Source organism: Leucobacter sp. VD1, assembly GCF_037150695.1.
In the GTDB taxonomy this organism is placed as follows: Bacteria; Actinomycetota; Actinomycetes; order Actinomycetales; family Microbacteriaceae; genus Leucobacter.
In genome coordinates this window covers 1-57,671 of the sequence record NZ_JBBCPO010000002.1, presented here as the reverse complement: position 1 = coordinate 57,671, position 57,671 = coordinate 1, and the positions used below count along the sequence as shown (strand labels likewise).

Here is a 57,671-nt window from a genome sequence, read left to right as displayed (position 1 = left end):
GACCGCCTCAGGCGCCGACCCACCTCGGTAATGAGATGCCACTGCCTGATAGCGAGCAGCGCCAACGCGATCACCGGGATCGTGATGAGGTTGCGAATACCCCAGATCGATTCAGCCGACGCCGGAGCGAGCAACGGTGTGACGAAGTAGATGCCGCCGAACAGCACCGAAGAGGCGACAGAGACGAGAATGCCGCGACCGCCCGAGCCGAGCGGGCCCGGACGGAGCGCGCGGGTCAATCTGAAAGGTCGATTGCGCCGATGATCTCGCCGTAGGGCGTTTCACCGATCGGTGTGAAACCCATGCGCAGGAAGAAGCCCTCGGGGCCGTCATCGCCGGGTTCCCACAGCACAGTGAGGCGGTCGACACCACGCCGACGCGCCTCCTCGACGAGCGCGTTCACCGCGAACGCGCCGACACCCATGCCCTGCGCCTCAGCATCGACATTGATTCGCCAGAGAGCAGCGCGGAACTCTTCCTGCGGGGCATCAGGGTCGAAATTGCCGTGCACGAAACCGACAACCCTGTCGTTGTCGAGCACCACGCGCTGCCAAGCGGTGTGCGCCGGCGTCACAGCTGCTGCCGCTGCGTACGAGACGGGCGTGATGAACTGCTCCTGACCAGGCTTCAGGCCGAGCATGTTCACGGCCACGATTGTCGCGGCGGACAGTTCTTCGAGTCTGAGAGCGCTCATGTACCCAGGCTAGCGTCTCCCGCCCTCGCTGGCGAGTGCTGCGCCCACCGCGGCCGCCGAGGAGTCGGCGGCGAGCAGCTCCACTCGGCCCGAGAGATCGAGCATTCCGAGGAAGGGCGACTGCGCCGCCCAGCCGTCGAGAGTGTCGCGGATCCCATCGAGCAAGCGAGACCCCAGAAAGCGCAGGCCCCCGCCGATGATCACCGTGTGCGGATCGAGCGTCAACGACAACAGTCGCACGCAGTCAGCCGCACCGCGCACCAACTGTTCAAAGGCGTGGGCGGCCTCGACGTCGCCTGCGTCGACCGCAGCGAGCAGCACCCTGCCGGGATGGTCTCCGCCGGCAGGCCAGTAGCGCTTCAGCGCCGAGCCGCTCGCCACCGTTTCGAGGCAACCGCGCTGCCCGCAGGGGCAGGGGCGTCCCAGCGCATCGATCGGCAGGTGACCGATCTCGCCCGCAACCCCGTGCGCTCCCCTCAGCGGGGCGCCATCGATCACCAGGCCGGCTGCGAGACCAGTGCCCAGATTCAAGTAGGCCACTACGCCGTCAAGACGCATCAGGTGGGCCGCGCCGATCGCGGCAGCCGTGACATCGTTATCGATCGCCACCGGCAGCCCCGTAGCCTCAGCAAGTCGAGCCGCCAACGGCAGCCGCGCAAGACCCAGGTTGTAGGCGTTGTGCACCTCGCCCCGCTCGCGGTCGATACGACCGGGAATACCGACACCCACCGACGCGAAATCGGCGACCGCGCACCCCGTCTGCTCGGAGAGCAACGCGATCACGTGCTCCGCCGTGCCGACCACACCATCCGCCCCCGCAACGGTTGCGATGCGCGCCGCAGCCACGACCCCGCCGGCACCATCGAGCGCAACAGCCTCGGTTTTGGTGCCGCCGATGTCCATGCCGATCCGCAACGTATCAGTCATGCCCCGCCTCCCGCCGGCTCCGCGAGCAGCGCGAGCAGCGCCGCGCCCGCAAGCGCAGACGAACCGAAGCAGGCGACATCAGCGTAGCGGCGGGTTCCGCCCTCCGCAGCCTCCGGCCAGCCCATCTCAATGAGCAGCAGCGGCACATCGGCTTCCCGCAAGCCGTCGATGCCGTCGCGCGAGAACTCGTGCCGGTGCAGCTCCCGCCCGATCACGATAAGGCCGTTCCGCGCCTCAGCGCGCAGCGGCCACGGCGTCGGCGTCGACTCGTCGACGCTGGCGCTGCCCCGCCGCGAGAACGCCGCAACGGCAGCGCGCTGATGAGTCAGCGGGTGGGCGGCAGCGGCGAACGGCCCCCACGGGGCGAAGCCGACAGCCATGTTCGCTTCCGACTCGACGCGCAGCACCGAAGCCTCGGGGTGCTCGCGCAGCCAATCGCGTGCCGCAGCTCCGCCGTCGAAAGAGGCCGCGATCCGCGATACCTCCTCAGCCGAGGGCTCGGGCGAAGCAGCCACTGCGGCCTCTGAGCCGTGCTCGCGAGACCGGGCCAGCAGCCGCACCCGATCCGCCGCCTCACGCACCCGCGCCTCCGAAAGCCTGCCATCGCGCACCGCCGCGAGCACATGATCCTCGATCTCGCGCAAACTGGCAGCCGTCGTGCCTGTGCCCAGGCAGAGCAGATCGCAGCCCGCCGCAAGCGCGCGCACCGCAGACTCAGGGATCCCGATCCCACCGCTCGCGCCCTCCATATCCAGAGCATCCGACACGATGGTGCCCTCGAACCCCAGCCGCCCGCGCAGCAGCCCCTGCAAGATCGTCCTGCTGAACGTCGCCGGCGCATCAGCATCGAGCTGCGGCAGCAGAATGTGCGAGGTCATGATCGCCTCGGCCCCCGCCGCGATCGCCGCCGCAAACGGCGGCAGATCCCGAGCCTCCACAACAGCAAGATCGGCGTCGATAGTGGGCAGCGCAAGATGCGAATCCTGGGCGGTGTCGCCGTGCCCCGGAAAATGCTTCGGGCAGGCCTTCGCGCCCGTGCTGCGCAGCCCCCGCACCCAGGCCGCCACATGCATCGCAGCCACCGAGGTATCCTCAGCGAAACTGCGCGTGCCGATCACAGGATTGCGGGGATTGCTGTTCACGTCAGCATCCGGCGCGAGCGCCAGATTGAACCCGGAAGCGAGAATGTCATTGCCGACCCGGCGGCCGATCTCCTCTGTGTAGGCGAGATCGCCGATCCTGCCGAGCACTGCTGCACCGGGGTACGGCGCACCCTCAAGATAGTGCAGCCGCGTCACCTCACCACCCTCCTCATCGATCGCGATGAGCGCGTTCGGCGCCGCCGCCCGCAATTCGGCACCGAGCGCCGTCAACTGCGCGCGATCGCGCACATTGCCGCCGTACACGCAGACCGACAGCACCCCATCACCCAGCGCCTGCACCACCCAGGCAGGCGTTGAATAGCCGTCGAAGCCAGGCATCAGCGTGGCGCGAACTTCCCGCGCAAGACCCTCCAAGTCGCTCATCCCTTCACCGCGCCGCTCACGAGACCGCTCGTCATACGACCCTGCACGAAGAGGAAGAAGATGATCACCGGCACCGCAACAAGCGTCGACGCCGCCATCACATCGCCCCAGTCGATCGCGCGAGACGCCGACTGCTGAATGAACCCGCGCAACCACAGCGGCAAGGTCTGCGACCCCGAATCCTGCAGGATCACGAGTGCGACAGTGAACTCGTTCCACGCCTGCAAGAACGCGTACACCCCGCTCGCGATGAGGCCCGGCGCGAGCAGCGGGAAGGTGATGCGCAGGAACGCCTGCGTGCGGCTGAGCCCGTCAACCATCGCGGCCTCTTCAAGATCGGCAGGCACACCCGCCACAAAACCGCGCAGCATCCAGATCGTGAACGGCACCACCGCCGCGATGTAGATGATGCTCACCCCGATCACCGAGTTCAACAGGTTGAGCGAGCCCATCAACTTGTACTGCGCGATGAACATGCCCTCAGCGGGCAGCATCTGAATGAACAGCACCGCGAGCACGAAACTACGGCGACCCTTGAAACGGAAACGGCTAATCGACAGCGCCGCCAGAAACGCGAAAATGAGGCAGCACGAGACCGCGATCCCCGCAACAGCCAAGCTGATGCCGAGCGCGCTGAAGAACGAGCCGTCGGCGATGACCGACTGAAAATTGCGGAATGAGCCGCCGAACGGCAGCAGCGTCGGTGTCGTCTTCTCCAGCACCGCGTTCGGCAGCAGCGAAGAGTTGAGCATCCAGTACACGGGGAACGCCCAGAGAGCCGCCACCACCAGGGCGAGCGCGCCCAACAGCCAGCGAGCCACACGGCCGCCCACACGGGTTCGGCCGCGTCGCCGCACGACCTCGACGGGAGCGGTCATCGCCGCGGTATCCGTGCGAGTCATTGCTCATCCTCCTTCAGCAGATTGCGCACATACGCCCAGCTCAGGGCGATGGTGAGCAGCAGCACGAAAATCGACATCGCGCTCGCCATAGCGAAATCGCTCGAACCGACGCCGAGCTGGTAGATGTAGGTGCCGAGAACATCGGTCTGGCTGGCGATCGATCCGCGATCCTGCAGCAGCTTGATCTGAGCGAAGACGCGCAGATCCCAGATGATCTGCAGCAGCATGACGATGCCGAGCACGGGCTTGATGATCGGGATGATGATGAAGCGCAGTCGTTGCCAGCGATTCGCGCCATCCATCTGAGCGGCTTCTAGTACTTCGCCGGACACCTGGGTGAGACCCGCATAGACCGAGAACGCCACGAACGGCACGCTCATCCACACCACGATGATGAGGGCCACCGCGAAGAAGCTCAGCGGGTGCTGCAACCAGTTGTGGCCCTGCATCGGCAGCCCGAGACCTGACAGCACCCAGTTCGCGAGCCCACGGCGCCAGTCGAAGATCCAGTTCCAGATCGTCATCGCCGCGACCACCGGGGTTGCCCAGGCCAGCAGCAGCGCAATCTGCAGGGTGAGGCGCAGCGGGGTTACGACGGCCTGCATCAGCAGAGCCAAACCCACGCCGATCACCATCGTCACCGCCGCGGTGATCAAGCAGAACGCCACCGAGCGGGCCACCACGAGCCAGGTCGCAGGGTTCGAGAACAGCTCGACATAGTTCGCGAACCACACCCACTCCGGGGGCTGCCCGAACTGCTGGGCGAGGCCGAACTGCTGCATCGAAGTCGCGAACTGCCAGACGATCGGATACCCGAGCGCGAGCAGCACGATCAGTGTCGCGGGCAGCAGCAGCGCGTAGGGGGTGATGCGGATCCGGCGCCGGCGGGGCGCTCGCGGAGTGCCGGTTGCGGTCATCGCCGGCCTTTCTGATCGGGGGCGTCACGCACGGGCGACGCTGCGGGTGCGGCCCGCTGCACCCGAGTCGCAAGATCCTGCCTGACGGCTGTGGATCCTGCGACTCGGGTGCCGCAGCGCGGCCGCGGTGTTACTTCTGGTTGAGGAGCGGATCGAGCTTGGCGTTCGTATCCTTCGCCAGCTGCGCGAGATCATCGGAATCGCGGATCTGCGCGAAGAACTCCTCCATGATGTTCTTCGACTCGACAGCGGCCCAACCCGGGGCTGCCGGGGTCAGCTTCGAGTTCGAAGCCGACTCGATGAGCGCCTTCGCGAACTGGTCGTCCCCGAGCGAGGAAGTGAACTTCTGGTTCGCCGGGCCGAGACCGTTCTCGCCGAGCATCGTCTGGTACTCCTCGGAGAAGATGATGCGCATGAGCTCCTTGGCGAGCTCCGGCTCCTTCGACTTCGCCGAAATAGCGATGTTCGAACCGCCGGCGAACACCGGGGCAGGCTTGCCGTCGTTGCCCGGCAGCACGAAGGTGCCGAAGACCTTGTTGTTCCACTCGCGTGTGGGCTCGCCGTCTTCGCCCTCGACGAGATCACCGATCGACCAGTGCGCCCAACCCGGGGCCATGATCGTTGCAGCAGCCAGCGACAGGTCGCCGGTGACGTTGCCGGCTTCATCCTTGACCTGATCCGAGTCGTTCAAGAACTGGTACTGGTTCGCATCCTTCGCGTCGTTCGGAGCGTTCGAAGCAGTGAGGTAGAGCTGCTGCAGCTGCTCGAGGCCCTTCAATGACTCCGGCGAATCGAGGGTTGCCTTCCACTTGCCATCTTCGAGCTTCGCGATGTCGCCGCCGTTCGCGAAGATCCACGAGATGCCGTCGCGCCAGTCCTGGCCGCCGAGGTAGAAGCCGGAGAAGTTGGTGATGCCCTTCGGGTTCTTCTCGGTGATCGTGGCGACCGTCGTGTTGAACTCGTCGAGGGTCTTCGGCACCTGCACGCCCGCCGCATCCCAGACATCCTTGCGGTAGAACATGTAGCGCGAACCGAAGTAGTAGGGGAGCGCATACTCCTTGCCGTCGACGCTGCCTGCTTCGACGAAGGACTGGATCAGGTTGTCGCCGCCGAGCTCGTCGTACATATCGCTGAGATCGAGGAAAGCGCCCACATTGGTGAAGGTCGGCGACTGGGTGTTGCCGATCTCGGTGACATCGGGGGTGTTGTTCTCATCGGGCAGCGCCGTGGTGAGCTTCGTGACGATATCGCCCCAGCCCTGCTCCTCGATCTTGAGGGTGGCGCCGGTCTTCTTGTTGAATTCCTTCTTGAGGTAGTCGCGCAGCGTGTCGGGGGTGTCGCCGCCGGCAAGCCAGAGCGTGATCGTCTTGCCTTCGGCGTTCTGATCGCTGTTGCTGCTGCTGCCCTGGCTGCAACCAGTGAACAGCAGCACCGAGGCCACGGCCGCCGCGGTGAGGCCAGTGAGCTTTCTCTTCATGGTGTTTCCTTTCGATGAACCTCGCCGACCAGCGGGCCGCGGGGCGTGGAGCGCGATCCGGCCGAGGCCGCACCGCGTTCGTTCCTTGGATGTGAAGTTGTGGGGGTGCTGCGCTCGGATCAGGTGACGCCGAGCCGATCTTTCAGCACCGTCGCCGTCGCGCCGCGCAGGATGAGGTCGTCACCCTGCGTGCTGGTGCGCAGCACGAGCCCGTCGTGCGTGTCCGGCATGGTGCGGCGGCGCAGAATCTCAAGCGTCGCCTCGGCGAGCGTGCCCTCGATGAGTTCGGGTGGGCCGGCGAGCACGACTTCGGCGAGGTTGAGAGCGCCCACAACGGGAGCGAGCGCCACCCCGAGCCGCTGCCCCGCCTCGCGCAGCACGCGGTCGCGGCCCTCCGGGCCGGCGTTCTGCAGCGAACGGGTGAGCGGGGGCACCGACAGCCAGTGCTCGAGCACCTGCTCGCGCGAATACGGTGCTTCGAGGCCGAGATCGGTGCCCACCATGACCTGGCCGATCTCGCCAGCGGCGAAGCGGCTGCCGGCGACGGGCTGGCCGCCGATGATGAGGCCGGAGCCGACGCCGTGCCCGATGGTGACGAGAATGAAGTTGTCGCTCGAATCGCCGAAGCTGTACTCGGCGAGGGCTGCGACGTTCGCATCGTTTGCGACGACGGTGGGCAGCCCGGTGCGTTCTTCGAGGATGCGCAGCAGCGGCAGTTCGGTCCAGCCGAGGTTCGGTGCGGTGCGCACGGTGCCGGCATCGTCTACGACGCCCGGGGTGCCAACGCCGAGCCCCAGCACGGGCACCTTGGCCCTGTCTCGGAGCGCAATTGCGAGCCCGACGGCGAGTTCGCACGCTGCGTCTCCGATGGCGTCGCCGAGCTCGATCTCTGAGCGCAACACGATCTCGCCGTCGAGGCTCATGAGCGCGCCGCGCAGCAGCCGGTGGTCACTCAGGTCGAGGGCGACAACCACGAACGCGTCGCGTGCGAGGTCGACGAGGATCGCCGGCTTGCCCGGGCGTTGCGACTCCTGAGGACCGAGCTCGTGCAGCAGCCCGTCGCCGATGAGCTCGGCGACGATCACGGAGATCGTGACTTTGGTGAGCCCGGTGGTGCGGGCGATCTCAGCGCGGCTGAGCGGGCCGGTGACGTACAGGGTCTGCAGCACGAGGGTGCGATTGTGCTGCTTCGCGTCGCCGGGGGTGGCTTTGATGCCGGTGCGCAGGGCGCGTGAGCCGAATGCTGCTGCGGGGCCGGCGGTTGCGGTGGTGGTTGCTGGAGCAGTGTTTGCGGCTGTTGCCGCGCCTGTCGGGGCGGCTGTCGTGCGCGCGGTGCCGTGCGCGGGCGTGCCCGGCGTCTGGGTGCGTGAGGGGGGCTCTGGAGTGAACTCGGAGCGCGGCGTTGCGACCGTCATGTGAGTTAGTAAAGCTAACGAACTAAATATTTGCAACCCGGACCCCTGCTGATTGCGCGCCCGTGACCGAACCGTGATCTTCGCGTGGCAGCGGCGGTTGGGCGTGGCCGCGGGCTGCTGCCCGGCAGCGCCGCGCCGTGCCGTTCAGCCGCGGGTGGTGCTCGCGCGGAAGCGGAAGCGGTCGCCGCGGAATGCGGATCGCGTGAACTCGACGGGAGTGCCGTCTGCGGCGCGGCCCGTGCGGCGCACGACGAGCAGGGGCCGGCCGACCTCGATGCCGAGGATGCGCGCCTCGGCCGGTTCGGCGAGTTCGGTGCCGACTTCGTCGTCGACGGCGTCGAGTGCGACGCCGTAGCGCTCTCGCAGGGCTCGGTACAGCGACCCGTGTTGGGCGAGTTCGGCAGCGAGGCCGGGGTAGCGGCCGGGCAGCAGCGCGGTTTCGCGGGCGAGCGCGACGCCGTCGCTGCGGCGCACCCGGTCGACTCTGGTGATCTCGGCTGCGGGCGCGAGCGCGAGTGCGGCGGCGGCTTCACCGTCGGCTGTTTCGAGCGTGATCCCGAGTACGTCGCTGTCGAGCCTGGCACCGCTGAGGTCTTCGCTGAAGGAGGTGAGTTGGCGCACGGTGATGTGCGGTGGGGCTGCGACGAAGGTGCCTCGGCCCTGGCTGCGCTCGATACGCCCCTCGGTGACGAGTTCGGTAAGCGCTTGGCGCACGGTGGTGCGCGAGGTGCCAAAGCGTGCGGCGAGGTCGCGTTCGGTGGGGAGCGGATCACCGGGGGCCGCATCCTCGATGAGGTCGAGGATGCGGAGTTTCTGCGTGTAGTACTTCGGCGTGCTGGTCATGTGCTTGACACCTCGATTGGTCTACGCCTATCTTAAACACCACGGTATTGGTCTAGTCCTTTTGTGGATGCGGCGGGAAGGTCTCCGGTTCGCCGCCGAGGCCAACGCACACCGAACCCGCCAAGGAGGCCCCGTGCAGATCGCCATCGTCGCCGACGCCGCAGCCGTCGCCGAGTACGCCGCCGAGAGGATTGCCGGGGTGATCCGCGCCCGTGCTGAATCCGCCGCACCAGCCGTGCTCGGCGTCGCCACAGGCTCCTCTCCGCTGGGCACCTACGCCGTGCTCGCCGCCCGGGTGCGCGCCGGGCAGCTCGACGTCACAGGCGTGAGCGCCTTCGCGCTCGACGAATACGTCGGCCTCGACCCGGCGCACCCCGAGAGCTACCGTTCGGTGATCCGCCGCACCGTGACCGAGCCGCTCGGCCTCGACCCCGAGCGGGTGCATGTGCCCGATGGGGCCGCCGCCGATCTCGAAGCGGCCTGCGCGCGCTACGAACGGCTGATCCGCGAGGCCGGCGGCGTCGACCTGCAACTGCTCGGCGTCGGCGCCAACGGCCACATCGGTTTCAACGAGCCCACCTCCTCCTTCGCGTCGCGCACCCGCGTCAAGACGCTCGCACCGCAGACCCGGGCTGACAACGCGAGGTTCTTCGATGCGCCCGACAGCGTGCCGGTGCACTGCGTGACGCAGGGGCTCGGCACGATTCTCGAGGCGCGGCAGCTGCTGCTCGTGGCGCAGGGCGAGGGCAAGGCCGAGGCTGTGGCGCAGATGATCGAGGGGCCGCTCGCGAGTGTGTGCCCCGCGAGCGCGCTGCAGCTGCACCCCGACGCCGTCGTGGTGATCGACCAGGCAGCGGCCTCGCAGCTGCGCTTCTCCGACTACTACGAATACGTGCAGGATCAGCTGCCCGAGGGCTCGGCGTGACGAGCGCGCTGTCGGGCACAGGCCTCATCGCTGCTGGCACGCTGGTGACGGCAGCGGCTGTGCACGCGCCGGGCTGGGTGGCGTTCGAGCGCGGCACGATCACGGCGGTCGGCGGCGGCCGCCCGCCTGCGCCCGTCGATCGTGATTTCGGTGACGCTGTGATCGTGCCTGGCTTCGTCGATGTGCATGTGCACGGTGGCGGCGGATCCGGCTACACCGAGGGCTCAGCGCATCTCGCGCGGCGCGCGCGGGCTGCGCATCTCGCGCACGGCACGACGACGAGCCTTGCGAGCCTGGTCACCGACACCCCTGAACGAATGCTCGCCGGGGTGCGGATGCTCGCCGGGCTGGTCGCTGCTGGGGTGCTGCGCGGAATTCACCTGGAGGGCCCGTGGCTGAGCCCGGAGCGCGCCGGAGCGCACGATCAGGCGCTGCTGCGCGCGCCCGATCCTGCGGAGATCGACGCGCTGCTGCGGGCGGGTTCGCTCGCCGGGCAGCTGGCGGATCCGCACGCTGATCAGGGCGCGGGTCGAGCAGCGAAGCCGCGGCCCGAGGCGGTGGCGGGCGGCGGAGCCGGATCCGCACCCCGCAATGCGATTGCGATGGTGACCATCGCACCTGAACTGCCCGGCGCGATCGAGGCTATTGAGCGCTTCGTGCGCGCAGGAGTCGTGGTCGCCATCGGGCACACCGACGCCGACTACGCCTGCGTGACGCGCGCGATCGGCGCCGGCGCCACGGTGGCCACCCACCTCTTCAACGCGATGCGCCCGCTGCGCCACCGTGAGCCAGGGCCTGTGCTCGCGCTGCTCCAGGATCAGCGGGTCACCGTCGAGCTGATCGCCGACGGCACCCACCTGCACCCGGCGCTTGCGCGGTGGGCGGCCGCGCAGGGCGGCGCGGCGATGCTCGTCACCGACGCGATGGGTGCCGCCGCGTGCGGAGACGGCGCCTACCGTTTGGGGGCGCTCGATGTGGAGGTGACGGGCGGCGTTGCGCGCGTGGCGGGAAGCGACACGATCGCAGGGAGCACCGCCACGATGGATAGGCTGTTGCGCGACTGGGTTGAGGGCGCGGCCGCCGACCGTGACGATGCACTGCGGGAGGCGGCGCGGCTGACGGCCGTGAACCCGGCGCTGGCGATGGGCTGGGATGACGTGGGAGATCTTGCCGTCGGGCGGCGCATGGACGCCGTGGTGCTCGACCGCGATCTGCGCGTCACCGAGGTGATTCATGGCGGACGGGAGGCCGATTTATCTCGATGTCGAGATATCCCAGCCGCGCTCGGGTAGGATAGGCGGCGGCTTCATACAGATGGAATACGAGAGTGGGAGAAGCGTTGGCGAAGATCAAGGTTGAAGGTACGGTCGTCGAGCTCGACGGCGACGAGATGACGCGCATCATCTGGCAGTTCATCAAGGACCGCCTGATCCACCCCTACCTCGACGTCACGCTCGAATACTACGACCTCGGCATGGAGCACCGCGACGCCACCGACGACCAGGTCACCATCGACGCCGCGCACGCGATCCAGAAGCACGGCGTCGGCGTGAAGTGCGCCACCATCACCCCCGACGAGGCCCGCGTCGAGGAGTTCGGCCTGAAGAAGATGTGGCGCTCGCCCAATGGCACGATCCGCAATATTCTCGGCGGTGTCGTCTTCCGCGAGCCGATCATCATCTCGAACATACCCCGCCTCGTGCCGGGCTGGAACAAGCCGATCATCATCGGCCGCCACGCCCACGGTGACCAGTACAAGGCGACCGACTTCAAGGCCGGCCCCGGCAAGGTCACCATCACCTTCGAGCCCGCCGACGGCTCCGAGGCGCAGAAGTTCGACGTGGTCACCCTGCCCGAGGGCGGCGGCGTGATCCAGGGCCAGTACAACTTCAACGATTCGATCCGCGACTTCGCGCGCGCCTCGTTCAAGTACGGCCTGTCGCGCGACTACCCCGTCTACCTTTCGACGAAGAACACCATCCTGAAGGCCTACGACGGCCAGTTCAAGGACATCTTCCAGGAGGTCTTCGACGCCGAGTTCAAGGCCGAGTTCGACGCGCGCGGCCTCACTTACGAGCACCGCCTCATCGACGACATGGTCGCCTCGGCCATGAAGTGGGAGGGCGGCTACGTCTGGGCCTGCAAGAACTACGACGGCGATGTGCAGTCGGATACCGTGGCCCAGGGCTTCGGCTCGCTCGGCCTGATGACCTCCGTGCTCATGACGCCCGACGGCAAGACCGTCGAGGCCGAGGCTGCGCACGGCACCGTGACCCGTCACTACCGCCAGCACCAGCAGGGCAAGCCCACCTCGACGAACCCGATCGCCTCTATCTTCGCCTGGACGCGCGGTCTCGCGCACCGCGGCAAGCTCGACGAGAACCAGGAGCTGATCGAGTTCTCGCACACCCTCGAGGATGTCGTCATCAAGACCGTCGAGTCGGGCAAGATGACCAAGGATCTCGCGCTGCTCGTCGGCCCGGATCAGGCCTACCTCACCACCGAGGAGTTCCTCGCGGCGATCGACGAGAACCTGCAGCAGCGACTCGCCTGATCTGTAGCCTCGCGGTTCGCGAAGGGGGTTGGCGCTGCGGCGCCGGCCCCCTTTTGCGTGTGTGGTGGAGCTCGCGCCCCTTGCGCTCGGCTGCGCGAGGTGCGTTAGCGGCTGGTGGACTCGCGAATGTCGAGGGTTGCGGCGGGCACGGCGACCGGCGACGCGACGGGGCGGCCCTCGACGAGCGCGACGGCGATTTCGACGGCGAGTTGCGCGGTCTCCTCGGGGTGCAGGTCGAGTGTGGTGACCGTGGGCTTCGAGGTGCGGTTCTGCATCGCGCCGGATCCTGCGGCGACGAGCAGATCCTCTGGCACACGAATGCCACGGCGGATCGCGGCCTCGGTGACGCCGGCCGCGTGCCGGCCCGTGAGGCAGAAGATCCCGTCGGGGTGTTCGGCGGGGTCGCCCGAGAAGAAGGCGTCGATGACGGTGTCGCCGACGCGCTCGCCCTCGGCCTCCGGCAGGGAGATGACGAGCGGGCGCTGCCCGCGTTCGCGGCTCCACTCGGCGAGGGTGCGCTGGGAGCCGAGGTTCCAGTCGTTGAGGTCGGTTCCTGTGACGAGTGCGATGCGCTGCGCGCCGGCTTCGGCGAGGTGCGACAGGATGAGCCTGGCCTGGAGTTCGGCACCCTCGTCGATTTCGGGGAACATGCCGCGGCGCGCGGGGTCTGCGCCGACGGTGACGAAGGGAATGCGCTGCTCGGAGAGCATGGTGAGCACGGGGTCGTTCTCGAAGGGTTCCGTCACGATGTAGGCGTCGGCGGCGAGAGCGCTGGGGGGCACTCCGGGGCGCGTTGGATCGTCGATGAGCATCATGCTGTAGCCGTGCTCCATGGCGCTGAGCGAGGCGGCGCCCGCGATGCGAAGGAAGTAGTCGACGCCCTCGGGCAGGAAGGTGTCAAGGCTGTGGAAAGGCCTGATCACGAGGGCGAGCAGCCCGAGCCGTGAGCTCTGCAGGCCGCGTGCGATGGCGCTCGGTCGGTAGCCGATTTCGGAGGCGATGCGCTCAATGCGCTCTGCGGTTTCTTGGCGCACCACCCCTTTGCCGTTGAGGGCGTGCGAGACGGTGGTGGGGGAGACGCCGGCGGCCCGCGCCACGTCTTTGATTGTCGGTCTGCCATTGCTGCGCTGCACCTCGTCAGGATAGCCGCAGGGTGGTGGTGCGTGGGGTACCGAACCTGGGCAGAAGGCCAGTTCCGTTATCGAAACGTTGCACCCAAAACGTTTTTCACAAATCGTTTTGGGTGTTACGATCCTCCTGGGTCTTCGTCCAGCGCAGTGCCGGACCAAGAGGATTCAATGACGAAACTTCGAATGGAGAACAACGTGACTCTCGCAAAGACACGGGCGGCCATCGCCCTGCTTGCCATCACGGGCCTGGCACTCGCCGGCTGCGCCTCGGGAAGCCGTGGCGGAGGGGAGAGCGGCGGTGCCGCTGCCGACCTCGAGCTGCTGCAGACCACCCCCGCCCCCAAGGGTGAAGCCGACAAGGTCACCTGGAACTCGACCTACGGCGAGCTCGCCAGCCTCGATCCCGCCAAGGCCTTCAACTACTCCGAGAACACCGTGGTGGCGAACCTCTGCGAGCCGCTCTTCCAGATGCAGCCCGACTTCTCGGTCAAGCCCAACCTCGCGACGGGCGCCGAGACCACGGACGGCCTCAGCTGGAAGATCGGCATTCGCGACGATGTCACCTTCTGGGACGGCACCCCGATGACCGTCGAAGACGTCGTCTACTCGCTCAAGCGTCACAACGACCCCGCAGAGGGTAGCTTCTGGACCGGCGGCGTCACCGCGAACATCGCCGATGTCGTCAAGAGCGGCGACTCCGAGATCACCGTCAAGCTGAACACCCCCGACCAGCTGCTGCCCTCGTCCTTCTCGACCGTGCTCGGCGTTGTCGTGCAGGAGAAGCAGCGCAAGGCCGCCGGCGAGAACTACGGCAACCCCGACACCGGCGTCATGTGCACCGGCCCGTTCCAGTACACGGTAGGCAACTGGAAGCAGGGCCAGTCGATCACCCTCGATCGTTACGACGGCTACTGGAACGCCGACAAGAAGGCCAAGGCCAAGCAGATCGACATCAGCTTCGTCGTCGACCCCACCGCCATCTCGACCGCGCTCGCAGCCGGTGAGATCCAGGGCTCCTACGACGTGCCGCTGCCCGCCCTGAGTGAACTCGCCGACAGCTCCACGGGCAACCTCTACTTCGGTGAGGGCATGCAGATCATGGCGATCATCTCGACCGGCAACGGTCTCTTCGGTGATCCCGATGTGCGCCGCGCCATCACCCGCGCCACCGACCGCCAGGCCATCGCCGACACCGTCTACGAGGGCACCGGCACGCCGTCGCGCTCCGTGGTGCCGCAGGCTCCCTGGAACGCCATCGAGGGTGTCGCCGAACTGCGCGACAAGGAACTGCCCGACCTGAGCTTCGACATCGAAGCCGCTAAGGCCGACCTCAAGAAGAGCGACGTCGACCTCTCGCAGCCCATCAAGATCGCCTACCCGAGCGAGCGCAGCTTCTACGCCGACATCCTCAACGAGATGGCCAACGGCGCCAAGGAGCTCGGCATCACCTTCGAGCCCGTCGGTGTGCCCAGCGCCCAGTTCGGCCAGTTCTTCTCAGATCCCGCCGCCCGTGAGGGCTACGACGGCTTCGTGACCACGAACTACATGAGCGCACCCGATCCGCTGCTGCACCTCGTCAGCGTTGCGAAGACCGGCAGTGACCAGAACTACTCGGGCTTCTCCGACCCCGCAGTCGACGCGGCCCTCGACGCCGCGCTGGCCGAGGCCGACCCGCAGAAGCGCGCCGAACTCACCGTCAAGGCCGAGGCGCTCATCATGGACCAGCAGCCCTGGGTTCCCATCAACGACCTCAGCGTCCGCATGTACATGAACGAAGCCGTCACCGGCGCTCCCGCCTCGTTCGTCTACCTCTACTACCCGTGGGCCGCTGACCTCGGCTCCGCCGAGTAATCGGTGACCGTAGCAGGAAGGGATCGTCAATGATCTACGTGCTGAAACGGATCGGAGCGCTCATCGCAGTGCTCGTCGTGTCCAGCTTCATCGTGTTCTCGGGCATGTACCTCGCGCCGGGCAGTCCGGAGCAGTTCCTCGTACAGGGACGCACCGTCAGCCCGGAGGTACTCGCCGCGATTCGCGCCCAGTACGGTCTCGACGACCCCTTCCTGCTGCGCTACTGGCACTGGCTCATCGATGTGCTGCAGGGAGACCTCGGCCGTTCGCTGCTCACGCAGCAGGACGTCTCGACCCTCGTCATGTCGCGCCTGCCAACCACGCTGTTCCTTGCGGCCTTCGCCGCGATCCTCATCATCGTCTTCGGTGTGGGCCTCGGCGTGCTCGCCGCCACCCGATCGGGCGTCTTCGAAAAGCTCGTGGTGTTCGGCTCGAACCTCGGCTTCGCAGTTCCCACATTCTTCGCCGCGCTGATCCTCATGGCGATCTTCGGCTCGAACCTCGGATGGTTCCCGGTCTCGGGATCCGGTGAGGGATTCACCGACAGACTCTGGCACCTCACCCTGCCAGCGCTCGCGCTGGCCTTCCCAGGCATCTCCGTCGTGGCACGCATCACGCGCACCGCAGTGCGCGAGGAGCAGGGCTCCGAGCACGTCATCATGGCAATCGCGCGCGGTGTGCCCAAACAGTTCGTGCTCTGGCGCCACACGATCCGCAACTCCATGCTGCCGGTATCGACGGTGCTCGGCACCCAGATTGCGGGCCTGCTCGCCAGCGCCTTCGTGATCGAGTACGCCTTCACCCTCGACGGCATCGGTTCGCTGCTCGTCAACTCCGTGCAGAAGAAAGACTTCGCGGTGGTGCAAGCGATCGCCCTCATCATGGTGCTGGCCTTCGGCCTCATCAACCTCATCGTCGACCTGCTCTATGCAGTGATCGACCCCCGTGTCCGGCTGAGCAAGGGAGCGGCACGATGACTCAGCAGAAGTTCACGCGCAAACCGTCAACCAACACCACCTCGCAGGACACCGTTGCGGTGCAGCTGCTCCGCAAGCACCGCAACGACGTGCCCGTCAGTGGCTGGCGCGTCCTCGCGAAACGTCTCGGCCCCATCGGCATCGTGTGCCTCGGGATCATTGTGCTCGTCGTGCTCATGGCAGTGCTCGCGCCCATCGTCGCACCCTACGACCCCTACGAGGGCAGCGTCACCTCCCGTCACGAGGCCTGGAGCCTCGCGCACCTGATGGGCACCGACCAGTCAGGCCGCGACATCTTCTCCCGCATCATCTGGGGTGCGCGTACCAGCCTCATCGGGCCGCTCATCGTGATCGTGGTCACGGCGGTGCTCGCGACGACGCTCGCGCTCACCGCGGTCTGGTTCGGCGGCAAGGTTGACGCCTTCATCAGCCGGATCCTCGATATCCTGTTCGCGTTCCCCAACATGCTGCTCGCGATCCTCGCCGTCGCGATCTTCGGGCCGTCGCTGCTCACCGCATCGATCGCGCTCGCCATCGGCTTCACGCCCTACTCGGCGCGCGTCATCCGCTCCGTCGCGCTGCGGGAGCGCAACCTGCCCTACGTCTCCTCGGCGCAGCTGCAGGGCATCTCGGGCTTCGTGATCACCGTGCGCCACATCCTGCCGAATGTGCGCACGCAGATTCTGACAGGCATGACGATCAACTTCGGCTACGCCATGATCGAGCTCGCGGCGCTGTCCTTCCTCGGCCTCGGCGTGCAGCCGCCCACCCCCGATTGGGGCCTCATGGTCTCGAACGGTCAGGCGTCGCTGCAGCAGGGCTACTGGGAGCAGAGCATCTTCGCCGGTCTCGCCATCGTGATCACCGTTGCCGCCTTCGGCTACGTCGGCGAACAGCTCGGCGGTCGCCGCGCCTCAGGAAGGACCCGCTGATGCTGCATATCGAGAACCTCGTCCTCACCGTCACCGATCCCGAGACCGGGGCCGAGACTGAAATCCTCCACGGCAACTCCTTCGCGCTCGCGCAGGGTGAGGCCCTTGGCCTCGTCGGCGAGTCGGGATCCGGTAAATCGATGACGCTCAAGTGCATCCTCGGTATCGAACCCTCAGGGGCTCGGGTCGAGGGGCGGATCGAGCTCGACGGCACCGATCTGCTCGCTTCGAGCGGGGAGCCGCTGCGGAAGATCCGTGCGAACGATCTCGCGCTCATCGCGCAGAACCCGCACGGCGCACTCAACCCGGTGCTGCCCGTCGGCCGCTTCCTCATCGAGGGCATGAGCGACGCCCGCAACATGAGCAAAGCAGACGCGCAGGCGCGCGCTGCCGAGCTGCTGCGCCAGGTGGGCATCACCGACACCGAGCGGGTGCTCCACTCCTACCCGCACCAGCTGTCTGGCGGCATGCTGCAGCGTGTGGTGATCGCCGGTGCGATTTCCGGATCGCCGAAACTGCTGCTCGCCGACGAGCCGACCACGGCCCTCGATGTCACCACCCAGGCCGAAGTCGTTGCGATCCTCGATGAGATGCGCCGCGAACACGGCCTGTCGATGATCTTCGTCACCCACGATCTCGACCTCGCCGCCGCGGTCTGCGACAGGCTCGCGGTGATGAAAGACGGCGAGATCCTCGAGATCGGCACCCCGGAAGACATCCGGGATCACCCCAAAACCGAGTACACCCGTGCGCTCATGGCCGCGCGGCCCCTGCTCTACCCTGCCGGCCACCCCGTGCCCGAAGCGGGAACGCGCGCCGCGGGCGTCGAGAGCAGCGACAACGCAGAGGAGGCAGGCGCATGAGCGGGCAGCCCATCATCGAGGTCGCGCACCTCAAGCGCACCTTCCACCTGAGCCGTAAGGCCAGCGTGGCCGCGCTCGACGACGTCTCCTGCGAGCTGCGAGCAGGCACCTGCCTCGCCGTTGTGGGGGAGTCGGGCTCTGGCAAGTCGACGCTCGCCCGCGTGGTCGTCGGCCTCGAATCAGCTGATTCAGGCACGGTGAGGATCGCTGGCCACGATGTGAAGCCCACCACTGCGAGGCGCGCCCTGCGCGAGCGGGCGAAGCTCGTGCAGATGGTGTTCCAGGATCCGCAGGGCTCGCTCAACCGCTCGCTGCCGGTGTCGGCGACCATCGACGAGATGCTGCGCGCGCATCGCCCCGACCTCGACAAGGCGGGCCGCCGCGCCCGTGTGCTCGAACTCTTCACCGAGGTCGGCCTCACCGAACGCCACGCCGACGCCAAGCCGGCCGCGCTCTCGGGCGGCCAGAAGCAGCGCGTCGCGATCGCCCGGGCGCTCGCAGCCGAGCCCGAGATCATCGTGCTCGACGAAGCAGTGTCGGCGCTCGACGTGTCGGTGCAGGCGCAGGTGCTCGACCTGCTCAAGAAGCTGCGCGCCGAGCATGGCCTGTCGTATCTCTTCATCACGCACGACCTCTCGGTGGTGCGCGACATCGCCGACGACGTCGTGGTGATGCGCAAGGGCCGCATCATCGAGCGGGGCACCGTCGACGCCGTGCTCGACAGCCCGCAGCAGCCTTACACTCAGCTGCTCATCGCCTCCGCACCCCGCCCCGGATGGCATCCGCAGCGCGGCCTCCGCGAGGCGCTGCTCACCGACGAGGCCTGAGCCTCGTGACAATCCGGGCCCGGATCCGATAGCCGAGATATCGGGTCCGGGCCGCGGGCGTGCGGTCTCCGATTCTGATCCTGATCCGCACCCGCCCGCCCCGACCCCGCACTCACCCAGAAGGAATCCCAATGACCACCAGACCCGAACGCCTGCACATCGATGTTTCCGGCGCCACCCCGCGTGAGCTGGGGCTGAGCCGGGGTGCCGCGCTGCGGGCCACCCTGCCGGCCGCATACGCCAAGTACGCCGAGCTGTTCCGCCTGCTGGGCGTGAGCGAGGAGCTGGAGCGCGAGGGCACCGAACGCGTCATCGCCGCGCTGCAGCCGTGGCGGCCGGCGCTGCTCGAGGAGTTCGCGGGCATTGCCGAGGGTGCCGGGGTCGACGTCGCCCAGGTGATCGCGCTGAACGCGCGCACCGAGATCATCGCCCTCGGTGGGGCGGCGAGCAGCGAATGCTCGACGCTCACCGCGCAGATTGGCGGGCACCGACTCGGTGTGCAGACCTGGGACTGGCACATCGAGCTGGAGCCGTTCTGGCACACGCACTCCGTCATCGGCCCCGGCCTGCGCTATGCCGGTCTCACCGAGCAGGGCATCCTGTCGAAGATCGGCGTTAACGAGGCCGGGCTTGCGCTGCACTTCAACATCCTCGGGCACCGCCAGGACGGCCCCGATGGGGTGCCCATGCATGTGCTTTCGAGCGTGGTGCTGTCGGAGTGCCGTTCCGTGGACGAGGCGATCGCGTTGATCCGCGAGGCACCGATCGCTTCGTCGTCGGCGTTCACGATGCTCGATGCGCAGCGGGCGGTGTCTGTCGAAATGAGCCCGGCTGGGGTCTTCGTGATCGAGGAGCAGGCTGGATCGGTGCAGCGCACCAATCACTTCCAGCACGGCACCCCGCTCGCCGAGCAGAAGTCGGAGCTGTTCGAGCCCGACTCCTCAGCGCGCCTGGTGCTGGTGCGCGAGCGCCTCGCCGCGGGCGTTCCCGCGGCCACCGACGAGATGGTGCGCGTGCTGCTCAGCGGCGAAGGGGAGCCTCCGCTCACCTGCCATGCTGACATGTCGAAGGGCTACGGGGAACGCTGGGCCACTCTCGCAACCGTGCTCACCGACCCCGATGCGCGCACGATCCGCATCCTCGACGGCATGCCCACCGACGCCGAAACAGGCACCTGGCGCACGCTCGTCGCGTAGCGCTGTGCTTTTCAGCCGGGCCGCCTGCGTCCCACGTCCCGCACCGATCGACGTTCCAGCACCCCGTTTCACGGGAAACAGGTGCTGGAACGTCGATCGGTGCGTGTAGGGATGTGCGGGTGGACACGGCGGGTCGGGCGGATCGGGCGGATCGGGTGGATCGGGCGGGCGGCCGTGCCAGGCGGGCAGGCCGTGATCGGGGCGTCGCGGCGATCCGCAACCGCAGTTCAGGACGCGAGCAGTTCTCGCACCCGGGGAATCACCCGCTTGGCGTAGAGCTCGATGCTGGCGCAGAGCTGCTCGTGCGGCATCGTGCCGTTGGCGTACTTCAGATCGAAGCGGTCGGCGCCGAGCAGGCGCACCGTGCTCGCGATCCGCTGCGCCACAGTCTCGGGTGAGCCGACATAGAGCGAGCCCGTGTCGGCCTCGTGCTCGAACTCTGCGCGCGAGGTGCGCGGCCAGCCGCGCTCGGCGCCGATGCGGTTGCGGTTTGCCTCAAAGTGCGGCCAGAGCTGGTCGCGGGCTTCGGCGTCGCTTTCGGCGATGTGGCCTGGTGAGTGCACACCGAGCGGCATGGGATCCCGCCCCAGCTCATCCTGGGCCTGCCGGTAGAGCTGCGCGAACGGCGCGAAGCGGGCCGGATCGCCGCCGATGATCGCGAGCATCATCGGGATACCCGTCTGCACGGAGCGCAGCACGGATTGCGGGCTGCCGCCGACGCCGATCCACGAGCGCACCCCGTGCGGCTGCTCGGTCTTGGGGAACACCTCCTGCTCCACCAGCGGGCTGCGGTGCTGACCCGACCAGGTCACGGCGCCTTCTTCGCGCAACCGCGAGAACAAGTCGAGCTTCTCGCTAAACAGCGCATCGTAGTCTTCGAGCCGGTAACCGAACAGCGGGAAGGACTCGGTGAAGGAGCCGCGGCCCAGGATCACCTCGGCGCGACCGCTGCTCACCGCGTCGAGCGTCGCGAAGCGCTCGTACACTCGCACCGGATCGTCGCTCGACAGCACCGTCACCCCGGTGCCGAGCAAGATTCGCTCGGTGCGGCCGGCGATGGCCGCGAGCGCGATTTCGGGGCTGCTCAGCGCGAAGTCGTCGCGGTGGTGCTCGCCGAGGGTGATCGCATCGACGCCGAGGCGGTCGGCGAGCACGGCCTGCTCGACCACGTCGCGGATCACCTGCGCGTGATGCGCGGGGGAGCCGTCTGAGCTGCGGGTGACATCGCCGAAGGTGTCGAGACCGAGGACGAGCTGCTGGGCGTTGGCCCCGACGACCGCGCGTAGCGGGGCGGGGGCGGAGCCAGTCGAATGGGTGCTGTGAGCCATGCCCATTGCAACGGCGCCGTATGGGGTTGTATTCCTCGGCTACGGCAGGCTTGCGGGGGTGTGCTGGGTTGCTGATTTCTGAGCGGGGGGCTCAGCCCGGTGATCAGATCACCATTGGGTGGCCGGCTTGGCTGATCCGCTCAGGCCTTGCGGCTCGATGCGACGTAGCCAACCACGGCACCGGCGACGCCGTAGAGCGCCGGGATGACCCAGAACACACCGAGCGCAAGCAGCGCGGCGACTGCTGCCGCGAGGAGCAGCAGCTCGAAGAGGGCCTGCGCGAAGCGGTCGGTGCGCAGCACGGGGCGCGGTGACAGGAACAGCGCCCACAGCAGCACCGAGAGTGCGAGGAACGCGAAGCCGGTGAGGAGCCCGGGGAACGGCAGCGGCCAGGCGACGAAGCCCCACACGGTCACCGAGGCGACGGCGACGAGGTGGAAGAGCGCGCGCACGAGTTGCAGAATCGTGGTGGCACGGGTGGGCTGGGCATCGGAGGTGCTGGTCACCGCACCATTCTATTCGACCGGTGGCGTGCGTCGGGCCGGTGCGCTGGAAACCGAGGAGCCAGCTCGGGGGAGGCGCGGCGGGTGGCCCGGCGGCCGAGCGGTTGTCGGAGCGCAGAGTGCTAGATTGCTGCTGCGATCGCGGGCCGGATGCGGCAGGACGGAGTGGGCGTGAGCGGGGTAGCAGAGCCAGTTGCGCACGAGGGCAGGGCATTGCGCGGCGTGCGCGTCCTCGATGAGCGGGGCGGCTTCACCGCTCCGGGCCGTGTTTCGTGGGCATCGGGTGCGTTCGCGCTCGGCGGGCCGGAGCGCGCGAGCGACGATGCTCCGGCGACGTGGGGTGCGGATGAGCTCTGGTTGATTCCGGGTCTGGTCGATGCTCACCTGCACGCGGCCTGGCACGCCTTCGATGCCGCCGATCGCGAGCTCCTGGGCGAAGCGCAGACCATTGCCGCCACGGAGCGGGCGCTTGCTCGCACGCTTGCAGCGGGTGTGACGAGCATTCGCGACGCCGGTGGCCTCGACCCTCTGATGCTGCGCGCGATGACGCGTGCTGCGCGGCCGCGGGTGCAGGTGTCGGTCAGCATCATCGACAGGGCGTTCGCCGATGCGTGCGGCGGGCTCGACAGAGCTGTCGAATCGGTGCTCGAGAGAGGTGCCAGCTGGGTGAAACTGTACGGCACCGCAGGGATCGGCTCCCCGGCGGGCGCCGGTCTCGATGCGACGTTCTCCGCCGTCGAGCTGCGCGACGCCGTGCATCGCGCTGAGCGTGTCGGTGCGGGGGTGATGGTGCACGCGTGGGGCGGTGCCGCGATCGATGATGCGATCGAGGCGGGTGCCCTGAGCATCGAGCACGGTCTGTTCTTGACGGCGGATCAGGCCGCTCGGGCTGCCGAGCGCGATATGACCCTGGTGCCAACGCTGCGCATCTACCATCTCGTGCAGCGCATGATCGACGCGGGCGCGCTGCCCGCGAGCCTGCGGGCGCGGGTTGACGAGGCTATCGGCGCGCACCCTGGCGCGGTGCTGAGGGCGCGCGACGCTGGGCTGCGCGTCGCGCTCGGCACCGACTACGGCACTCCTGAGCAGCATGGCAGCAACGGGCGCGAGGTCGATGCTCTGGTCGAAGCTGGGCTTTCGCCCGGTGAGGCGCTGCTGGCCGCAACGCGCTCGGGTGCGGAGTTGCTGGCGCGGGTTGCGGGGTGTGCGGGTGATGTCGGTGCGGTGGCGGATCGCGGTGCGCTCGCGGGGCGGATCGTCGATGGCGCGGTGGCTGACGGCGTGCTCCTGCGCCGAGATCCGCGGCTGCCCGGGGCGCTGAGCGATCCGCAATCCATCGCTGCGGTGCTGCTCGAAGGCCGTCCCATCGATCCGGCGGAGTTGCGGGAGATCTGAGGGTTCGGGCTGTGCGCAGAGTCTGCTCTGGGCGGGTTCGCCGACCGGGTCACGCGGAAGAAACACGTGGTTCTGCCGGGCACAGGCAAAGTGGTCCATTGATCTGGCTTCGGTTAGCGTATGTGCATAGACCACGTCGGGTGTGCCAGCGCCCGATCCCGAACCGCACCCGGAGGACCCCGTGCCCAGAAAGCCCCACACCGCGTCGCGCAGTCGCCTTGCGCTCGCGACAGCCTCGCTCGCCGCAGCAGCCCTGCTGCTCAGCGCCTGCGCAGGCGGCGCGAGCCCCCAGACCGCGGGCGACACCGCCACTCCCGTCGCGGGCGGCACGCTCACCTTCGGCAGGGTCGCCGCGGTGAACAACCTCGACCTGAACCAGCAGATCACCGCCAACAACGCCTTCGCGATCGACAAGATCTTCGAACCACTCGTCGCCTTCGACGAGCACGGCAAGATCGGCCCCTGGCTCGCGGAGTACGAAGAGAGCGACAACGGCCTCGTCTACACCTTCACCCTGCGCGACGGGCTGCGGTTCTCGAACGGCACCGAGGTTACCCCCGCCGACGTCGTCTTCTCGCTCAACCGCCACCTCGAAGTGGGCGGCCCGCTGCCGCTGACCGCCCCCATTGCGAGCATCGAGGCCACTGGCGACCGCGAGGTCACCATTACCCTTACCGCCCCGTACACGCCGTTCCTGTCCGAGCTTTCGGGCTTCTCGAACGGCATCTTCCCCGCCGATTTCGGCGGTGTCAGCGAAGAGGAGTTCTTCAAGAACCCCGTCGGCACCGGCCCATTCGTGGTCGACAAGTGGGATCCGAACGGCGATCTGTCGTTCGTCAAGAACACGCACTACTGGCAGGAGGGCAAGCCCTACCTCGACGGGCTCGTCTACAAGGTCGTCGCCGACGACACCCAGCTGCGCCAGCAGCTCGCAGCCGGCCAGGTCGACGCGATCGATACCGTTCCGGCAGCCAATGCCGCCGAGGTCGACGCAGCAGCCGACACCGTGCTCTCGAAAACCGACGGATGGTCGACTGAACAGGTCTTCTTCAACACGCAGCGCGAGCAGTTCGCCGATCCGCATGTGCGGCGCGCCATCGCCCACGCCCTCGACCGCCCGGGCATCACCTCCGCCACCACCTTCGGCACGGCCGAGGTCGCGAACGCACTGCTGCCGCCCACCATCACCTACTCGGCCAACGACACCGTGAAGGCCCTTGACTTCGACGTCGCCGCCGCGAAGGCCGAACTTGCGAAGTCGGCCTACCCTGACGGGTTCAAGACGACGCTGCTCATCGCGAGCGGCAACTCGCAGCGGGCGCAGATCGCGCAGATCGTGCAGGAGTCGCTCAGCAAGATCGGCATTGACGTCGAGATCGAGCAGCTCGATATCGCAGTCTTCCGCGAGCGCTTCTTCGCCTACGACTACGACTTCATGCTCAACAGCGGCCAGTCTGACGCCCCCGACCCAAACGGGTTCATCACCTTCCAAGCCGACCCGGAGGGCTTCAGCAAGTCGTACTGGACGCACTACACGAACGACAAGGTCACCACGCTCATGGAGGAGGGGCGCACCACGCCTCCCGGCGACGAGCGCAAAGCGATCTATGCCGAGATCCAGCAGATCCTCGCCGACGATGTGCCCTATATTCCGCTGTTCTTCCCCTCGAACCTGAAGGCGACCACCGGCGATGTACACGGCTTCACCGTGCTGCCGAACTCGAGCGTGCGCTTCCAGGATGCCTGGCTGAGCGGCGGCGGGAAGTAGCGCGACAGTCCTGAGGGCCTGATCCTTGCATGAACGTCGCGGCCCGCGGCCTCGCACACAGCGGGGCCGCGGGCTGCGACGTTCGATGTCGGAGGTCGTGAGTAGGGTGAGACCGTGAAGAACGACAGGCTGCGACGAGCGCTGCGGGCGGTGGGGCGGATCACCGCGCGCATTGTGCCGGTCATGCTCGGCGTGGTGGTGGCCGTCTTCTTCCTGCTGCGCCTCGTGCCCGGCGACCCGGCCGCCATGATCCTGGGCGAGCGTGCTACTCCCGAGTCCGTCGCACAGCTGCGCGCCCGGCTCGGCCTCGACCAGCCGCTCTGGCACCAGTTCACCGATTTTCTCGTACAGGTAGTAACCCGCTTCGACACAGGCGACTCCCTCGTCACGGCGGTGCCGACTCGCGAACTCATCCTCGCTCGCGCACCCGTGAGTCTGGGCATCGTGGTCTTCGCTGTGGCGCTCGCGGTGATCATCGCGGTGCCGCTCGCGCTCGCCGCAGCGCTGCGCCGAGACGGCTGGGTCGATCACCTGGTGCGCGTGCTGCCAGCGGTGGGTATGGGCATGCCGCTCTTCTGGATCGGTCTGCTGCTCATTATCGTGTTCGGAGTGCAGCTGCGGTGGTTCCCCGTCGGCGGGGTCGGATCGGGGCCGGGGGAGCCGCTGCGCAGTCTGTTCCTGCCGTCGCTCGCGGTTGCACTCGGCATGGCGCCGCCGCTGATCCGCTCGCTTCGCGCCCAACTGCTCGAGGTGCTCTCAGCCGACTTCGTCACCACCCTGCGCGCCGCGCAGGTGCCCGAGCGCCGCATCCTGTGGTGCCACGTCGTGCGCGGTGCGGCGCTGCCCACGCTCACCCTGCTGAGCGTCAACACTGCGTACCTGATCGGCGGCACCCTTGTTGTTGAGAAAGTGTTCGGCATCGACGGCCTCGGCACGCTGCTGTTCCAGTCGATCGGCAGTCGCGACTTCCCGGTAGTGCAGGGCGTCGCCCTGTACTGCGCGGTGCTCGTGGTGCTCGTCACCACGCTGTCAGGCGTGCTCGCAGCCCTGCTCGATCCGCGTCTGCGCGTGAGCGATGCAGCTGAACCGGCGCGGCCGACTGCCGAGGGGGTTGCGCGATGAACACCCTGGGTCGCCTCCGCCGTTCGCCGGCGTTCGTCGCCGGTGCGACGCTGCTCACGCTGATCCTGCTCGCTGCGCTGCTGGCTCCCGTGCTCGCCCCTTACCCGCCGAACGCGCAGAACCTCACCGGCGGGCTGCTGCCGCCCTCGCCCGAGCACTGGTTCGGCACTGATCAGCTGGGGCGCGACGTGCTCTCCCGTATGCTCTTCGCAGCCCAGACCGACCTGCGCATCTCGGTGCTCGCAGCGGTGGCACCCTTCGTGATCGGGGTGACGGTTGGCCTCATCACCGGATACTTCGGAGGCGCTGTCGACTGGGTGGGCTCCCGCGTGATCGACACTGTGATCGCCTTCCCCTTCTACGTGATCATCATCGCGATCGTCTTCGCGGTGGGAGCCGGCGAGGGCGGCATCATCGTGGCCTTCGCGCTTGTGGGGTGGGTGGGCTACGCGCGGGTGCTTCGTGCGATGACCGCCTCGCTGCGGGAGTCCGGCTGGGTGCGCGCGGCCCGCGGCGGTGGGCTGTCGCACGCGCGAGTGCTGCTGCGGCATCTGCTGCCGAACGTGCTGCCGCAGGCGATCGTGCTGCTCGCCACCGAGATCGTGCTCATCATGGTGGCGATCGTCACCCTCGGCTATCTCGGGCTCGGCATCCAGCCGCCCACGCCCGACTGGGGCACCATGATCTCCGATGGCCAAGCCTTCATCACCACGCACTGGTGGCTTTCGGCGCTGCCAGGTCTCGCTGTCGTAGTGACCGGGGTGTCGCTCTCGTTGATCGGCGACGGAGTCGGAGACGCGCTGCGTGTGGGCGCCGGCCGACGTGGCCGGTCAGGCCGGACAGGTCGCTCGGGCCGCGTGAGCCGAGATCGAGGGAACGCGAGCGGCGGTTTCGCCCGCGTGGCCAAGCCACTCGCGTCGCCTCAGCGGTCGAGCGCGGGGTCTGGGGGTTCTGGTTCTGGTTCTGGTTCTGGATCTGGATCTGGCTCTGGGGCTGCAGGTGCCGCGCTGCGCGCGGGCGAGGTGCGCGTGCGGGGTTTGCGTGTCGCAGCAGAGGCTTCGGGCGCAGAGACCGGCCCTGCGCTCGTCGAGGGGCTCTCATTCGAGGTGCAGCCGGGCGAGGCCGTCGGTATCGTGGGGGAGTCGGGCTCTGGAAAAACGCTCACGCTTCGCGCGTTGCTCGGCATGATGCCCGTCGGCACACGCATCGCAGCGGGTGAGGCGAGCGCCGGCGGGCCGGTGCGCATGGTCTTCCAAGATCCGCTGACAGCGCTCGACCCGCTCACACGTGTCGGCGTGCAGCTGCGAGAGGCCGTCGAGGCCGCCCACGACGGCACACGTTCCGACGCCCTGCGCCGGGTGCACGAGCTGCTGGAACAGGTGCGCCTTCCTCACACAGAGCGGATCGCGCGCGCCTATCCGCACCAGCTCTCGGGCGGGCAGCGGCAGCGCGTGGTGATCGCGATGGCCCTTGCCGGCGACCCGGCCCTGCTGCTCTGCGACGAACCCACCACCGCGCTCGATGTGACCGTGCAGCGCAGCGTGCTCGAACTGCTCGACGAACTGCGCCGCAGCCGCGGTATCACCCTGGTGTTCGTAAGCCACGATCTCGCCGTCGTCTCGTCGCTGTGCGACCGCGTCATCGTGATGCGCGGCGGGCGAGCGGTGGAATCGGGCGATACCGCGCAGATCGTGCAGTCCCCCCGCGCGCCCTATACCCGCGCGCTGCTCGATGCGGTGCCCGCACTGCCGCAGCTCGCATCAGACTCGCGCTCCGGTCTCGCGGCAGAGCCGCCGAAGCGCGCCTCCGAGCAGTCGCCCGTGCTCGAGGTGCGCAGCGCGCGGGTGGCCTACGGCCGCACGATCGCCGTCGACGGCGTCTCCTTGGCCGTGCCAGCCGGAGGAGCACTGGGCATCGTAGGGGAGTCGGGATCCGGCAAAACCACGCTCGCCCGCGCCATTGCCGGCCAGCTGCCGCTCATCGCTGGTGAGATCCTGCTCGACGGGCAGCAGCAGCCGACGAGCCGCGACCAAGCCTCGCGTCGGGCGGTGCAATTAGTGCCGCAAGACCCATACTCCTCGCTCGATCCGCGCATGACCGTCGGGCAGACACTCGGTGAGCTGCTGCGGGCGCACCGAATCGCGACGCGCGCTGCAGTGCAGGCCAGCATCGCCGCGCTGCTCGAATCGGTGCGGCTCGACCCCGCCCTTGCGCGCTGCTACCCTCATGAGCTTTCGGGTGGGCAGCGCCAGCGAGTTGCGATCGCCCGCGCACTTGCGGTCGAACCGCGGGTGATCGTCGCCGACGAGCCCACGAGCGCGCTCGACGTGTCGGTGCAGGCGAGCGTGGTGGAGCTGCTGCGTGAACTGCGAAATACCACCGGGGTGGCGCTCCTGCTCGTGTCGCACGATCTGGCCGTGGTGCATGAGCTGTGCGAAGAGGTGCTGGTGATGCGCGAAGGCGAGACCGTCGAAGTCGGAGGGTCGACATTCTTCACCGAGCCCCGCAGCACCTACGGCAGGCAGCTGCTCGCAGCGGTGCCGCGATTGAGTCGCCAGGCCTGACCGCGGCGGCAGCGAGCCCCGCGGCGACACCGCGCCGCTATCCGCTATCCGCCCGCCGCCGCTGCGTCTGCCCGGCGGTGACGATGTCCGAGGCCCTTGATACGCTGCCAGTACCGGATCGCTCGAGAGGGGGCCCTCGATGGATGGCATCATGACCTGGTTCGAGCGGCTGCTCGACGGCTCGCTGATGGCGGGCGGCGTCTTCCTCATCATCGGCGTCATCGGAGGGGTGCTGCTGCTCGTCTCCCTGGTGCTCGACGGCATCTTCGACGCGTTCGACTTCGGCGACGGCCCGCTCAGCCTCACCACCATCGCGGCGTTCACCGCGATCTTCGGCTTCACGGCCTTCGCGAGCGTCGGCGCAGGCATGGCCACACCGGTCGCGGCAGTGATCGGCTCACTGGCGGGGGCGGTGGGCGGTGCGGCCGCTTGGTGGCTGTCGCGCATGATCCGCGGCGCCGAGTCGAGCACTGCGGTGAGCGGCAGCGACCTCGTCGGATCCGAGGGGGCGGTCGTGCTCGCGATCCCTGAAGGCGGGCTCGGCGAGGTCGCCATCACCCGCCACGGCGAGCGGATCTCGCTCGCCGCCTCGGCCGACACCGCGATCCCGCGTGGCGCGGCGGTGCGGGTTACGCAAACCGTCACCTCGACTTCGGTGCGCGTCGAGCCGGTCTCGGTGCCGCCCACCCCGGATGCTGCGCCAGGCGCCTCCGGTTAGACCCTGCAGCAGACCCCAAGACTCAATGAACGGAGACTGAATGTTGCTCGCAAGCCCGGCGATCATCGGCATCTTTGGCGCGGTCATCGCGCTGGTGCTGGTGGCACTCGTCATCATCAAGCGGTACCGCATCGCAAAACCTGACGAGGCGATCATCGTCACCGGCGGCAAAGGCAAGGAAGTTGTCGATGCCTCGGGGCAGCGGTCGCGCGATCTATCCGGGCAGAAGGTGGTCACCGGTGGCGGCGTGTTCGTCGTGCCCTTCGTGCAGAAGTCGTTCACCATCTCCCTGCGCTCCCGACGCCTGTCGATCACCACCGAGGCGCAGACCACAGACGGCATCACGATCCAGGCGCAGGCCGTTGCCGTGGTGAAGGTGGGAGGCACCCAGGAGATGATCCGCGCCGCCGCCCAGCGATTCCTGTCGAACTCCGACGAGATCGATGAGTCGACACAGGAGGTGCTGTCGGGTTCGCTGCGTTCGATTATCGGCGGGCTCACCGTGCTGCAGATCATCAGAGATCGCGCCGTTGTCGCCCAGAGCGTGCTCGAAGCCGCCGAGGAAGCGCTCACGAAGCAGGGCCTCGTGGTCGACACGCTGCAGATCCAGGAGATTCGCGACGGTGCCGACTACATCACGAACATCGGTCGCCCCGAGGCGGCAAAGGTGCGCCAGGCGGCCGATATCGCTGAGACGAATGCGTATCAGGCGTCGCAGGAGGCGAAGATCGCGGCCGAGAAAGTACTGCTCGATCGCAATCGCGAGCTGAAACTGCGCCAGGCCGAAATCCAGGCCGAGACGGACAGGGCCACCGCGCAGGCGGCGGCCGCCGAGCCGTTGGAGCAGGCGATTCAGCAGCAGGCCATTGTTGAGCAGCAGCAGATCACGGCGCAGAAGGGCGTGGCGCTGCGCACCGAGCAGCTGAACGCCGATGTGCGCGCCGTCGCCGAGGCCGAGGCCTACCGAGTCGAGGCGCTGGCGAAGGCTGAAGCGGCGGCCGCGGTGTCGGCCGCCGAGGGGCGCGCAAAGGCCGTGGAGCGCGAGGGCCTTGCGAACCGTGCCGCGCGTATCGCTGCGTCGGAGGCACTGGAGGCCGAGGGCCGGGCCGAGGCTTCGGCGCTCGAAGCGAAGGGCACGGCAGAGGCCGCCGCGATCGATGCTCGAGCCCGCGCGCTCGAGACGCAGTCGCAGGCCGTGTTGGCACAGGAGCTCATCCACTTGCTGCCGGAGATCGCGGGAGAGTACGCGCAGGCAATCGGCGCGATCGACAACATGACCGTCGTATCTGCCGATGGCTCGGCCAAGGTCACCGGCGACGCGATGGGCAACATCAAGGGCATGCTCGAGATGGCTCGTGAGACCGTGGGCATCGACCTGGTGGGCATGCTCAACGGTGCGATCACCGGCGGCGCTGCGGGTGCGGCGGCTGGCCGTGCCTCGCAGGGGCAGGCGGATCACGCCCGCATTGATCGCGCTCGGGCTGCTGTCGCGACGCCCGGAGAGGCTCGGTACGGTACCGGTGACTCCGATGCTGGCACAGGGGCGAATACTGGCGCGGCCGAGCAGATTGCCGTCGCCGCGCAGGATCTCGCCGCGACCGCTGCGCAGACTGCCGCCGAAGTTGCTGAGGCCGCAGAGTCCGTGACGGGTGCCGCAGGCGCGGCCGCCCAGCGCGCTGGCGGCACTGCCGCGACCGGTCTCGACGGATTCGGCGTTGCACCTCAGCAGAACCCGGCAGAATAGGGGCATGCCCTCCCGAGTACCCCGTTCGGTCACTGCCGAGGTCGAGTCGGTGCTCGGCCCGGCTCCGGTGAGCTATGCACAGCCGGAGGTCGTCGTGCTCCGCTTCCGTCGCCACGGGCGCCATCTCGTGTTGCCGGTGCTCGCGCTGCTCGTGATCGCCGCAGCTGCCGGGTACTGGGTGGGAGCCCTCCCCGCCGCGTGGATGAACCTCGCGGCGGGTGCCGGCGCCGTTCTCCTGGCCCTGCTGCTCGGAATCCTGCCAGTGCTCGCATGGCTCGCGCACCGCACCACCGTGACGACCCGCCGTGTGATTCTGCGCCGAGGGCTCTTCTCGCGGCACCGCAGCGAGGTGTCCCTCGGGCGAGTGCGCGAAGTGCGCTCACGGCGGGGGCTGTTGCAACGGATGCGAGGCGCGGGAGACATCGAGCTGTTGCACGGCAGTGAAAGCCTCAGACTGGTCGACGTGCCTGGCAGTGAGCGGGTCGCCGATGCGCTGCAAGACCTGATGGCGCGCAACTACGAGCACGCGACCCGGGTGGAGCAGCGACTCGCGAACCTCCCGGCAGCACAGCCGAAGGGAGACACTTCCGTGCACCCGGAGCAGGCCGGGCCGGTCTCGTTCTGGTGATCCGCCCCCGCTGACATCAGCAGCGGCCACCAGCTACCGCAGGCTCCTATCGCAGCGGCTCGTCTGCTCGCCGCACCTTCAACTGGTGCGGGTGATGAGCACGTCGATCAACTGGCCGGCGAGCCCGACGAGCTGCTCGATCTCGCTTTCGTCGCGATCCACCCAGCGGCACTCGGGATCACCGACGGGCACGAAATTCTCGTGCCGTTCCCACACCACCAGTGTGCGCTCGGCACCGAGCACATACTGCTGCCACCAGACCTGGCGCAGGTAGTTGCGGGGGATCGAGCGCCACTGCTTGTTGGTGGTCTTGATCTCGGCGAGTTCGATGATGCCGTTCTCTCGCAGTACGAGCCCGTCGGGGGTAGCGAGGTGGCGCAGGTCGGTCTCAGCGTGAAAAAGGGCCTGGCTCGGCGAGATGAGATGCTCGCGCAGCACCCAGGAGGCAATCTCAGGTTCCCGGGCCTTGCCGTGCGCCGTGTAGGCGTTGCCGGTGAACCTGCTGCCGTGCAGTTTCTCGTGAGCCGCGGCCTCGATCGAACGCGGGCTGGTCAGCTTCGCCACATCGGTCGCGGTGATGCCGCGCGCGCGTGCTCGCATCCACGCCATGCGATCAGTGCCGTCGGTGACCATCCGGTTCAGGTAGGAGGGCTGTTGCTCGGTCACCACCCCAGTCTTCCACGTCTCGGCGGCGGCTTCGACACGGCTCGCGAAGGCACCTGAAAGGCACCTGCTGTCGCGCAAAGTGGCAAAATGCGGCAGGTTCTTTCGCGCGAAGCGGAAAATTCGCTGACAATCCATCGAGAGAAGGCGCTCATCATCGTTTGTTGGATGCGCTGCAGGAAAGGAAAGCACTAGGCTCGTGAAGACAAGTTCCCCAGGCGCTCATATGGACTCAGGCGTCCGGGGGGAGATAACGATCTGGTGCGCTTCGGCGTTGACTTCTCTCAGCGCGAGACGTGCCGGGTGAGGGGCACTCAGAACTATGGAATCTCAAATATTGAAGCGCGCCGATGGTGGGAAGGTGCGCGCCCTCGTCGTAGATGACGAGGAATCGATCACGCAGCTCGTCGCAATGGCGCTGCGATATGAAGGGTGGGATGTCGAAACTGCTGCCAATGGGGAAGAGGCACTGCAGAAGATTCGCTCATTCGATCCTGATGTCGCTGTTTTCGACATCATGCTGCCCGACTTCGACGGGATGCAGTTGCTGTCGCGGGTCCGCTCCGACGGGCACATGTTCCCGGTGCTGTTCCTGACAGCGCTCGACTCGGTCGAGGATCGCGTCAACGGCCTGACCGCGGGCGGCGACGACTACGTGGTGAAGCCGTTCAGCTTGGAAGAGCTGATTGCGCGGCTGCGCGGTCTCGTGCGGCGTTCGCAGGTGGCACTTGCCCAGGAGCCTGACCCGGTGCTGCGTGTGGGGGATCTCACGCTCAACGAGGACAGCTACGAGGTGGAGCGGGCTGGGGAGCCCATTGCGGTCACCAACACCGAGTTCGAGCTGCTGCGCTACCTGATGCGCAACCCCAACCGCGTGCTGTCGAAGGCGCAGATCCTCGATCGTGTGTGGGCCTACGACTTCAACGGCAAGTCAACGGTGGTCGAGCTCTACATTTCGTACCTGCGCAAGAAGGTTGATGCGGGCCGCGCCCCGATGGTGCACACCGTGCGCGGCGCAGGCTACATGCTGAAGCCCGCCGCCTGAGCCGACCAAGGCATTCAGCTGACAGATGCGATCCGCTCCTGGAGGAGGAGCGGATCGCATTTGTGTGTGTGGTGTGGTAGGGTTCTCTACGGCCACAGACCGTCGGTAGGGTTCGTCAGAATCCCGTAACGTTCGCGTAAGCGAAGACCTGCGCAGGTACGAACTCCTTGAGAGTGGGATCCCGATCCCAATTCTTCACAGAAGCTCCGTGCGTGCGCGCCGGAGCTTTTCTTGTTTTCAGGGGAGCATCCGAGCGGCACGGCCCCCGAGCGGCATCCGCTGCACGGGTACGACAAGCTAGGGAGCGCCATGGCTACGAAGGACGCTACGGTTGCCGATCTTCAGCAGAAGTTTGAAGAGTCGACCGCCGTTCTGCTGACTGAGTACCGCGGTCTCACGGTTGCCCAGCTGCGGGATCTCCGCAACAGCATCCGCGAGCACGCGACGTACGCTGTGGCGAAGAACACGCTGACCAAGATTGCGGCCAACAACGCCGGGATCACCGCTTTCGATGACGAGCTCGCCGGTCCTTCGGCTCTCGCCTTCGTGCACGGTGACACCGTTGCGGTCGCCAAGGCTCTGCGTGACTTCGCCAAGGCACACCCTCTTTTGGTGGTGAAGGCGGGCTACTTCGATGGCAACGCCCTGACCGCCGCTGAGGTAGGCAAGCTTGCCGATCTCGAGAGCCGCGAGGTGCTGCTGGCCAAGGCCGCCGGCGCCATGCAGGCTGCTCTGGTCGGTGCGGCACAGCTGTTCAACGCTCTGCCCGCCAAGGCCGCACGCGGCTTCGGCGCGCTGCAGGAGAAGCAGGACGCGTAAGGATCGGCATACGCCGTTTCGCTACACAAACACCCGCCTCTCGCGCACCGCGTGAGGGCAAACATCAAGGAGATACACAATGGCTAAGCTTTCGACTGAAGAGCTGCTTGAGCAGTTCAAGGAGCTCACCCTCATCGAGCTCTCGGAGTTCGTCAAGGCCTTCGAGGAGACCTTCGACGTGTCGGCTGCCGCTCCGGTTGCCGTCGCCGCTGCTCCGGCCGCCGGTGGCGCTGCCGAGGCCGTCGAGGAGAAGGACGAGTTCGACGTCGTCCTCGAGTCGGCTGGCGACAAGAAGATCCAGGTCATCAAGGTCGTGCGCGAGCTGACCGGCCTGGGCCTGGGCGAGGCGAAGGCTCTCGTCGAGGAGGCCCCCAAGAACGTGCTCGAGGGCGCGAAGAAGGAGGACGCCGAGGCGGCCAAGGCTAAGCTCGAGGAAGCTGGCGCGGGCGTCAAGCTCGTCTAAGTCCTCTCGGACTTCGGCTCTTCGCACAGCGAAGCAGGGGCGGGATCACCTTCGGGTGGTTCCGCCCCTTTCGCGTATTCGGGGGTCTGCCGGTAGCGGTCGGAGCCGGAAGCTGGTACAGTTGCCCGGCTGTTCTGATCCGATATGAGGCCCCCGCTGACACGGGTTGGGCCCTTCCGTTGCCGCCGACTGGCCATGAATGTCGGTGGTGCGTCGCAGAATGGCACACGACGAAAGGATTCTCGTGGCCCTCATCTCTTTGACGCTTCGACACGCGAAACGGTACTGGCCGTTCATCGCGGCGGTAGTCGTGTTGCAGCTGCTCTCCACAATCGCCGCGTTGTGGTTGCCGAGCCTCAATGCACAGATCATCGATAACGGCATTGCCCGCGGCGACACCGAGTTCATCTGGCGCACGGGCGGCTTCATGCTCATTGTCTCGCTGGGTCAGCTCCTCACCGCGGCGGTGGCGGTCTACTTCGGTGCACGCACCGCGATGGGTGTCGGACGCGATCTGCGCCGCGAGGTGTACCGCAAGGTCGATTCGCTCAGCACGCTCGAGGCCACCCGCTTTGGCGCAGGCACGCTCATCACCCGCGGCACCAACGATGTGCAGCAGGTGCAGATGCTCGTGCTGATGACGCTCAACTTCATGGTTTCGGCACCCATCATGGCGATCGGCGGCATCATCATGGCGTTCCGAGAAGACGCTGGCCTGTCCTGGCTCGTGTGGGTGTCGGTGGTCGTGCTCGCGATCATCGTGAGCTTTCTGGTGTGGCTGCTGCTGCCGCTCTTCCGCAAGATGCAAGATCGCGTCGACTCGATCAACAGTGTGCTGCGTGAGCAGATCATGGGCATCAGGGTCGTGCGCGCCTTCGTTCGCGAGAACTTCGAGGCTGATCGCTATGAGGTAGCAAACCGCAACCTCACCGAAGTCTCGGTTAAGGTCGGCAACATTTTCGTGCTCATGTTCCCCGTCATCATGATGGTGCTGCACTGCGCCACCGCTGCCGTGCTCTGGTTCGGCGGCCACCGCGTCGACGCCGGTCTTGTCGAGGTCGGCTCGCTCACCGCGTTCCTGCAGTACTTGCTGCAGATTCTGATGGCTGTGATGATGGGCGTCTTCATGACCATGATGATTCCGCGCGCAGTGGTGTGCGCCGAGCGCATCAGGCAGCTTCTCGACACGGAGTCGACGCTTTCCTTCCCCGCCTCCGAGACCGTAGCGACCCCGAGCTCGGGGCGCGTCGAGTTCGACGGGGTCACCTTCGGGTTTCCGGGGGCTGAGGCCCCTGTTATCAACGGGGTGAGCTTCGTCGCCGAACCCGGCAAGACCACGGCGATCATCGGTTCGACGGGTGCAGGCAAGACCGTGCTGCTTAACCTCATGCTGCGCCTGTACGATCCCCAGCAGGGATCGATCACCGTGGATGGCGCACCGATTTCCGCCTTGACCCGTGCTCAGCTCGCCGAAGCACTGAGCCTCGTGCCGCAGCGGCCCTACCTCTTTTCCGGCACGATCGCATCGAATCTGCGCTTTGGCCGATCCGATGCGAGTGATGAGGAGCTGTGGGAGGCGTTGCGGGTTGCCCAGGGTGACGACTTCGTTCGCGCCAAGGAGCGCCAGCTCGACGAGCCGGTATCGCAAGGCGGCACGAGCGTGTCGGGAGGACAGCGCCAGCGCTTGTCGATCGCGCGTGCGCTCGTCGCGAAGCCGCGGGTGTACCTCTTCGACGACTCCTTCTCAGCGCTCGACGTGGCTACCGATGCGCGGCTGCGCGCTGCGTTGCCAGAGGCCACGGCAGGAGCCACGACCATCATCGTGGCGCAGCGCGTTTCTACGATCACCGATGCCGATCAGATCCTCGTGATCGAAAACGGTGAGATCGTCGGGCGCGGCACCCATGAGCAACTGCTCGAATCGAGCGAGGTCTATCAGGAGATCGTTCGATCGCAGCTCGAAGAGGCGGAGGCGGCCTGATGGCTGAGAAGAAGACGAAGAAGCGCGCCGAGGCAGCCGCCACCACCGGCGAGTTCGAGCTGCCCGACGACTACCAGCCCGACAATGGAGACTGGACCGGTTCACAGCCCGTGAAGAAGGCCAAGCATTTCTGGCCGTCCGCGAAGCGACTGCTCGGCCTTCTCGCGCCTGAGAAATGGCTGTTCTCGCTCGTGGTGCTGCTGGTCGTGGCCTCGGTGGTGCTCACCGTGATCGCCCCCAAGATTCTCGGCCAGGCGATGGACGTGATCTTCAACGGCATCCTCGGGAAACAGCTCCCTGCCGGTGTGCCCATCGAACAGATCATCGCGGGGGCTCGCGCCGAGGGCAACTCGCAGTTCGCCGATGTGCTCGCAGGCGCGAATGTGGTGCCCGGCGAGGGCATCGATTTCGGTCTGCTGAGCCGCCTGATCCTCGCCGTGCTCGCGCTCTACCTGGTGGCGTCCTTCCTGATGTGGTTGCAGGGCTACCTGCTGAACCGCATGGTGATGCGCATCGTGTACCAGCTGCGTCGCGACATCGAGGCGAAGATCAACAGGCTGCCTCTCAGCTACTTCGACGGGCGCCAGCGTGGCGATGTGCTGTCGCGCGTCACCAACGACGTCGACAACATTCAGCAGGCATTGCAGCAGGCATTCTCGCAGCTCGTGCAGTCGGTGCTGACGGTGATCGGCATCACCGCGATGATGTTCATCGTGTCGTGGCAGCTCGCGCTCATCGCTCTCATCGCCCTGCCCCTCTCGGGCATCATCGCGGGCGTCGTCGGCGTTCGCGCGCAGAAGCTCTTCGTGGCGCAGTGGAAGCACACGGGCGAACTCAACGGCCACATCGAAGAGTCGTTCACGGGTCACGAGCTCGTGCGCATCTTCAACAGGGATGCTGAGATGACCGAAGAGTTCGACCGCCGCAACGAAGGCCTCTTCGATGCCTCCTACAAGGCGCAGGCCCTGTCGGGCACGATCATGCCTGCCATGCAGTTCGTGCAGTACCTCAGCTACGTGCTCATCGCCGTGGTTGGAGCGCTGCGCGTCACCGCCGGCCAGATGACGCTCGGCGATGTCACCGCCTTCATCCAGTACTCGCGCGAGTTCTCGCAGCCCATCAGCGAGATGGCGAGCATGGCGAACATGCTGCAGTCCGGTGTGGCCTCCGCCGAGCGCACTTTCGATCTGCTCGACGCCGACGAGCAGGAGCCCGATGAGGCATCCGAGCGTCTGCCCGAGCGCACTGACGGGCACGTCGAGTTCGAGAACGTCTCGTTCAGCTATGACCCCGAGACGCCGCTCATTGAGGGCCTGTCGCTCGAAGCGAGGCCCGGCCACACGATTGCGATCGTTGGGCCGACCGGTGCGGGCAAGACCACGCTCGTCAACCTCATCATGCGGTTCTACGAGCTGAACGGCGGGCGCATCAGGCTCGACGGCGTCGACATCACCCACCTCACGCGTGCAGAGCTGCGCAGCCAGGTGGGGATGGTGCTGCAGGACGCATGGCTGTTCGACGGCACGATCCGCGAGAACATTCGCTACGGGCGCCTCGACGCGAGCGATGACGAGGTCGTCGAGGCCGCGACCGCCACGATGGTCGACCGCTTCGTGCGGCAGCTTCCCGAGGGCTACGACACCGAGATCTCGGAGAATGCCTCCTCGCTGTCGGCGGGTGAGCGGCAGTTGCTCACGATCGCGCGCGCCTTCATTGCGAATCCGTCGCTGCTCATCCTCGACGAGGCCACCTCCTCGGTCGACACGCGCACCGAGGTGCTCGTGCAGCAGGCCATGCGCGCGCTGCGCACCGACCGCACCTCCTTCGTCATCGCGCACCGCCTGTCCACGATCCGCGACGCCGACACCATTCTCATGATGGAGAACGGCAGCATCGTCGAGCAGGGCTCCCACGAAGAGCTGCTGGCGAAGCGTGGAGCATACTACAAGCTCTATCAGGCGCAGTTCGCGGGTGAGGTTGATGAGGCCCACGCAGAAGAGCTGCTCACCGGTGCAATAGCGGTTGCGACCGGTTCTGTCGGGGTAGTGGAGGCAGACTCAGGCGAGGAGACCACCACCTCCTGAGTGCGTGGAGCGGCGTTGTGACGCCGCTCCACGCAGCCGACTAGGGGCTCTTGGCAATCTCGAACGGGTGGCTGCTGCACTCAGTGCCCGTCTCGCCTGGGCAAAAGCTCCTACAGTTGTGGACTGTGTTCAAGTTTTCGGGTAGTGTCTGCTCTGGTCGGACGCCATACGGCATCCGCGGACAGGGGAGACTATGCGCGCATCGATGCGCCGGGGGATCGCAGCAACTCTTGCGCTCCCCATGCTGATGTTGTTCACTACGCCGGCACACGCGGAGGGTGAGGAGCAAGCCCCTTCGGGGGGCCTCTCCGAACGCATCGTGGAAGCCGCAGAGTCGGGTGCAACGACACCCCAGGAGATCGCTGAGGCGGTGTCGCTGCCTGTCGCAGGCGAAGGCAGTCTCACCTTCGACGGGGCCGACCGCCTCACCGTGTCGGTGACCTTCACCGACGTGCCCGACTCCGCGCAACTCGCCGCCGTCACGGCAGCCGGAGCCGAGATCGAGACCGTGCTGACCGGCTTCGCCGCGGCCACCGTCACCATCGCCCCCGAGCAGCTCGACGTGCTCGCAGCGGTGCCCGGCGTCGTGAGCGCCATTCCCGCACTGCGACCGTTCAGCGGAACCGACCGATCTGCCGCCGTCGCCGGTCTGCCCGGCCAGATCGCGGCGCTCACCGGCAAAGCCCTAGGCCCCGCCGCGGCCACCCCCGCGGGAGCCCCGTGCGGGCCCATCCCCATCGAAGCGGATGCGCCGCTGCACGCCGACCTCGCGCGCGACGGCTTCGACGTAGACGGCACCGGCGTCACCATTGGCATCATCTCCGACTCCTTCAATCAGACTTCGTCCCCCAGGAGCTGGGAACAGGACGTCGCAACGGGTGCACTCCCGGGCGCAGACAACCCCTGCGGGCGTAAGCTGCCCGTCGACATCGTCTCCGACGGGAAAGTCGGGGCCAGCGACGAAGGCCGCGCCATGGCCCAGCTCGTGCACGGCATCGCACCCGGTGCGAAACTGCTCTTCGCTGACTCCGGATCGAGCGAGCTCGACATGGCGAGTAACATCTTCAAGCTCGCAGACGCCGGCGCCGACATCATCGTCGACGACATCTCATTCTTGAGCGGAACCTACTATCAGCAGAGCCTTGTCTCAGTTGCCATCGAGCAGGTCAAGGCTCAAGGCATCACCTATTTCACTTCGGCCGGCAACTCCGCAGCTATCGGCACCAGCGGGGCGAGCACCGGCAAGCCCATTTCATCGTGGCAGACCACCGCATACCGAGAGACCGCCTGCCCGAGCTGGGTGTTCGAGCCGACGGGTGACCCGACAATCGGCACGCCCCCGCCGACCGCCGACTGCCTCGACTTCGACCCCGACCCCTCGGTCACTACCCCCTACGACACCCTTAAGATCCGGGGCGGCCTCAACGGAGGTCAAGCACAGATGCGTCCCTTCGGCTCCATCGGCGAACCGCTCCACGGGGTCACCACAAGTTACGAGCTGCGATTCTACGAAGTGCAAGACGCCGCGAGCAACGACGTCCAGCTGATCGGCCGAGCCTCACAGCTTGCTCCCGCCCACCCGGGGTTCACGGGCAGCGTGGTCGTCAACGAAGACACCGAGGTGCGGATGGTGATGGTGCGCACCGGATACGACCCCGCCGCGCGCAAACCGGCAGTGTTCCTCTCCTTCATCCGTGGCGGCCCCGCCATCGCGGAGCGCACCCACCTGGGCAATGCGAATCTCGGCCCTGCCGCCACCGACTGGGTCGGCGAAACGGTGTTCGGCCACGGCGGCGACGGCTCCGGCATCAGCGTCGCCTCACTGCACTGGGACGACACCCAGAAGGTGCGCGACTACAGCTCGCTCGGCCCCGGCACACTGCTCTACGAGCCGGTGCGCATCGACGCCGCGGCACCATCCGCGCGACTTCCCGAACCCGTGATCGTGAACACGCCGCACATCGCCGCGGTCGACGGCACCCAGACCACGTTCTTCGGAGAAGACGAAGGCGCCCCCGGTGCTCCCGAGTACCGCTTCTACGGCACTTCGGCCGCCGCGCCCAATGCGGCCGCCGTCGCAGCGCTCGGCCTGTCATACTCGCCCGAACTGCGCGGCGCAGCACTCGGACAGCTGGTGATCGGAACAGCCCGCGGCACCGCACAAGGCGGACCGGTGAACCCCTACACGGGTTTCTCCGACGCCGAGGTCTTCGGTGCCGGCATCGTTGACGCGAACGCGCTGCTCGAGCGGATCTACGCAGACTCGCCCGTGCCCGCCCAGCCGACCGCACTCGCCACCACCGCGGTCACCCACTCCACGGCAACTATCGGCTGGCAGGCCGCAGCGAACGCGAACCGCTACCTGGTCGAACTGTTCACCGGCGATCCGCTGCCCGCGAACTCCGTGCAAACGGCGCAGCTAGGCGCGCAGCAGCTGAGTCACGCCTTCACCGGGCTCACTGCCGCCACTCGCTACACCGCCCGGGTCACCCCGATCTCAGGCCTCGGGAAGGCCGGTGCCGCGTCATCGATCACGATCACCACGGCGAACGCCCCAGCCCCCGAACCAACACCCAACCCCGCACCCCAGCCAAACGACGGCGGGCCCGGGGCGAAGACCCTGTCGAAGACCGGCGGCGAGAACAACACGCCGCTCATCATCGGAGCAGTCGCACTCGTGCTGCTCGGTGGGGCAGCCGTTGCAGCGGCCATCGCCCTGCGCCGCAAGCGCGCCGCAGCAAGCACCGTGAACGACACCGAGGAGAACATCGGCTAGACTAGTAAGGCCCCCCATGCGGTGGCATCTCGGCGAACTCCCCCAGGTCGGAAACGAAGCAAGGGTAGTCGGGCTCTGCCAGGTGTATGGGGGGTCTTTCTATGTGTGTGAGCCTGCTGGTGTCGGTGGGCGCGGCGCTGGGTCGGAGCGTGTAGGGGGGTCTTTCTATGTTGACGGGCTCGGTGACCGGGCCTGACGCTACGCTGGGCACATGACCTCAGGAGGTGCCGCCGTTGTCGGGGCCGGGCCGAACGGCCTGGCTGCGGCGGTCACGCTCGCGCGCGCCGGCATTCCGGTGACCGTGTTCGAGGCAGCAGAGACCATCGGCGGCGGCACCCGGACGCAGCAGTTCGTGCGCCCGGGCGTGCTGAACGACGTCTGCTCCGCGATCCACCCCATGGCCCTCGCCACCGGATTCTTCCGCGCCTTCGATCTTGAACGCCGCGTGAACTTCGTGGTTCCCGACGCCTCCTACGCCAACCCCCTCGACGGCGTCCACAGCGGTGATCGGGCAGCCATCGCCTACCGCGATCTAGCACGCACCGCCTCAGAACTCGGCCGAGATGGGCCCGCCTACGCCCGCCTCTACCGGCCGCTGCTCAAGCATCTTGAGGGTGTTGTCGATTTCGCGCTCGGCGGTTCTATGCTGCGCTGGCCGCGCGATCCGCTGGCCGCGATACTCACCGCGCTGCGCACCGTCGAACAGGGCACGCCGCTCTGGAACGCGCGGTTCAGTGAGCCAGCAGCACCCGCGCTGGTTTCCGGCGTCGCCGCCCACAGCATCGGCCGCATGCCCGCGCTCGCCTCGGCGGGCGTCGGGTTGGTGCTCGGGGCCCTCGGGCACGCACGCGGCTGGCCGGTGCCGGTGGGCGGATCGCGAGCCATCACCGACGCACTCGCGGCCGACCTCCTCGTGCACGGCGGGCGCATCGAGACCGCGCATCCGATCTCCGATGTGCGCGAGCTCGCCGCCTACCGCGTCAAGCTATTCGACACCTCGGCGCGTGGACTGGTGCGGATCGCAGGCTCCGCCCTGCCTGGCCGGTACCGGCGTGCGCTCGGCCGTTTTAGATACGGAGACGGCGCGAGCAAGGTCGATTTCGTGCTCGACGGGCCGATTCCCTGGGCGGATCAACGGGTCGCTGCCGCCCCAACAGTGCACTTGGGCGGCAGCCGTGCCGAGGGGGCGGCTGCCGAGCTCGAGGTGGCCCGGGGTCGACACCCCAGCACCCCGTACGTGCTGCTGGTGCAGGCGGCCGGATTCGACCCTGAGCGGGCTCCGGTGCGCGAGGGCGGTGCTGAGTTGACGCCCATCTGGAGCTACACGCACGTTCCGCAGGGCTCGAATGTCGACGTGTCTCAGGCCGTCATTGCGCAGATCGAACGCTTCGCGCCGGGCTTCCGCGACAGGATCCTCGATGTGCGGGTGACCACTGCAGCCGAGTTCGCCGGATACAACCGAAACTATGTCGGTGGCGATTTCAGCGCCGGTGCGGTGACGCCGCGGCAGCTGTTCGCGCGCCCGGTTGTTGCCCGTGAGCCGTGGCGCACGCCCGCGGCGGGCATTTACCTGTGCTCGTCGTCGGCGTCTCCCGGGCCTGGAGTGCACGGCCTTCCCGGCTGGTACGCCGCCCGTTCGGCTCTGACACACGAGTACGGGCTGCCCGATCCAGACCTCGGCCTCCACTAGCCAACCCCAAACCCCAACCCTCCGCCTGGGATATGGGATCTGCCGAAAATATGGGGATTTCCGGGGGAGACGCCACATTTTCGGCGTACCCCATATCGAGGGGAGGCTCAGGGCCGTTGGGTGGGCGGGGCCAGTGTCGGCGGTAGAGGCGTAGGGTTGACGTGTGGCAGCGAGTATTTACCTCACCTCGGCCGAGGGACGCACTGGTAAGAGCGCCGTTGCGCTCGGTGTGCTCGACGCGTTACGGGCGGACGCACCGCGCGTTGCGGTCTTCCGGCCGCTGATCCGCTCAGCAGCCGAACGCGACCGTGTGCTTGAGCTACTGCACTCCCGAACGACCGCTGATGCGCCCTACGAGGCGTGCGTGGGCGTCACCTACGACGAGGCGCACGCCGACCCTGAGGCCGCGATGGCCCGTATTGTGGCGGCGTATCGGCGGCTGCGCGATCGCTGCGATGCGGTTGTGGTGGTGGGCTCTGATTTCAGTGATGTAGCGGCTCCCACCGAGCTCTCCTTCAACGCGCGCATTGCCGCAAATCTTGACACGCCTGTGCTGCTGGTGCTTGGCGGGCGTTCGAATGAGGAGGCTGAGCATCTCGGCCAGCAGTCGGCCCGCACGCCCTCGGAGATCGCGCAGCTCGCTGAACTGGGCTTCGCTGAGCTTCGTGCTGAGCACGCTGAGGTGCTTGCGGCGCTGGTCAACCGCGCCGACCCGCAGCATCTTGGCGAGATCGAGCGTCAGGTGGCCGCTTCGCTGCCTGCGGGCACTCCCGTGTGGGCGGTGCCCGAGGAGCTGCTGCTTGTGGCGCCTCCGGTGAGCGGTGTGATCGAGGCTGTCGACGGGGAGTTGGTGCGCGGTTCAGCGGATCTGCTGGCCCGCGAGGTGCGCGATGTCGTGATCGCGGGCATGGCGATGGAGCATGTGCTGCCGCGGCTGATTGAGGGCGCGGCTGTGGTGATCGCGGCGGATCGGGCCGAAACCCTGCTCGCGGTGACGATGGCGCACGAGGCGCCCACCTTCCCCACCATTGCGGCTGTGGTGCTGAACGGTGAGTTCGAACTGTCGCGTGCGGTGGAGCAGTTGCTCGACGGGATCGACTCGACGCTGCCAGTGGTGCGCACGAGTTTCGGCACCTTCGATACCGCGCAGCGCATCTCCCGCGCTCGCGGTTTGCTCACCGAGGAGTCGCCCACCAAGTTCGACACGGCGCTCGCCCTGTTCGACAAACATGTGGATGCTGCCGTGCTGCGGGAGCGTTTGCGCTTGCACCGCGGGGGAGTGCGCACACCCGTCATGTTTGCGTATGAACTGTTTGATCGTGCAGCTGCGGCGAACGCCCACATCGTGCTTCCCGAGGGCGACGATGACCGAATTCTGCGCGCCGCGAGCACGCTGCTTGCGCGCGGCACAGCCCGGCTGACGATCCTCGGCGACGAGTCGGCTGTGCGTAAGCGCGGAGGCGAGCTCGGCCTGTCGATCGACGCGGCTGAGGTGATCGACCCGGCGAGCTCTCCGCTGCGGGAGCGCTTCGCGATGGAATACGCAACGCTTCGCGCGCACAAGGGGGTATCCCTGGAGCAGGCGCGTGAGGTGATGCGCGATGTGAGCTACTTCGGCACCATGATGGTGCATCTGCAACTCGCTGATGGCATGGTGTCCGGCGCCGCGCACACGACTGCGCACACTATTCGCCCCAGCCTGGAGATCATTAAGACGCGACCCGGTGTTTCAGTGGTGTCGAGTGTGTTCTTCATGGCGCTTGCCGACCGGGTTCTGGTCTACGGCGACTGCGCGGTGAACCCTGATCCGACTGCGGCGCAGCTTGCCGATATTGCTGTGTCTTCGGCCGACACTGCGGCGCAGTTCGGTGTGGAGCCGCGGGTCGCGATGCTCTCGTATTCGACGGGGGAGTCGGGATCGGGTGCCGATGTCGACAAGGTGCGCGAAGCGACTGCGCTTGCGCGGGCGGCGCGCCCGGATCTGCTGATCGAGGGGCCGCTGCAGTACGATGCCGCGAGCGACCCGGAGATTGGGGCTGCGAAGCTGCCCGGATCAGCGGTCGCCGGCCACGCAACGGTCTTCATATTCCCCGATTTGAATACGGGCAATAACACCTACAAGGCGGTGCAGCGCTCTGCCGGTGCGGTGGCCGTGGGACCGGTGCTGCAGGGACTCGCCAAACCAGTCAACGACCTGTCACGGGGCGCAACCGTCGACGACATCCTCAACACCGTCGCGATCACAGCGGTGCAGGCCGGAATGGGGCGATGAGCATGAGCAGCATTCTGGTGATCAACGCCGGTTCGTCGTCGGTGAAATATCAGCTAATCGAGCCGCAAACCGAGCAACGAATCGCCTCAGGCCTGATCGAACGCATCGGCGAGCCCGAAGGGCAGCTGGTGCACCGTAGCGATGACGGCCGTGAGGAGGAGCTGCGGGTGCGGGTTGCCAACCATGCGGCAGCGTTCGCCGAGATGGTTGCGGCGTTCGAGCGGGCGGGAACGCCTGTTGCCGCGCTCGGTATCGCAGCCGTGGGGCACCGTGTGGTGCAGGGCGGCAGCGTGTTCAGCGCCCCGACTCGCATCGACGACGTGGTTGCGGCGCAGATCCTTGAGCTGGGGGCGCTTGCGCCGCTGCACAATCCCGGGCAATATCAGGCGATCGTTGCCGCGCGGGAGCAATTTCCCGGAGTGCCCCACGTCGCCGTTTTCGACACAGCCTTCCACCAATCCATGCCGCGGGAGGCATACACCTACGCCATCGATACCGAGGTTGCCGAACGCTACGGGATCCGCCGCTATGGCTTTCACGGCACCTCTCATCAGGTGGTATCGCGGCGTGCCGCAGAGTTCTTGGGGCGCCCGCTCGAGTCGCTGCGTCAGATCGTGCTGCATCTCGGCAACGGTGCGTCAGTGTGTGCTGTTGCGGCCGGACAGTCGCGTGACACTTCGATGGGATTCACCCCCCTCGAAGGCTTGGTGATGGGAACGCGCAGCGGCGATGTCGACCCCGGTGCGCTGTTGCACCTCCTGCGCGAGGGCTATTCGGTCGATGATCTCGACACGCTGCTGAACCACGCTTCTGGCCTGCGTGGCTTCACGGGGTCCGGTGATTTCCGTGACGTGCGCGCCGCCGCCGATGCTGGGAGCAGTGAAGCCGCGCTTGCCATCGCGGTCTACACGCACCGGGTTCGCCGCTATCTCGGCGCCTACCTCGTGGAGCTGGGCGGGGCTGACACGATTGTGTTCACTGCCGGCGTTGGCGAGAACAACGCTGCGCTGCGCGCGGAGGTCTGCGCCGGTTTGGAATGGTTCGGGATTCGCATCGACGCGTCGCGCAATGCCTCGCCGGATCGAGGTGCGCGTCGCATCAGCGCCGATGATTCACGGGTCGCGGTGCTGGTGGTGCCCACCGATGAGGAGGCGGAGATCGCCAGGCAGACCCGCGCTCTCGTCGCGTGACCGTGACGCGGGTGAGGCAGGCTCCGCGATCCGCTTGAGATGCGGCGAGCGGATCGCAGCCGCTCCACGAAGAATGTCAGTGGTCGCCGGTAGCATGGTCCCGTGGTTGCCGCACTGTATCGCCGTTATCGGCCAGAATCGTTCGCCGAGATGATCGGTCAGTCTCAGGTGACCGAACCGCTCATGACCGCCCTGCGCACCGGGCGCATTGGGCACGCCTACCTCTTCAGCGGCCCGCGCGGCTGCGGCAAGACCACATCGGCGCGTATTCTCGCGCGCTGCCTCAACTGCGCAGAGGGCCCCACGGCTACGCCGTGCGGTGTGTGCGCCAGCTGCCGCGAACTGAGCCGTGACGGCGGCGGATCGCTCGACGTGGTCGAGATCGACGCCGCAAGCCACGGCGGTGTCGATGATGCACGCGACCTTCGCGAGCGGGCCGTCTTCGCTCCCGCGCGCGATCGCTTCAAGATTTTCATCATCGATGAGGCGCACATGGTCACGCCGGGAGGCTTCAACGCCCTGCTGAAGATCGTTGAAGAGCCTCCGCCCCACGTCAAATTCGTGTTCGCAACCACCGAACCAGAAAAAGTCATCGGCACGATCCGCTCGCGCACCCACCACTATCCCTTCAGGCTCATCGCGCCGGGCACGCTCATCGATTACGTGCAGTCGCTATGCGACAGCGAGGGCGTGCGCGTCGAGCCGGGCGTGCTGCCGCTCGTGGTGCGCGCCGGCGGCGGATCGGTGCGCGATACCCTCTCCATCCTCGACCAGCTCATCGCAGGCTCTGAAAGTGACCTCGTCACATCCGAGCGCGCTGCCGGCCTGCTGGGCTTCACGCACACCGAACTGCTCGACGACGTCGTTGCTGCGCTGGGCGCCCACGATTCGGCAGCGGCCTTCCGCGCGACCGACCGCGTCGTGCAGACCGGGCAGGATCCCCGTCGCTTCGTCGAAGACCTGCTCGAGCGGCTGCGCGACCTCATCGTGGTGAACGCAACAACGGTCGACGGCGCCGCAGCGGTGTTCAGGGGTGTGCCCCAAGACCAGCTGACCCGCATGTTCGAACAGGCGCAGAGCTTCGGGCCAGGTGAGCTGTCGCGTATCGCCGATGTAGTGAGCGGCTCGCTCGACAAAATGGCCGGTGCCACGGCGCCCCGGCTGCAGCTCGAACTCATGATCGCCCGCGCCCTGGTAGAGCAGTCCACTCAGCCGGTGACAGCAGCAGCTCGCACGCAGCACCTCTTTGCGGGTGGCGCGGCAGCGCCCTCCTCCGCCACACACGCTGCCCCCGCGGCTCAGCGTGCAGACCTAACCCAGGCCGTCACGCCTGCCACTCCCGCGCAGCCCCGGCCCAACCCGCTCGCCGCGGTGGCCGCTGCCAGGGGTGCCTTGCACGACACTCCCGCTCCCGAAGCGACACCGACCACGAGCCCTGCCTCGGCTTCCGCGAATGCCGCCCCTGCTCCTCTGGCCGCTTCGAAGGCCGCCGCGGCGGCGCCCGCTCAGGCGCAGCCGAACGCAGCCGAGACCGCGGCGTCGATCAGGGAGTTCCTGCGCGAAGATCCGGCCGGAGCCGGCACCGCGCCGGCCACCGCGAGCACCGAGTCTGCTGCCTCGGCCTCTGGCCATGACCCGGCTCCTGGCTCGGGCATGTTGCCCTCGACGTCTGAGAACTCTGCGGCCTCGGCGAGCCACCCCAACACGGGTGCGGCGGGGTTCGGGCGACCGATCTCCGATGTGCTCAGCGCGGCACAGATCGAGGGGATCGGTCGTGACGCAGCGTTCCAAGCGCCCCCCGCTCCGCCGCAGGGTGAGGCAACTGCGCAGCAGGCAGCTGCCGTTCCCTCCTCGGGTTCGCAAGACGCAGCCGCGGCAACGACGCAGCCAGCTGCCCGCCCAGCGGGGGACGTTGCCGCCGCTGAGATGACAGCCGAGCCTGCGCAGCATGACGCCTCCGAAGCTGCAGAGGCCTCCGAAACGGGCGTGCCTGGGGCAGAAGCAGAGGCCGCCCCCGGCGGCTTCAACGACCTCGTCGAGCTGTGGCCCGAACTGCTCGAGGAGATTCTGCAGGCGGATCGCGAGGCCTGGAACGCAGTGCGAGTGGTGACGCCTCTCGCGCTCGACGGTGAGGTGCTCACCGTGGGGCTCGGCTCTCAGTCAGACCTCGCAGCTTTCAAGGCGAGCGGTGCAGGGCCGCTGCGCGAGACCATCAACGCGGCCATCGGCATCAACGTCAAGTACGTGCCGAAGCGCATTGCTCCGGCCGGTGACAATCGCGAAACCGCTCCGCAGGGCGGCAATGGCTCAGGGGATGCTCCGCGCGACCCCGACGCAGAGGAGCCTCATCGAGTCGCTGGCACTGAGCAGCCTCCGAGCGGCTTACGCGAGACCGCGTCGACGGCGAGCTCCAGTGACGAAGCGGCGGCAACGAGCCTGCCGCCGGGAGCCGCGAGCCGTGGTGTGAGCGACGCCGACGACCCTGTCGCGCGAGCAGCAGCCCGACTGAGCGGGCTCGGCCCAGCGCTTGCCGCGCCGGCCTGGGCGGATCCGCCGCCCGCTCCGCCCGCTGATGGGGCACCACTCGCACCCGCAGTGCCTCGTGCTCAGCCCGGCGAGACCGCGGAGGCGCCTGAGCCCCCAGCGCAGCCACCCGTATCCGAGGACGGTTCGCGGGGCGGTGCCCGCGCCGTGCTGCCAGACCCTGTGGCTTCGGAGCCCGCCGATGACGACTACATCCCCGCCTCCTACGACCCCGACGGCGACCCCTATGCCGGGGTCGCCGAAGACCCCTACGCCGCCGAGCACTCTGACGGGAAGACCCGCCCCGGCGGTGAGACCAGCTCAGGCGGTGAGACCAGCTCAGGCGGACAGGCGCCGGACCAGAACCCGCACCAACTCTCGCAGCTGAGCGCGGAGGCGCCAGCAGCACCGGCACCCGCGGGGCCAGCGCCAGATCACGGCTCTGCCCCTCGGCTGCCGACCCCGCCTCTGGCTGGCGATCCGCCTGCTGCGCTGCGGGGGGAGCAGGCCAGCGATTCGCCCGCTGCACCGGAATCACCGGCCCGCCGCTCCGCTCCGGCGTTCACCCGCTACGGTGAGGCCGTCGTGCGCGAGGTGCTCGGCGCCCGCTTCGTGGAAGAGCGCCCCCTGCCTCCGCGCACCCCCTGACCCTGCGCGATCCGACTCACCTACTGCGAGGAGACACCCAACGTGTACGACGGCATCGTCCAAGACCTGATCGACGAGTTCGGCAGGCTCCCCGGCATCGGCCCGAAGTCGGCGCAGCGCATCGCCTTCCACATCCTGCAGACCCAGAACTTCGATGTGTCGCGCCTCGCTGAGCTTCTCACCGAGGTGCGCGAGAAGGTGCGCTTCTGCGATGTGTGCGGCAACATCACCGAGCAGGAGCGCTGCTCGATCTGCCGTGACCCCCGCCGTGATCACAGCCTCATCTGCGTGGTCGAGGAGCCCAAAGACGTTGTCGCGATTGAGCGCACCAGGCAGTTCCGCGGGCTCTACCACGTGCTCGGAGGGGCGATCAGCCCCATCGATGGCATCGGCCCTGACGATCTCAGCATTCCGGCGCTGATGCGCCGACTCGGTGAGGCCGAGGTGCGCGAGGTCATCATCGCCACCGACCCCAATCTGGAGGGCGAGGCCACCGCGGCCTACCTTTCGCGGCTGCTCACGAGCATCGAGGTCCCCGCGTCTCGTCTCGCGTCCGGCCTGCCGGTCGGCGGCGATCTCGAGTTCGCCGATGAGGTCACTTTGGGCCGCGCATTCGAGGGACGCCGCAGCATCGAGTAGTCGCGCGATCGGCTTGCTGGCCGTGCCCTGGAGCGTGACCGGGGCCAGCGCATCTGAGGGGCGGCGCGGTCAGATAGACTGGTCTTTCGCGTAGACTTGAGGAGGACCCGCGTGGCGTTGATCGTGCAGAAATTCGGGGGCTCGTCGGTCGCGGATGCCGAGAGCATCAAACGGGTCGCCAAGCGCATCGTCGAGACTCGACGCGCGGGCAACGAGGTCGTCGTCGCGGTGAGCGCCATGGGTGACACCACTGACGAACTGCTCGACCTCGCAGCGGAGTGCACCCCGATCCCCGCACCCCGTGAGCTCGACATGCTGCTTACCGCAGGCGAGCGCATTTCGATGGCGCTGCTGGCGATGACCATCAAGGGCATGGGCATCGAGGCGCTGTCGTTCACCGGCAGCCAGGCGGGCATGATCACCACCTCCGAGCACGGTTCGGCCAAGATCGTCGACGTCACCCCTGGCCGGGTGCGGGAAGCGCTCGATCAGGGCGCTGTCGCGATCGTCGCCGGCTTCCAGGGCTTCAGCCGCGATTCCCGTGATATCACCACCCTCGGGAGGGGCGGATCCGACACCACTGCTGTCGCACTCGCCGCCGCGCTCGGGGCCGACGTCTGCGAAATCTACACTGACGTCGACGGCATCTTCACCACCGACCCGCGCGTCGTTCCCAAGGCTCGCAAGATCGATGCGATCACGGCCGAGGAGATGCTCGAACTCGCGGCATCCGGCGCCAAGGTGCTGCACCTGCGCGCTGTCGAGTACGCCCGCCGTCACGGCGTCGCACTGCACGTCCGCTCCTCGTTCTCAGACGAGCAGGGCACCATCGTCTACGACCCCCAGAAGGGGCATCCGAAGGGAGATCAGGTGGAAGAGCCGGTCATCACAGGTATCGCCGCTGAGAAGAGCGAGGCGAAGGTCACCGTCGGTGGTGTGCCCGACGCGCCTGGCAAGGCTGCCAAGATTTTCGAGATCGTGGCGAAGACCCACGCTAACGTCGACATGATCGTGCAGAACGTCTCGGCCGCGCACACGAACCGCACTGACATCTCGTTCACGATTCCGCTCGGCGATGGCCGCCGCGTCATCGAAGCGCTCGAGGCCGAGCGCGAGACGCTTGAGTTCGAGAGCCTGCAGTACGACGACCAGATCGCGAAGGTCGCGGTCGTCGGCGCCGGGATGCGCACCAGCACCGGCGTCTCGGCGCAGCTGTTCCGCGCGCTGTACGAGGCCGACATCAACATTGAGATGATCTCGACCTCCGAGATCCGCATCTCCGTCGTGACCCGTGCAGATCTCATGGACAAGGCCGTGCGCGTGCTCCACACCGCCTTCGGCCTCGACTCCGACACCGACGCCACGGTCTACGCCGGCACCGGCCGCTGAAGGGAATCCACATGGCAGAGCAGCTGAGCTTCAACGTCGCCGTCGTCGGCGCGACTGGTCAGGTGGGCGCGGTCATCCGCCGCCTGCTCGACGAGCGCGACTTCCCCATCAAGAGCCTGCGCCTCTTCTCGAGCGCTCGCTCCGCAGGGTCCACACTCGAGTTCCGCGGTGAGTCGATCACTGTCGAAGACGTAGACACCGCCGATAAGTCAGGCATCGACATCGCCCTGTTCTCAGCGGGCGGCGCAGCATCGAAGAAGTACGCCCCCGCCTTCGCTGAGGCCGGAGCCATCGTCATCGACAACTCCAGCGCATGGCGCCTCGACCCCGATGTGCCGCTCGTCGTGAGCGAGGTCAACCCGCACGCACTCGACGGCGTCGTCGAAGCTGGGCAGGGCATCATCGCCAACCCCAACTGCACCACCATGGCCGCAATGCCTGTCATGAAGGCGCTCGACAGCGAGGCCGGGCTGGAGCGCTTGATCGTCACCACCTTCCAGGCGGTTTCCGGTTCGGGGCTTGCCGGCGCTCGTGAGCTTGCCGGCCAGGCTGGCGCCGCGGTCGAGGCCGGCGGAATCGAGCGGCTCGTGCACGACGGTTCCGCAGTGACCTTCCCGCAACCCGAGGTCTACACCAAGACCATCGCCTTCAACGTGCTGCCACTTGCCGGTTCGATCGTCGATGATGGCGAAGGCGAAACCGATGAGGAGAAGAAGCTCCGCAACGAGAGCCGCAAGATTCTCGAACTGCCTGAGCTGCGTGTCGCTGGCACCTGTGTGCGCGTGCCCGTCTTCACTGGCCATTCCCTCTCGATCAACGCCGAGTTCGCGCGCCCCATCACCGCTGATCGCGCTCGCGAGGTGCTCGCAGACGCACCCGGCGTCGAGCTGAGCGAGGTTCCCACCCCGCTTGAAGCGGCAGGTCAGGATCCCTCCTTCGTGGGGCGCATCCGTGAAGACCAGTCGGCGCCTGAGGGTCGCGGATTGGTGCTCTTCATCTCGAACGACAATCTGCGCAAGGGTGCTGCGCTCAACGCTGTGCAGATCGCGGAGGCTGTTGCGGCGAAGCTCGCGGCGTAACCACGTTGTACGACAGAGGGGCGGGGATCACATCGGATCTCCGCCCCTCTGTCGTGTGCCCGCAGTTTTCGGTTGCGCCCGTGCAGCGGTCTTGCCAGGACCCGCATGGGGCTGAGCTCAGTGGGCCGCCTCAAGCGTCAGCAGCGACGCCTCCGGGCGGCACGCGAAGCGCACCGGAGCGTAGATGGAGTTGCCGAGGCCGGCGCTCACGTTCAAGAACGCGGCCCGGTGCGCGTCGTACCAGACGCTGAGCCCGCGGGCCTGCGCGGTGGGCAGATCGCAGTTGGCGGTGAGCGCGCCCACACCTGGCACGCGCACCTGGCCACCGTGGGTGTGCCCTGCGAAGATCACGTCTGCGCCCTCGTCGAGAAGTGCACCCAGAGCCTCCTGGTAGGGCGCGTGCACGACACCGAGACGCAGCGGGTTGCCACCACGGTCGGCGGCCTCGTCGTGCTCAGCGCGCAGCGCGTGCAGAGCCGAGCGCATCGCCTCCGGGTCGTGGTAGCGCACATGGGGGTCATTCATCCCGAACAGCTCGACGCGAGTGCCGCGCAGCTCGAGCTGGGCGGCACTGTTGTTGAGGTTGATCGCGCCCAGTTCTTCGAGGCCGGCGGTGAGTTTCGTGTTGTCGATGTCGGGCCTGCGCGTGCTGAGCCGGCTGGGTTCGATGAGGTAGCGGGTAGGGTTCTTGAACACTGGCCCGTAGTAGTCATTGGAGCCGTGCACAAAGACCGTTGGCGTGCACTCCACCAGGGGGCGCAGTGCGCGCAGCAGCGCAGGACGGGCCTGCAGATGCCCCATCAGGTCGCCGGTGAGCACCAGCAGGTCTGGGCGTAGTTGGGCGAGCGAGCGCACCCAATCGATCTTCTGGGACTGCCAGGGAGCCAGATGCAGATCGGAGAGCTGCAGCACGCGGATCGGTACCGCGCCCTCGGGGAGGAGCGGTACGGTGTGCTGACGCACGGTGAAGAGGCGCCGTTCGATGAGCGTCGACCAGATGGCGAACCCCGCTGCGGCCGTTCCGAGAACGGCCGCAGCGGTGCGCTGCGCAGAACTCACCGGCTCAACCCTTGTCTGCGCAGGCGAGCACGACCGAGATCTTGCTGTTGCCGCGCGCTTCTGCGCCGCTCGCGGGATCTGTGGAGGCCACAAGGTCCTTCTTCGGGTCGGGCTTACCGCCAGCCTGGCAGGAGAAGTCGGCACCGTTGAGTCCGGCGGATCTCAGGCGGGCTTCCGCATCGGCACCAGTCGCGCCGACGAGCCCGTCAGGAACGACCACCGCTTGGCCGTTGCTGCGATACAGCGTGATGCCCGATCCCAGTGCTACAGAAGCTCCGCCATCGGGGTCCGAGCGAGCGATGAGGCCCTGGGCGATCGAGGAGTCGATCTCGCCGCCGTCGGAGACCGACAGACCGACGTCGGTGAGCAACTTGGTGGCCTCGTCGAAAGACTTGCCCCTCGTGTCGGGCACGGTCACCATGGTCTGGCGGATCGAGGCCGAGCTGGGCTGCGGGAACGCGGTGCCGCCGTACTTCTGATCGGCGACGTTCATCATGGCGGGCCAGATCGTCTGATCCGCGAACATGAGGTTGCCAAAGGGCTGGGTGGAAACACGCTCGCAAACGCCGTCTTCGTAGCAGATGGGGTCGGCATTGCCCACCCAGGTGGCCGTGGCGACAGTGGTGCTTGCGCCGACGGTCCAGTTGTCTATGATGTCGTCGGTGGTGCCGGTCTTCGCGAGGTGTGGCACCCCGTAGGGCGAGCGGGCGTGCCGCGCGAGACCGTTCTTCACGGTCTCTTCGAGCGCGTAGGCCACGCCTGAAGCGACTTCTGGGGCGACGCCCTCGGTGCACTTGGTCTTCGTAAACGGCACTGGTTCGTCGTTCGTGTCGAGGATCTGATCAATAGGCACCGGGGTGCACACAGTGCCGTTGCCGGCGAAGGCCGCAAAAGCAGAAGCCATGGTGATCGGCGCGATCTCGTCGGTGCCGGCGAAGGTGCCGGAGGGAACGCGCGTGAGCTTCGTCGTGCCGTAGTTGTCGAAGTTCTGGTCGTGCATCTGCTTCGAGGCGCGGTGGATGCCCAGCTTCTCGGCGAGCTTGTAGGTGTCGCAGAGGTCCATCTTCTGCTGCATAGACACGATGCCGCCGTTCACCGATTGGGTGATCGCGGTGAGCACCGGGCGGTTGCCTCGCACTCCGAGGTTGTCGTTCTGGAAGGTCCAGGGGCCGTAGCCGTAGACGCCATCGGGTGAACAGGAGTCGCGGAACGACTGCAACTGCACGGTGCGGCCGTCCATCTGCACGATGTCTCGCACGGAGTGGCCAGTGCGTATCCACTCGGCCAGCGTAATCGGCTTGAAGGTCGACCCGACCTGGAAGCCGTTCGAGCCGCCGTAGTCGAAGTCGGTGTTGTAGTTGACCGTGGTGTATCCGGGGTTCTCGCTGAGGAACGCTTCAGCATCGTTGAAGGGTCGGTTCTGCACCATCCCCAGCACGCGACCGGTGCCCACCTGCGTGCTGACGCTTGCGGCACCGACCTTGATACCGTCCATGAGTGCCGGCACCGTGTCGCGTATGGCTGCGAGCCCAGCTGCCTGGATATCAAGATCGATGGTGGTGTAGATCTTGAAACCGCCACGGCGGAAACGGAACTCGCGCTCAGCGGGATCGGAGCCGAAGTTCGGATCCTGCTTGATATAGCGCAGCACGTAGTCGCAGAAGTGGCCGAGGCCATAGTTCTGCTCGGCAACGAAGCAGCCTGCGACGCGCGGCGTGATCTGCGGCTCGATCGGCGTGGCGATGGCCTCGGCGTGCTGGGCCTCGGTGATCTTGCCGTGCTTGAACATGCTGTCGAGAATCTTATTGCGGCGCTCAAGGTTCGCGGGGAGGTTCTCGGGAACGTCGAGCTGATACAGCGAGGGATTGTTCACGATGGCGACCAGGCTCGCAGCCTCCGCAAGCGAAACATCCTTGGCAGACTTGCCGTAGTAGTACTGCGCCGCCGACTCGATGCCGTAGATCTGACGACCGAAGAGGGCGATGTTGAGGTAGCCGAGCAGAATCTCATCCTTCGGATACTGCTTCTCGATGCTGATCGCGTAGCGCATCTCCTTGAGCTTGCGGTCGGCATCCTGGCGCATCGCGTCTTCGTAGGCCTTGTCGCGCGCCTCCTCGTCTTGGATGGAGTACGCCTCCTGGATGAGCACGTTGCGCACGAACTGCATCGTGATCGTGGACGCGCCCGAGAGATTCTGGCCGGCCGCGTTCTGCAGCACCGCGCGGCTCGTCGCCAGGATGTCGACACCGCCGTGGGTGTAGAAACGCGGATCTTCCTCGGCGACCGCGGCATCTTTCACGTACTGGGAGATGGCATCCCAGCCGACCATCTCGCGGTTCTGGTCGTAGAACGTTGCCAGCTCGTAGTCGGCCCCATCAGACCCCTTCGCGTAGAGGGTCGAGGGCTGGGCCAGCTGGCCTGGATCGAGGTGGCCCGGGAGCTTCTCGAAGATATCGACTGCGGTCTTCGCGGTGTGGCCGCTCAACGCCACCACAGGGGTGACGGCTGCGGTGACGAGCACTCCGGCGATCACGCTCATCGCGACGGCACCGAGGATGCCGCCAAGGGCACCACCCGCGCTGCGCGGCTTGAAGGTGCGCACGCGCGCGGACTGAGATGTCTGACGGGTCATAGAATCAAGGGTAAGCGACATAGCTGACAAAACAGCAAGGCGGCAGGCCCCACGGCCTGTTTCGCCGTCGACCGCAATGCACCGTCACCGCACATACCGAGGGAGATCCGCACGTGAGTGAATCGACCGAAGCACCTCGCTGGGAGTACTTCGTCACGCCGCTGCTGCTGCACAACGAGGCCCAGATCCTCAACAACTGGGGCGCCCAGGGGTGGGAACTCGTGCAGATTATCGAGGGCCCGGCTGGCGGCAACGTCGCATATTTGAAGAGGAAGGCCTGAAATGACGTCTGTGATCGAGGAGCGCCTGAGCGATCTCGGCTACGAGATTCCCGAGGTGGCCGCTGCGGTTGCCGCCTACGTTCCGGCGCTGCGCGACGGCAACTACGTGTACACGGCGGGGCAGCTCCCCTTCGTGAGCGGGCAGCTGCCCGCCACGGGCAAGGTCGGTGAGGGCGAAGGCCTCGTCGCGCCAGAGCAGGCTGAAGAGCTTGCGCGGCTCTGCGCGCTCAACGCCCTGGCTGCCGCGCGTGGCGTGATCGGTTCGCTCGACAAGATTACGCAGGTGGTGAAGGTGACGGCCTTCGTGGCCTCCGACCCCTCATTCACCGGTCAGCCCGGTGTGGCGAACGGCGCTTCAGTGTTCCTGGGTCGCGTGTTCGGTGACCTCGGCATCCACGTGCGCTCGGCTGTGGGTGTCTCCGTGCTGCCGCTCGATGCCCCCGTCGAAATCGAGTTCGTGTTCAAGGTCGAAGACTAACCGCGCACTTCTCGCAAGACGCGAACGAGGCGGGGCGGGACCGAGGACCAGGACCGCCCCCCCCCCCCCCTCCGCGGCCGGGGGGCCCGCCCACCGCCCCCCGCCCCCCCGGTCCCGGGTTGTGGTGCTGACGTCTCTTTTTGCGTGGGGGGGGGGGGTGGCGGCCCCCCTCTCCTCCGCGAAAACCCTTTGGAGGGGGGGGAGGAGCTTTTATTGCGAGAAGACACGTCTCTA

General features: G+C 67.2%; 46 protein-coding genes and 1 other RNA gene (1 of these 47 running past the window's edge). 32 read left to right on the top strand and 15 right to left on the bottom strand.

The window, feature by feature from the left end:
* From rarD to WFL22_RS05625, 9 genes are all read right to left on the bottom strand, one after another.
* Positions 1-239: the 5' end (the start) of an EamA family transporter RarD gene (gene rarD / locus WFL22_RS05665; protein WP_336991842.1), read on the bottom strand. It extends 709 nt beyond the left edge of the window; the window shows 239 of its 948 coding nt (coding positions 1-239); its start codon is at positions 237-239; its stop codon lies off the left edge, out of view.
* Positions 236-694 (bottom strand): GNAT family N-acetyltransferase, encoded by a 459-nt coding sequence (locus tag WFL22_RS05660; protein ID WP_336991840.1) that lies wholly within the window; start codon positions 692-694, stop codon positions 236-238. Before WFL22_RS05660 ends, rarD begins: the two co-directional genes overlap by 4 nt.
* Before the next feature lie 9 nt (positions 695-703).
* Positions 704-1,621 (bottom strand): ROK family protein, encoded by a 918-nt coding sequence (locus WFL22_RS05655; RefSeq protein ID WP_336652843.1) that lies wholly within the window; start codon positions 1,619-1,621, stop codon positions 704-706.
* Positions 1,618-3,147 carry a glycoside hydrolase family 3 protein gene (locus WFL22_RS05650; protein ID WP_336991839.1) on the bottom strand — a complete coding sequence of 510 codons (1,530 nt, stop codon included), beginning with the start codon at positions 3,145-3,147 and terminating at the stop codon, positions 1,618-1,620. Before WFL22_RS05650 ends, WFL22_RS05655 begins: the two co-directional genes overlap by 4 nt.
* A complete protein-coding gene (locus WFL22_RS05645; RefSeq protein WP_336991838.1) occupies positions 3,144-4,049 on the bottom strand; it encodes a carbohydrate ABC transporter permease in 906 nt (301 codons plus the stop codon). The genes WFL22_RS05650 and WFL22_RS05645 overlap by 4 nt, the downstream gene beginning before the upstream one ends.
* A complete protein-coding gene (locus WFL22_RS05640) occupies positions 4,046-4,966 on the bottom strand; it encodes a carbohydrate ABC transporter permease (RefSeq protein WP_336652840.1) in 921 nt (306 codons plus the stop codon). The genes WFL22_RS05645 and WFL22_RS05640 overlap by 4 nt, the downstream gene beginning before the upstream one ends.
* A gap of 130 nt (positions 4,967-5,096) precedes the next feature.
* Positions 5,097-6,443, bottom strand: coding sequence for an extracellular solute-binding protein (locus WFL22_RS05635; protein WP_336991837.1), 1,347 nt, complete (start codon positions 6,441-6,443; stop codon positions 5,097-5,099).
* A 119-nt stretch (positions 6,444-6,562) separates the two neighbouring features.
* Positions 6,563-7,858 carry an ROK family transcriptional regulator gene (locus WFL22_RS05630; RefSeq protein WP_336991836.1) on the bottom strand — a complete coding sequence of 432 codons (1,296 nt, stop codon included), beginning with the start codon at positions 7,856-7,858 and terminating at the stop codon, positions 6,563-6,565.
* A 144-nt stretch (positions 7,859-8,002) separates the two neighbouring features.
* The gene (locus WFL22_RS05625) at positions 8,003-8,701 is read right to left on the bottom strand and encodes a GntR family transcriptional regulator (RefSeq protein WP_336991835.1); all 699 of its coding nucleotides are present in this window, start codon (positions 8,699-8,701) and stop codon (positions 8,003-8,005) included.
* A 133-nt stretch (positions 8,702-8,834) separates the two neighbouring features.
* On the opposite strand from WFL22_RS05625, the gene nagB reads away from it, so the two are divergent.
* The 3 genes from nagB to WFL22_RS05610 are packed head-to-tail and all read left to right on the top strand — an operon-like array spanning position 8,835 to position 12,180.
* Positions 8,835-9,626, top strand: coding sequence for a glucosamine-6-phosphate deaminase (gene nagB / locus WFL22_RS05620; RefSeq protein WP_336991834.1), 792 nt, complete (start codon positions 8,835-8,837; stop codon positions 9,624-9,626).
* Complete coding sequence (nagA, locus tag WFL22_RS05615; protein ID WP_336991833.1) at positions 9,623-10,918, top strand: N-acetylglucosamine-6-phosphate deacetylase; 1,296 nt, start codon at positions 9,623-9,625, stop codon at positions 10,916-10,918. The genes nagB and nagA overlap by 4 nt, the downstream gene beginning before the upstream one ends.
* A 47-nt stretch (positions 10,919-10,965) precedes the next feature.
* Entirely contained in the window at positions 10,966-12,180 is a 1,215-nt protein-coding gene (locus tag WFL22_RS05610; RefSeq protein ID WP_336992383.1) for an NADP-dependent isocitrate dehydrogenase, read from the top strand.
* Positions 12,181-12,284: 104 nt separating this feature from the next.
* Here WFL22_RS05610 and WFL22_RS05605 read toward each other — a convergent pair whose 3' ends face one another.
* Positions 12,285-13,313, bottom strand: a complete 1,029-nt coding sequence (locus tag WFL22_RS05605; RefSeq protein WP_336652833.1) for a LacI family DNA-binding transcriptional regulator — start codon at positions 13,311-13,313, stop codon at positions 12,285-12,287.
* A gap of 165 nt (positions 13,314-13,478) precedes the next feature.
* Here WFL22_RS05605 and WFL22_RS05600 point away from each other — a divergent pair, with 165 nt between their 5' ends.
* The 6 genes from WFL22_RS05600 (at position 13,479) to WFL22_RS05575 (ending at position 19,956) form a co-directional block, all read left to right on the top strand.
* Positions 13,479-15,161, top strand: a complete 1,683-nt coding sequence (locus WFL22_RS05600) for an ABC transporter substrate-binding protein (RefSeq protein ID WP_336652832.1) — start codon at positions 13,479-13,481, stop codon at positions 15,159-15,161.
* Between the two features lie 29 nt (positions 15,162-15,190).
* Positions 15,191-16,138: an ABC transporter permease gene (locus tag WFL22_RS05595; protein ID WP_336652831.1), complete on the top strand. Its 948-nt coding sequence runs from the start codon at positions 15,191-15,193 to the stop codon at positions 16,136-16,138.
* Complete coding sequence (locus WFL22_RS05590; protein ID WP_336652830.1) at positions 16,135-17,070, top strand: ABC transporter permease; 936 nt, start codon at positions 16,135-16,137, stop codon at positions 17,068-17,070. Before WFL22_RS05595 ends, WFL22_RS05590 begins: the two co-directional genes overlap by 4 nt.
* Positions 17,070-17,933, top strand: coding sequence for an ABC transporter ATP-binding protein (locus WFL22_RS05585; RefSeq protein ID WP_336991831.1), 864 nt, complete (start codon positions 17,070-17,072; stop codon positions 17,931-17,933). Before WFL22_RS05590 ends, WFL22_RS05585 begins: the two co-directional genes overlap by 1 nt.
* Positions 17,930-18,760 carry an ABC transporter ATP-binding protein gene (locus WFL22_RS05580; protein WP_336991830.1) on the top strand — a complete coding sequence of 277 codons (831 nt, stop codon included), beginning with the start codon at positions 17,930-17,932 and terminating at the stop codon, positions 18,758-18,760. Before WFL22_RS05585 ends, WFL22_RS05580 begins: the two co-directional genes overlap by 4 nt.
* Positions 18,761-18,891: 131 nt before the next feature.
* Complete coding sequence (locus WFL22_RS05575; RefSeq protein WP_336652827.1) at positions 18,892-19,956, top strand: C45 family peptidase; 1,065 nt, start codon at positions 18,892-18,894, stop codon at positions 19,954-19,956.
* Between the two features lie 227 nt (positions 19,957-20,183).
* Here the strand turns inward: WFL22_RS05575 and WFL22_RS05570 are convergent, their stop codons facing one another.
* Both WFL22_RS05570 and WFL22_RS05565 read right to left on the bottom strand, forming a co-directional pair.
* Entirely contained in the window at positions 20,184-21,290 is a 1,107-nt protein-coding gene (locus tag WFL22_RS05570) for an LLM class flavin-dependent oxidoreductase (RefSeq protein ID WP_442918961.1), read from the bottom strand.
* Between the two features lie 134 nt (positions 21,291-21,424).
* Complete coding sequence (locus tag WFL22_RS05565; RefSeq protein ID WP_336991827.1) at positions 21,425-21,790, bottom strand: DUF2568 domain-containing protein; 366 nt, start codon at positions 21,788-21,790, stop codon at positions 21,425-21,427.
* A gap of 168 nt (positions 21,791-21,958) precedes the next feature.
* On the opposite strand from WFL22_RS05565, the gene WFL22_RS05560 reads away from it, so the two are divergent.
* The 7 genes from WFL22_RS05560 (at position 21,959) to WFL22_RS05530 (ending at position 31,726) form a co-directional block, all read left to right on the top strand.
* Positions 21,959-23,182 (top strand): amidohydrolase family protein, encoded by a 1,224-nt coding sequence (locus tag WFL22_RS05560; RefSeq protein ID WP_336991826.1) that lies wholly within the window; start codon positions 21,959-21,961, stop codon positions 23,180-23,182.
* A gap of 181 nt (positions 23,183-23,363) precedes the next feature.
* Positions 23,364-24,950: an ABC transporter substrate-binding protein gene (locus tag WFL22_RS05555; protein ID WP_336991824.1), complete on the top strand. Its 1,587-nt coding sequence runs from the start codon at positions 23,364-23,366 to the stop codon at positions 24,948-24,950.
* Positions 24,951-25,064: 114 nt separating this feature from the next.
* Positions 25,065-26,072, top strand: a complete 1,008-nt coding sequence (locus WFL22_RS05550; RefSeq protein WP_336991823.1) for an ABC transporter permease — start codon at positions 25,065-25,067, stop codon at positions 26,070-26,072.
* Complete coding sequence (locus WFL22_RS05545) at positions 26,069-28,636, top strand: ATP-binding cassette domain-containing protein (protein ID WP_336991822.1); 2,568 nt, start codon at positions 26,069-26,071, stop codon at positions 28,634-28,636. Before WFL22_RS05550 ends, WFL22_RS05545 begins: the two co-directional genes overlap by 4 nt.
* Positions 28,637-28,787: 151 nt before the next feature.
* Positions 28,788-29,354, top strand: a complete 567-nt coding sequence (locus WFL22_RS05540) for a hypothetical protein (protein ID WP_336652820.1) — start codon at positions 28,788-28,790, stop codon at positions 29,352-29,354.
* 40 nt (positions 29,355-29,394) lie between these two features.
* Positions 29,395-31,098 carry an SPFH domain-containing protein gene (locus WFL22_RS05535; protein WP_336991821.1) on the top strand — a complete coding sequence of 568 codons (1,704 nt, stop codon included), beginning with the start codon at positions 29,395-29,397 and terminating at the stop codon, positions 31,096-31,098.
* A gap of 4 nt (positions 31,099-31,102) precedes the next feature.
* Positions 31,103-31,726, top strand: coding sequence for a PH domain-containing protein (locus WFL22_RS05530; protein WP_336652818.1), 624 nt, complete (start codon positions 31,103-31,105; stop codon positions 31,724-31,726).
* Positions 31,727-31,804: 78 nt separating this feature from the next.
* On the opposite strand, the gene WFL22_RS05525 is transcribed toward WFL22_RS05530, so the two are convergent.
* On the bottom strand, positions 31,805-32,359 hold the full coding sequence (locus WFL22_RS05525; RefSeq protein WP_336653094.1) for a YqaJ viral recombinase family protein: 555 nt from the start codon (positions 32,357-32,359) through the stop codon (positions 31,805-31,807).
* 352 nt (positions 32,360-32,711) lie between these two features.
* Between WFL22_RS05525 and WFL22_RS05520 the strand changes: the two genes are divergently transcribed.
* The 14 genes from WFL22_RS05520 (at position 32,712) to WFL22_RS05455 (ending at position 52,987) form a co-directional block, all read left to right on the top strand.
* Positions 32,712-33,434, top strand: a complete 723-nt coding sequence (locus WFL22_RS05520) for a response regulator transcription factor (protein WP_336652817.1) — start codon at positions 32,712-32,714, stop codon at positions 33,432-33,434.
* A gap of 309 nt (positions 33,435-33,743) precedes the next feature.
* The gene (rplJ, locus tag WFL22_RS05515; protein ID WP_336652816.1) at positions 33,744-34,253 is read left to right on the top strand and encodes a 50S ribosomal protein L10; all 510 of its coding nucleotides are present in this window, start codon (positions 33,744-33,746) and stop codon (positions 34,251-34,253) included.
* 79 nt (positions 34,254-34,332) lie between these two features.
* Positions 34,333-34,716 carry a 50S ribosomal protein L7/L12 gene (gene rplL, locus WFL22_RS05510; protein ID WP_336652815.1) on the top strand — a complete coding sequence of 128 codons (384 nt, stop codon included), beginning with the start codon at positions 34,333-34,335 and terminating at the stop codon, positions 34,714-34,716.
* 244 nt (positions 34,717-34,960) lie between these two features.
* On the top strand, positions 34,961-36,697 hold the full coding sequence (locus WFL22_RS05505) for an ABC transporter ATP-binding protein (protein WP_336652814.1): 1,737 nt from the start codon (positions 34,961-34,963) through the stop codon (positions 36,695-36,697).
* Entirely contained in the window at positions 36,697-38,781 is a 2,085-nt protein-coding gene (locus WFL22_RS05500) for an ABC transporter ATP-binding protein (protein ID WP_336991820.1), read from the top strand. The genes WFL22_RS05505 and WFL22_RS05500 overlap by 1 nt, the downstream gene beginning before the upstream one ends.
* 193 nt (positions 38,782-38,974) lie before the next feature.
* Positions 38,975-41,557, top strand: coding sequence for a S8 family serine peptidase (locus WFL22_RS05495; protein WP_336991819.1), 2,583 nt, complete (start codon positions 38,975-38,977; stop codon positions 41,555-41,557).
* Between the two features lie 5 nt (positions 41,558-41,562).
* Positions 41,563-41,659: signal recognition particle sRNA small type (gene ffs, locus WFL22_RS05490), an RNA gene on the top strand.
* Positions 41,660-41,768: 109 nt separating this feature from the next.
* The gene (locus WFL22_RS05485) at positions 41,769-43,247 is read left to right on the top strand and encodes a phytoene desaturase family protein (RefSeq protein WP_336991818.1); all 1,479 of its coding nucleotides are present in this window, start codon (positions 41,769-41,771) and stop codon (positions 43,245-43,247) included.
* A gap of 163 nt (positions 43,248-43,410) precedes the next feature.
* Positions 43,411-45,519, top strand: a complete 2,109-nt coding sequence (gene pta / locus WFL22_RS05480; RefSeq protein ID WP_336991817.1) for a phosphate acetyltransferase — start codon at positions 43,411-43,413, stop codon at positions 45,517-45,519.
* Between the two features lie 2 nt (positions 45,520-45,521).
* Positions 45,522-46,709 (top strand): acetate/propionate family kinase, encoded by a 1,188-nt coding sequence (locus tag WFL22_RS05475; protein ID WP_336991816.1) that lies wholly within the window; start codon positions 45,522-45,524, stop codon positions 46,707-46,709.
* A 102-nt stretch (positions 46,710-46,811) separates the two neighbouring features.
* Positions 46,812-49,880, top strand: coding sequence for a DNA polymerase III subunit gamma and tau (locus WFL22_RS05470; protein ID WP_336991815.1), 3,069 nt, complete (start codon positions 46,812-46,814; stop codon positions 49,878-49,880).
* A gap of 42 nt (positions 49,881-49,922) precedes the next feature.
* Positions 49,923-50,519: a recombination mediator RecR gene (gene recR / locus WFL22_RS05465; RefSeq protein WP_336991814.1), complete on the top strand. Its 597-nt coding sequence runs from the start codon at positions 49,923-49,925 to the stop codon at positions 50,517-50,519.
* A gap of 111 nt (positions 50,520-50,630) precedes the next feature.
* Positions 50,631-51,908 carry an aspartate kinase gene (locus WFL22_RS05460; protein ID WP_336652806.1) on the top strand — a complete coding sequence of 426 codons (1,278 nt, stop codon included), beginning with the start codon at positions 50,631-50,633 and terminating at the stop codon, positions 51,906-51,908.
* Positions 51,909-51,919: 11 nt separating this feature from the next.
* Positions 51,920-52,987, top strand: a complete 1,068-nt coding sequence (locus WFL22_RS05455) for an aspartate-semialdehyde dehydrogenase (protein WP_336652805.1) — start codon at positions 51,920-51,922, stop codon at positions 52,985-52,987.
* A 117-nt stretch (positions 52,988-53,104) separates the two neighbouring features.
* Here the strand turns inward: WFL22_RS05455 and WFL22_RS05450 are convergent, their stop codons facing one another.
* Positions 53,105-54,046, bottom strand: a complete 942-nt coding sequence (locus WFL22_RS05450; RefSeq protein ID WP_336991813.1) for a metallophosphoesterase — start codon at positions 54,044-54,046, stop codon at positions 53,105-53,107.
* Between the two features lie 4 nt (positions 54,047-54,050).
* Positions 54,051-56,678, bottom strand: a complete 2,628-nt coding sequence (locus WFL22_RS05445) for a transglycosylase domain-containing protein (protein ID WP_336991812.1) — start codon at positions 56,676-56,678, stop codon at positions 54,051-54,053.
* A 113-nt stretch (positions 56,679-56,791) separates the two neighbouring features.
* Here WFL22_RS05445 and WFL22_RS05440 point away from each other — a divergent pair, with 113 nt between their 5' ends.
* Both WFL22_RS05440 and WFL22_RS05435 read left to right on the top strand, forming a co-directional pair.
* Entirely contained in the window at positions 56,792-56,959 is a 168-nt protein-coding gene (locus WFL22_RS05440) for a DUF4177 domain-containing protein (protein ID WP_017883616.1), read from the top strand.
* A 1-nt stretch (position 56,960) separates the two neighbouring features.
* Positions 56,961-57,437: a RidA family protein gene (locus tag WFL22_RS05435; RefSeq protein ID WP_336991811.1), complete on the top strand. Its 477-nt coding sequence runs from the start codon at positions 56,961-56,963 to the stop codon at positions 57,435-57,437.
* The last annotated feature ends 234 nt before the right edge of the window (positions 57,438-57,671 follow it).

What these genes read in the sequence shown, in the direction of transcription:
- WFL22_RS05645 (WP_336991838.1), bottom strand. Translation starts at nt 4,049, where the DNA reads ATGACTCGCACGGATACCGCGGCGATGACCGCTCCCGTCGAGGTCGTG.
- WFL22_RS05660 (WP_336991840.1), bottom strand. Translation starts at nt 694, where the DNA reads ATGAGCGCTCTCAGACTCGAAGAACTGTCCGCCGCGACAATCGTGGCC.
- rplJ (WP_336652816.1), top strand. Translation starts at nt 33,744, where the DNA reads ATGGCTACGAAGGACGCTACGGTTGCCGATCTTCAGCAGAAGTTTGAA.
- WFL22_RS05640 (WP_336652840.1), bottom strand. Translation starts at nt 4,966, where the DNA reads ATGACCGCAACCGGCACTCCGCGAGCGCCCCGCCGGCGCCGGATCCGC.
- WFL22_RS05495 (WP_336991819.1), top strand. Translation starts at nt 38,975, where the DNA reads ATGCGCGCATCGATGCGCCGGGGGATCGCAGCAACTCTTGCGCTCCCC.
- WFL22_RS05445 (WP_336991812.1), bottom strand. Translation starts at nt 56,678, where the DNA reads ATGACCCGTCAGACATCTCAGTCCGCGCGCGTGCGCACCTTCAAGCCG.
- WFL22_RS05600 (WP_336652832.1), top strand. Translation starts at nt 13,479, where the DNA reads ATGACGAAACTTCGAATGGAGAACAACGTGACTCTCGCAAAGACACGG.
- WFL22_RS05520 (WP_336652817.1), top strand. Translation starts at nt 32,712, where the DNA reads ATGGAATCTCAAATATTGAAGCGCGCCGATGGTGGGAAGGTGCGCGCC.
- WFL22_RS05500 (WP_336991820.1), top strand. Translation starts at nt 36,697, where the DNA reads ATGGCTGAGAAGAAGACGAAGAAGCGCGCCGAGGCAGCCGCCACCACC.
- WFL22_RS05595 (WP_336652831.1), top strand. Translation starts at nt 15,191, where the DNA reads ATGATCTACGTGCTGAAACGGATCGGAGCGCTCATCGCAGTGCTCGTC.
- WFL22_RS05655 (WP_336652843.1), bottom strand. Translation starts at nt 1,621, where the DNA reads ATGACTGATACGTTGCGGATCGGCATGGACATCGGCGGCACCAAAACC.
- WFL22_RS05540 (WP_336652820.1), top strand. Translation starts at nt 28,788, where the DNA reads ATGACCTGGTTCGAGCGGCTGCTCGACGGCTCGCTGATGGCGGGCGGC.
- WFL22_RS05575 (WP_336652827.1), top strand. Translation starts at nt 18,892, where the DNA reads ATGACCACCAGACCCGAACGCCTGCACATCGATGTTTCCGGCGCCACC.
- WFL22_RS05530 (WP_336652818.1), top strand. Translation starts at nt 31,103, where the DNA reads ATGCCCTCCCGAGTACCCCGTTCGGTCACTGCCGAGGTCGAGTCGGTG.
- WFL22_RS05485 (WP_336991818.1), top strand. Translation starts at nt 41,769, where the DNA reads ATGACCTCAGGAGGTGCCGCCGTTGTCGGGGCCGGGCCGAACGGCCTG.
- WFL22_RS05525 (WP_336653094.1), bottom strand. Translation starts at nt 32,359, where the DNA reads ATGGTCACCGACGGCACTGATCGCATGGCGTGGATGCGAGCACGCGCG.
- WFL22_RS05545 (WP_336991822.1), top strand. Translation starts at nt 26,069, where the DNA reads ATGAACACCCTGGGTCGCCTCCGCCGTTCGCCGGCGTTCGTCGCCGGT.
- WFL22_RS05630 (WP_336991836.1), bottom strand. Translation starts at nt 7,858, where the DNA reads ATGACGGTCGCAACGCCGCGCTCCGAGTTCACTCCAGAGCCCCCCTCA.
- WFL22_RS05650 (WP_336991839.1), bottom strand. Translation starts at nt 3,147, where the DNA reads ATGAGCGACTTGGAGGGTCTTGCGCGGGAAGTTCGCGCCACGCTGATG.
- WFL22_RS05535 (WP_336991821.1), top strand. Translation starts at nt 29,395, where the DNA reads ATGTTGCTCGCAAGCCCGGCGATCATCGGCATCTTTGGCGCGGTCATC.
- WFL22_RS05580 (WP_336991830.1), top strand. Translation starts at nt 17,930, where the DNA reads ATGAGCGGGCAGCCCATCATCGAGGTCGCGCACCTCAAGCGCACCTTC.
- rplL (WP_336652815.1), top strand. Translation starts at nt 34,333, where the DNA reads ATGGCTAAGCTTTCGACTGAAGAGCTGCTTGAGCAGTTCAAGGAGCTC.
- WFL22_RS05455 (WP_336652805.1), top strand. Translation starts at nt 51,920, where the DNA reads ATGGCAGAGCAGCTGAGCTTCAACGTCGCCGTCGTCGGCGCGACTGGT.
- WFL22_RS05590 (WP_336652830.1), top strand. Translation starts at nt 16,135, where the DNA reads ATGACTCAGCAGAAGTTCACGCGCAAACCGTCAACCAACACCACCTCG.
- WFL22_RS05585 (WP_336991831.1), top strand. Translation starts at nt 17,070, where the DNA reads ATGCTGCATATCGAGAACCTCGTCCTCACCGTCACCGATCCCGAGACC.
- WFL22_RS05570 (WP_442918961.1), bottom strand. Translation starts at nt 21,290, where the DNA reads ATGGGCATGGCTCACAGCACCCATTCGACTGGCTCCGCCCCCGCCCCG.
- WFL22_RS05625 (WP_336991835.1), bottom strand. Translation starts at nt 8,701, where the DNA reads ATGACCAGCACGCCGAAGTACTACACGCAGAAACTCCGCATCCTCGAC.
- WFL22_RS05435 (WP_336991811.1), top strand. Translation starts at nt 56,961, where the DNA reads ATGACGTCTGTGATCGAGGAGCGCCTGAGCGATCTCGGCTACGAGATT.
- WFL22_RS05475 (WP_336991816.1), top strand. Translation starts at nt 45,522, where the DNA reads ATGAGCAGCATTCTGGTGATCAACGCCGGTTCGTCGTCGGTGAAATAT.
- WFL22_RS05635 (WP_336991837.1), bottom strand. Translation starts at nt 6,443, where the DNA reads ATGAAGAGAAAGCTCACTGGCCTCACCGCGGCGGCCGTGGCCTCGGTG.